This is a genomic window from Deinococcus betulae (genome assembly GCF_020166395.1).
Classification (GTDB): domain Bacteria; phylum Deinococcota; class Deinococci; order Deinococcales; family Deinococcaceae; genus Deinococcus; species Deinococcus betulae.
The window spans coordinates 55,185-108,726 of the sequence record NZ_JAIQXU010000006.1; the positions used below are offsets into that span (position 1 = coordinate 55,185).

The following is a 53,542-nucleotide window of genomic DNA, read 5'->3' on the forward strand; positions in this document are numbered from 1 at the left end:
AGAGAAAGAGGACAGCAGGTGCCAGGCGCGGAGTTGGCCAGTCGGGAATGCACTAATGGGTCAGCAGAACAGGCAGAAGTCGTACAAGACGGCTGCGGTCCGTCACCTCACCACATCAGAACAAAGCCGGTCCACTTCCGAAACCCGGTTCTCTCGACCTCTTGCTGCTGATACGGACTCCGATTAAATCGTTTGCAAAAACGGTTTCATCCGAGCAGAGCGAGCAGGAGCAGGGCGGGTTCCGGGCGTGGAGTTTGCAAACCAGTTCTGTTCTGGTTTGTAAACGGAATAGACGGAATCCGTATGAGATGACCAGCAAAAAGGCGGCACCTGATAGCTGTGTTCGGCGGCGTTGAGGCGTATGCGCTCAGGGTGCAGCGGCACACTCCTGCCAGCCCACCACACCAACAACAGGCGGCCACCAGAACCTTTGGTGGCCGCCCGGACAGGGTGAGCAAAAAGCATTGCCGGTGAGCAGCGGCACCCGCGAATCATCCCTTATGGCTGCTGCCTTCCGGCCCTGACCAGGTTCAGGCGTTCACGCTGCGCTGCGCCAGCAATGCGCAGCGAAGATAGCACAGAGAGGAAGAAGAAGCGCGCCGGTCCCCAGGGCAGGAAACCGGCGCGTCTTTGTTTGGTGCTCGGGATGGGACTTGAACCCACACAGCTAAGCTACACGCCCCTCAAACGTGCGCGTCTACCAATTCCGCCACCCGAGCAGTCCATGAGAGGCGAAGCCATATTAGGGGGGTCGGCGGCGGGTGTCAAGGCGGGCCGCTTGCGCCCAGGCCCGCGCGTGGTATGCTCACGTTTGCCGCCGCGAGCGGTCAGACCCCGCCTCAGGCGGTTTTTGTCTGGCTGATGCGTGCGGGACGCCACAACAAGAGAGGTTTTCCATGATTGAGAAGAAGCAGACCATCCAGACCCACGCCAAGCACGGCACCGACACCGGCAGCACCGCCGTGCAGATTGCGCTGCTCACCGAGCGCATCAGCAACCTGGCCGCCCACCTGACGGCCAACAAGAAAGACAAGCACGGCCAGCGCGGCCTGCAGCTGATGAACGGTCAGCGCCGCCGCCTGCTGAAGTACCTGGAGCGCACCAGCTACGACGAGTACATCGCCCTGACCGACCAGCTCAAGATTCGCCGCGGCCAGCGCATCGTCCGCTAACACCTGCGCCTCCCCGGCCGCCGCTCCCCCAGCAGGGAGCGGCGGCTTTTTTGGCTTACCGCTCGCCGGCAGCAGGGCGTTCCCGGTGGGGCGCGGCCCGCCAGTCCCCGCCGGCCACCGGGGCCGCGCCGGGCTGAGCCAGCCGGTCAGGGCGGGCATAGATATAGACCCAGGCGGCCACCTCTTCCCCACTGTCCAGCTGCAGTGTGGCCACCTCGCGGGTGTACAGGGGCGGCTGCTCGCCCACGCCTTCCAGCTCGTCCAGTTGCGGCAGCGCGGCGGCCCAGGCATCTGGCCCGTAGGTCAGCAGCACGCCACGGACCTGGGCCTCGGCCGGGCCGGCTTGCAGCGCCGGGTAGGCTTCGGGGTGCAGGTGGTACAGCGTAAAGCCGCGCAAGGTGGCGGGCTGGGCCTGGGGGACGCCGGCCGCCGTCAGGTGGGCGTTGCGCTCGCCAGGCATCAGGGTGCCGTACACGAACACGCGGGTCGGCGGAGGCGTCATGGCTGTCACTGTAGCGGCCAGGCGGCGCCCCACCTATCCTCGAGCCTATGTCCCTGCGCCAGTGTGCCGCCGCTCTGCTCGTGAATCCATCAGGCCACCTCCTGCTGATACAGCAGCAGTACGGGCTTCGGCTGTGGGGCGCACCCGGCGGCGTGGTGGATGAGGGCGAGACCCCACAGGCCGCAGCGGTGCGCGAGACGCAGGAAGAGGTGGGCCTGACCGTCGAGGTTACGGGTTTGGTCGGCCGCTACCTGTTGCAGGGCGGCGGCTGGCCCGACGTTCTGGCCCACGTTTTTCTGGCGCGGGTGGTGGCGGGCACGCCCCGGCCGGACCCCGCCGAGGTGGCTGCGCTGGGCTGGTATCCCCCAGACCAACTGCCAGGGCCACTGCTGCCCGACCTGGAGGCGGCCTTGCAGGACTGGCAGGCAGGTCAGCTGGGCGCCGAACGCACGGTGCAGCGCCGCCTGACCCTGCCGCCCCTGCACTGATCACGGTAGATGGCGCGAGGGCACCACGCACCCCATCCAGGCCACTCCCCTTGCCGCCTGAACCTGAAGAGCTGAGCCCCGGAGGATTTCTGAAAGCAGGTGGACTCTTCTGCTCCGCTGTGTGACGCTGGCAGCCAGATGAAAGCCAACGTCTTCCATTTCCTGAATGCGGGCGAACAACTTCCAAAAGCACTGTCGGCACAGGTGGACGCCGTGGCGCGCGAAGCGTTCACCCGCCACACCGGCCGGTTGGGCCTGGATGGGGTGGACGCCGTCCTCTATGCCAGCCCGTGGACGATTCCGGAAACAGGCATGGTGGGCAATGCCCCAGACGGGTACAGCGTTCATCTCGCCGTGACCCCACAGAGTCCACAGTTCCTTAACCATTGGCAACGCGAGCTGCCCGCGACGCTCGCTCACGAACTCCATCACGCGAAACGCTGGCGTCACGCGAGCCTCGGAACGTTGCTGGAGGCCCTGGTCTTTGAAGGACTTGCTCAGCATTACGAGGTCGAGGAACGCAGTGAGCCCCCACTCTATGCCCAGCCCACCACCGACCTGGGCGCCCTGTGGGCACGGGCGCGCGAGCAGTTGGACGGCCCGTATGACCATCAGGCCTGGTTCCTCGGCTCCGTAAGTCAAGAACTGCCCCGCTGGGGAGGCTACGCCCTGGGGTTTGAGTTGATTCGTCAGTTCCTGCAGCGCGAGGGCGGAGACGCGGTCATTCACGCCTCAACACCGGCAGAACACTTCCGCTCTGCCTGGTCGCTTGATTGAAAGCGGGAGTGGAGGACGCTCCAGAGCTTTCGCCCACGGTCATCCGGGAATGGGTGCATAGGGGGCAGACGGTAGGCGGCTGGAGAGACGAGAGACGCATCCTGTCCTGCCAGAGACCAGGGCCGACGTCCCGGCTCCGGCAGGCGTTATGGACTAAACTCGGACACCCATTCTGCTGCGCTTCGCCCGTCCGTTGGCCCCGGCACCTTTGAGGCTCAATGCTCTCGGCAGGGCTGGGTTTTCTGCTCTGCGCTAGACCCGCTGGCCGCGCGGCTGGTGAAAATACACCCGGCCCACCACCGTCGCTTCCTCGGGCCGCACCGGGGGATGGTCGGGGTTGTCACTGCTGAGCCACAGATGCGCGCTGTAGCGGCGCAGCCGCTTGACGGTCAGGCCCAGCCCCGGCACATGCAGGACATAGATGCGGCCCTCGCGCAAATCCAGGTCGCCGGGGTCCACATACACGCGGTCCCCAGGCCGGATGCCGCCGGCCTCGGTGGTCATAGAATCGCCCTGGACCTCCAGCACCAGCATGCCGGGACGGTGATCACGCAGCGGCACGAGTTCGTAGTCAATCACGCGGCCTTCAGTCTCGCTGGTGGGCAGCCCAGCGGTGGCCAGGGCGCGCACCGGCACCCGCACCAGTTCCAGTGTGCCCAGCACGTCCTCGCTGGGGTGAGAGGCCAGGGGCCGCAGGCCCGTGCGAGCCATCCATTCACTGAGGGACAGGCCCAGGGCGCGCCGCAGGGCATCCTGACGCGCCGGGGTCAGGGCGCCCAGATCACGCTCACCGCGCTCCAGACGACTGAGGTACGGCTGTGTCACCTGGCCTTCCTCGCCGCCGTGTTCGGCGGTCAGGGCGCTCAGCTGGGCCTGGCCCACCCCCCGGCGCAGCCGTTGCTGCCGCAGCCACTGGGCGAGGTCGGAGGAAGGCAGCTCAGACGACATGAATGCAGTGTAAACGGCAGAGCAGAAGGCGATTGCATACCTCTGCATTGCAATATGTCTACAGACATATTATGCTGAGAGCAGACCGCATGAGCCTGTTTTCGTGCGGCCCCGCGTTCTTTTTCCTGCTGGAGGCTGTCATGCCCGACCCGTCATCCCTGCCGCCCACGCTGCCGACCCTCGCCCCCCTGCTGCTGCTGGCATTTGCCGCAGGCAGCTTTACCCAGCTGACCCGGCTGCTGGCCCGTCCTGGTCGGCTGCGCCTGCGCCCCACCGCCGCTCAGGCTCTGGCCGCCGGAGTGGCCGCCCTGACGGTGGTGGCCCTGCTCAGCCTGGCCTTTCCGGCCCCAGCCCCCGCCGCGCTGCTGGCGGCGGCGTGCGTAACCGGCTGGAGTGGCCCGGCCATTCTGGGCCGCCTCAGCGCCCTGACCGAGCGCCAACTGGGCCTGCGGTTACCCCCCGAGCGGGACAATCAGGGCTAAGGCGGCTGGCCCTCTGCGCCCCCAGCTAGAGGTCAAATTCACACCGCATTCACATGGGAAGTTTGGCCACAACAGCCCCTAGAGCAGCCGGGCAGAATAGCGCATGAACCTAAGGTCAGTTCGGGGCGGCCTCGTCCGTCCTTTCCTTGTGACGCTCCTGTCTGCCTTTCTGACGATGGGAACAGCCCAGCAGGCGGCCCCCATCGCCGCGCCCGCCGCTCAGAGTGGCCAGAACCCACGGATGCAGGGCGCCAAGCCGCTGAGCGCGCAGGAGCAGGCCACGCTGCAGGCCCTGGTCAGTAAGGTGCGGCCCGCCACCGTGCGCGTGGAACAGTGCGCCAATACCAGTTGCACGAGCCGCGACGGTGTGGGCAGCGGCGTGCTGATCTCGGCCGACGGCCTGGTGCTGACGGCCTACCACGTCATTCAGGGCGCCACCATCCTGAGTGTGCAGACCGAGAACCGCACCCGCTACACGGCGCAGGTCGTGGGTTACAACGACCAGGACGACCTCGCCCTGCTGCGGGTGAAGGTGCCGGCCGGCACGCCCTTCCTGCCGCTGGCCGCCGCACGCCCGGTTATCGGCGACATTGCCCTGGCGATTGGCAACGGCAACGGCGCCTTCCTGAAGACCAAGGTGGGCCGCCTGACTGGCCTGGACGCCGACGCTGGTCGCGCCGACTTTCCGCCCGGCACCCTGGAACTGGATGCCCCCCTGATTCCTGGGGACAGCGGCGGCCCAGTCGTGAACGCCCGGGGCGAGCTGACCGGCATCGTGAGCTACATCAGCCTGAACCCGCAGTCCAAGCAGCCGCAGTCCTACGCCGTGCCCGTGACGGCCACCGACCCCCGGCTGACCCAACTGAAAGCCGGCGCTAAGCTGGACGCCCCAATTATCGGCATTACCCTGGCTGGCCCTTTCGCTGAGCTGAGTTTCCTGCCCGAGCGCTACTTTGCAGAGCTGACCAAACTGCTGAAACTGGGCGACACGCCGGGGGCCTTTTTTAACAGCGTGTCCAAAAACAGCCCAGCAGAGAAAGCAGGCCTAAGGCCACTGGTCCTGAATGGCAACGACGAGCGGGTCTCGGGCGACATCGTGACGGCGGTGAACGGCAAGCGCATCGTCAACTTCGGGGAGTTCCAGTACGCGGTACGTGCGTACAAACCCGGCGACACCATCACCCTGAGCGTGCTGCGCGACGGCAAGCCGCTGGAAGTCAAGCTGACCCTGGTGGGCCGCAGCACCGTCTCCAACTGACGGCCAAGTAAGGGCCGAAGGCGTCTTGCCTTCGGCTCTTTTGCATAGCCATCTTCATACTCTCGTAACAGGTCTTGACAATTCTGCCCGCAGCAGAATAATGCAGCTATGGACACCCTGAAAAAAGCCGGAGCCATGCTGGCCCACCTGGAGCTGTTTCACCGCATGCTGGACCTGCGCGGCCTGCTGCAACTGGCGGCCCACATGGAGGAGCGCGGTGACCGTGTGACCCTGATCAGCCCCGGCAGCATCACGCTGATTGGCGCCGAGATGCACAGCGACGCGCAGGTGACGACCACCAAGGGCGCCACCATTGAGGCCGCCACCGCCTACCGCGTGTTGCAGGGCCTCAAAGGGCACGACGCGCCCGAGTACGCCGTGACCCGCGAGGAACTGGGCGCCCTGAACGCCCGCGCCGTGACCGAGCTGGGGGACAGTGACGCCCTGCGCGCCTTCGAGACCACACTGACCCGCATCTCGGCGGCGCCGACCACCCCCACCGAACCCAGCGCCGAGCGCCCTGCCCGCGGCCGGCGCGCCGCCGAGGGCGAAGCGGCCCCGGAACAACCCGCCGCCTAAGCCCGACTTTCATCAGCCGCGTTTCACCCTGGCCCGCTAGGCTGACCGGGATGAAGCGCGGCGTTCTGATGTCTTTGCTGCTGTGGTCAGGGCTGCCGTGGTCAGGGGCTGGGGCCAGCCCGGCGGGTGACCTGCTCCGTCAGGGGGAGTATGCCCGCGCCTACAGTGCGGCGCAGGCGAGCGGCGACTCTCTGACCGCCAGCCGCGCCGCAGCGGCAGTGGCCGAGTACCGCCGGGGAGGCCGCGACTGGGTGGACCGGGCCGTGGCCAGTGCGCAGGCGGCGGCCGCCGCCAGCCCTTCTAACCCCGACGCCCAGCTGGCGCTGGGCAGCGCCCTGGGCCTGCAAGCCCGCGCCGGAGGCTACACGCTGGGTGCCCTCCGCACCGCGCACGGCGCCCGCGCCGCACTGGAACAGGCCCTGACGCTGGCCCCGGCCCGCGCCGACGTGAAAGCAGTGCTGGCCGAATGGCACGCGGGAGCCTGGGCCAAAGCGGGAATTTTTAGCGGCGGCAACGCCGGGCAGGCGCGCACCCTGGCCCTGGCCGCCGCGCAGGCCGCCCCCGAGAATGTCTTTGTGCAGACGCACGCGGGCCTCAGCCTGGCGCTGCTGCGCGACCCACAGGCCGGGCGGGTCCTGGCCCAGGCGGCGGCCCTGTTCCCCACCGACGCGCTGGACCGCGACGTGCAGGCGCTGGCCCAGCAGACGCTGGCCACGCTGAAATAGGCCCCCGCCCGCTATCCTGGGACCTATGACGGCCTCCGAGTCCCCCACCCCTGCCCCGGACACGCCGCGCGTGGCCCCCAACTTCATCACCGAGATTATTGAACGTGACCTGGAAGCCGGCACCTACCCGCAGATCGTGACGCGCTTTCCGCCGGAACCCAGCGGATACGCGCACCTGGGGCACATCTTCGCGTCGTTTCTGGATTTTCAGACGGCGGCGCAGTACGGCGGGCGCTACCACCTGCGCATGGACGACACCAACCCGGAACTGGCGGCCCAGGAATATGTGGACGCCATTGCCGAGGACCTGAACTGGCTGGGCTGGGACTGGGGCGAGCATTTTTACTACGCCAGCGACTATTTCGAGAAGTACTACGGGTACGCTGAGCAGCTGGTGACCCAGGGCGACGCCTACGTGGATTCGGTCAGCGGCAAAGAGATGGCGCGCCTGCGCGGCGACCCCAGGACGCCCGGCACGCCCAGCCCGTACCGCAGCCGCACCCCCGAGGAAAACCTCGATCTGCTGCGCCGCATGCGCGCCGGCGAGTTTGCTGACGGCGAGCACGTGCTGCGCGCCAAGATTGACTTGAGCAGCCCCAACATGAAGCTGCGCGACCCGGTGCTGTACCGCATTCTGCGCGGTACCCATTACCGCGCGGGCGACGCCTGGTGCATCTATCCCATGTACGACTTTCAGCACCCGCTGCAAGACGCCCTGGAAGGTGTCACGCATTCGCTGTGCAGCCTGGAATTCGTGGACAACCGCGCCATCTACGACTGGCTGATGGAACGCCTGGGCTTCGCGCCGCGCCCCCACCAGTACGAGTTTGGGCGCCGGGGCCTGGAATACACCATCACCAGCAAGCGCAAGCTGCGCGAGTTGGTCAAAGAGCGCGCCGTGTCCGGCTGGGACGACCCCCGCATGCCCACCCTGCGCGCGCAACGCCGGCTGGGCGTGACGCCGGAAGCCGTGCGCGCCTTTGCCGCCCACATTGGCGTGAGCCGCACCAACCGCACCGTGGACATCAGCGTGTATGAAAATGCCGTGCGCGACGACCTGAACCACCGCGCCCCGCGCGTCATGGCGGTGCTGGACCCAGTGCGCGTGACCCTGGAGAACGTGGAGGCCGAGCAGACCCTGAGCCTCCCCTACTGGCCCTTTGACGTGGTGCGTGACAGCCCTGACGGCCTGGTGGGGCGGCCAGGCGGCGCGCGCGTAACCCCCGAGGAGGCCGCGCGCCCGGTGCCCCTGACCCGGACGCTGTACATCGAGCGCGAGGACTTCAGCCCCGAGCCGCCCAAAGGCTACAAACGCCTGACCCCCGGCGGCACGGTGCGTCTGCGCGGCGCCGGGATCATCCGCGCCGAGCGCTTTGAGACTGGTGAGCAGGGGCAGGTCACGCATATTGTCGCCACCTTGCTGGGCGACGACGCCAAGGCCAGCGGCGTGATTCACTGGGTGAGCGCCGAACGCGCCCTGCCGGCCGAATTCCGGCTGTATGACCGCCTGTTTCGCGTGCCCAACCCCGAAGCGGCCAACCCCGAGGACGCGGGCGCCGAGCCGCAGGCCCCCCACTTTGACCCGGAGGAAATCGGGCACGAGGACGAGAGCCGACCCATGAACACCGAGTTCATGCGGTATCTGAATCCCCACAGCCTGCGGGTCACGCGCGGCTTTGTGGAACCCAGCGTGGCGAACGATCCCGGTGACACCCGCTACCAGTTCGAGCGCCAGGGGTATTTCTGGCGTGACCCAGTGGACAGCCGACCTGACGCCCTGGTGTTTGGCCGCATCATCACCCTGAAAGACACCTGGGGGCAGAAAGCGGAAAAGGTTGACGGCGCCAAAGGGCCGAAGAGCGAGAAAAAGTCGGCCAAGGCAGACCCGGCCAACTCGGCCCCGGTTGCCACCGCCCACGCTCCACTTCTGCCCGAACAGGAGGCCGAGGTGGCCCGCCTGACCGCGCTGGGCGCTGCCGAGGCCGACGCGCGCACCGTGGTCCGGGATGAAGCGCTGCAGGCCTTTGTGTCGGGGGCTGTGCGGGACGCGACCCTGGCGCAGGTGGTGTCGTGGACAGTCAACGACCTGGCACCGGGCCTGCGCGCTGGCAACGTGCAGGTGACCGCCGCCGACCTCTCGCCTCTGGCGGCGCGGCTGGCCTCGGGTGGGGTCACGACCCGCGTGGCGCGCGACGCCCTGGCCCGCGCCGCCGCGTCCGGCGAGGCGCCGCTGAGCATCATCGAGCGCGAAGGGCTGGGTGGTGGCCTATCTGAGGACGACTTGAACGCCATCATTGCGGGGGTGCTGGCGCAGAACGCCGAGAAGGTGACGGCCTACCGCGCCGGCAAGACCGCGCTGCTGGGCTTCTTTACCGGCCAGGTGATGCGCGCAGCGGGCGGCCGGGCCGATCCGGGGCAGGTGGCGGCGGCTCTGAATCAGGCGCTGGCGGGCTAAGACGGGCTGACCGCAGCACCCAGCGCCCCTCAGGGATAACCCTGGGCAGTGCTGGGGGAGCCTGCGGAACGGCACGAGAGCGGCACCTGTGAGAGATGGCGCCGCCTTCTCTCTTTCAAGCCCGCAGAAGACTGCCAGCGGCCCCGCGCAAGAAGGCACAGCGCAGAGCATGAGCATGACCAGAAGAAATCTGCGACCTTCCTGGGTCTTCCGGTCGGGCCAGCGGCTCCGCCTGCCCTCAACCCGGCCCCCTCCCAGGGGCAACTTGGGTACAGTGACAGCCATGAAGCCGCCTGTTCTGCTGCGCACCGCCCTGCTGGGCGTCACCCTGGCCCTGTCCGGCGCGGCCAGCGCCCTGACCCTGGCGGACCCCAAGGTGTACACGGTGCCGGGGGCCGACACCAGCGTCGCCGCCTTTCTGCCGGGCGGCCAGGTCGTCGTCAACGCCGACAACGGCGTGCTGGTGCTGGACGCCGCCCTGAAGACGGTGCGCAGCTGGTACACCCTGCGCGGCGACGTGCTGGGCCTGAGCGCCAGCCCTGACGGCAAGCGGGTGGCGGCCCTGTCGCGTGACCGCTGGGTGGTGTGGGACGTGGCCTCGGGGCGCGAACTGCGCAGCGGCACCCCCGCCCTGGACGCCCGCGTGGCCTTTGACGCGCGCGGCGACCTGCTGCTGCTGGAACGCGGCACCCTGGTGCGGGTGGCGGTGGCGACCGGGCAGCGCACGCCCCTGCTGGGGGGCGGCGACCTGGGCGACGTGGCGGTCAGCCCCGACGGTCAGCGGCTGGTGACCCTCACCGACACCGAGGTCTCGCTGCTGAAGCTGGACGGCGGCACAGCGCTGACCAGTGGGGCTGTGCTGGCCAGCAGCGAGGTGGACGAGGACTGGAGCGAACTGGCCGCCACCTTTGCGCCGGACGGCAAGGCGGCCGTCGTGCGCCTGGGCGAGCAGACCCTGATTCTGCGGGAGGGCCAGACCAGGGCCACCGAGGTTGAAGGCGGGGAGGACCTGGGCCTCAGCGGCAGCGTGGTCTTCCTGAATTCCGCGCAGTTTGTCTATGCCGAGTACGGCGAGGGCCAGCTGTACGACGTACAGACCGGCGAGGCAGTGGGCGAAGCGCTGGAATTCGATGCTTACGAACCTCTGCTGGGCGGGCCGGACGGCGCCGTGCTGGCCCTGGGCCGCTCGGTGGGCCGCCTGAGCACCGCCGACCTGAGCGTCCCGCCGCGCCCGCGCGTCACGCTGCCGTCCAGCAACACCTGGACCGGCGCGTTTGTGGGGGGCGTGCCGCACGCGGGAGTGGGCGAGTTTCTGAACCTGAAGACCGGCGTGGCCCTGAACGCCGGCAACCGGGACAACCTGCTGGCCGCCGAGGCCCACAGCGAGAGCCTGTGGACCCTGAGTGGCCTGACCGTCAACGTGTACCGCGCGGGCAAAGTCACGCGCGTGGCCACTCTGGACGAGGACGCCGAATACGAAACGCTGCACACCTCGCCCGACGGCACGCTGGCCGCCGTCAGCGGCTACGGCGGCGCCGCGCTGCTGGACAGCCGCAGCGGCAAGGTGGTGGGCACCGTGACGGCAGCCAAGCTGAAGGTTGAGGACATTCACGACGCCCTGCCCACCCTGGATGGCCGGAGCCTCCTCTTGATTCCGCATGAGGGCGACCTGCTGCGCTACGAGCTGGCCAGCGGCCGCAAGACGGTGGCTTTCAAGCTGCCGGCCGGGGCCGAAGCCTACGAGTTCCAGCAGAGCCGGGGCGGCACGCTGGCCGTCGCATACGGCAGCGAGGACGATGACCGCATTGCGCTGATCAAGCCAGGGGCGGCCACCGCGTTCAAGACCCTGGTGTTTGCTCAGGCGGTGCGCGCCCTGCGCTTCAGCCCCGATGGCAAGCAGCTGGCGGTGCTGACCGGCGACAATCAGAACGCCCTTCAGGTGTACGACACCGCCAGCGGCGCCCTGCTGACGCGCACCGGGGCCTTTAGCCTGCGGACCTCGCTGCTGGCCTGGGCCGCAGACGGCTCGCAGTTGCTGGTGGGGGCCGGCCTGCTGGGCCAGCCGGGCAGCGCCACGGTCTACACGGTCAAGAAATAAGGGGGGTAGGACGTGGGGTGGAGGTTGGGGGCTCATTCCTCCAACCTCTCCCCCACGTCCTCTCCTAAAGATTCCGTCTGTTGCGTTGACATACTGGAAGAGCGCCGTTCTACACACCCACGCCCGCACCCGTTGTGCTCCCTCTCTCCAGTCGAATTGAATCGTTTTTCTCAACGATTCAATCGGAATCCCTCTCAGTTCAGTGTTCGGCCACCCTGCGCGCCTTGCTGGGCCAGCAGGTCCCCGGCGCGCCGCAGATGCTCTTGCAGGGTCACGTGCCAGTCGTCGCTTTCGGGGGTGTGGCTCAGGGCCTGCTGAGCGTAGGCGTAGGCGGCGGCCGGGTTGGGAAAGCCCTGCTGGGCCAGCACATCGGCGGCCATCTGATGGGCGGTGATCCAGTCGCGGCTGCCAGGAGCCGCCTCACGGATCACGCGCTCGTAGTGCTCCAGGGCGTCGTCCAGCTGAAAGTAATCCAGGGCCACGCTGCCCAGCACCAGACTGGCCGGAATCACAGCCCCCTGGGCCAGCGCCTGCTCGGCGCCCAGCTGCGCTTCGGGCAGGCGGCCCAGGCGGTAATCGCACTCGGCCACGTCGGCCAGGACCTCGGGCAGGTAGGGGTATTCGGGGTCGGCCAGCGCCGCTTCCAGCTTCTCGCGGGCCTCAACCGGGCGGTCGAGGTCCAGCAGCGCCACGCCCAGCTCGTGGTTGGCAAACGGGCGGTCGGCCTCGGTGGACAGATTCAGGGCCGTCTCAAATGCCTCCAGGGCCTGCTCGGTGCGGCCCAGGTGGGTCAGTACCTGGCCGCGCACCAGCGCCACCCCGTAGCTGGGATCGCCGTGCTGGCCCTCCAGGCGGGCCGCTTCCCGAATCATGTCGTGGGCCTGCTCGGGCTGGCCCAGATTCAGCAGCGCCTGGGCGCGCAGGTAGTGCCAGGTGGCCAGATTCAGGCCCTGCTCCTCGGCTTCGTCGGGGCTAGGGCGCGCGGCGTAGAGGGGCCGGGCCTGATCGAGTGCGGCCTTGGCGGCGTCAGGCTGGCCCAGTTGTAGGTGCAGCGCGGCCTGTTCCTGCAACATGACGGCGCGGTTCACCCCACTGGCCAGGTGCGCCGCCTCGGCGTACAGGGCGGCGGCCTCGGCACTTTGCCCCAGGCTCTCGTGGGCGTCGGCCTCCCAGGACCGCAGACGCCAGCGCAGGTGTTCCGGCAGGTCGCGGCTGGTCAGCTCGATGTCCAGGGCGTCCTGCGGTTTTTCACCCAGCGCCAGGGCACACAGGGCGTGAAAGCGGGCCAGAGGATCGGCGGCCGCGCGCACACTCTGGGCCGGGGCGGCGGCTTCCGGGCCGCGCGTGCGGGCGTCCAGTTCGGCGCTCAGGGCCAGGAGCAGGGCGTCGTCCCGCAGGGCAGGGTCCAAGGTGCGCGCCGCGCGCAGTGCCGCTTCCAGTTCTGTGGTGGCCGCGTCGCCGTACAGGGCGTGCAGGTGGCCCAGGTAGAGGGCCAGCCGGGCCTGCGCTGGTTTACGGGCTTCATTCATGGCGGCGTCCAGAATCCCGAATGCGGCGTCGTAGTCGCCTCCGGCGAGCGCCGCGCACACTTGCTGCCAGGTGGTCGCCACATCAATCATTTCCCCGCAGGATACTGCGCCGTTGCCAGCAGAGGCGCGTGCCCGGCTCATCCTTTCGCCGCTTGCCTGGGACGGCCACAGGCAGTCTTATGGCGAGGTGACCCCTCCCAGACCTTCCCTGTGGCCCGTTGCCGGCGGGGTGCTGGCCCTGCTGTGTTTTGCCGCGCTGGGCCTCCTGGGCTGGCAGTGGCTGGCCGGAGGCCGGGCCGCGCCTGTGCCCTACGCCGAGTTTCAGCGCCTGCTGGCCGCCGGACAGATTGAGCGCGTGGTGGTGCGCGAAACGGGCGCCGCCGTGACCCTGACAATGCCCGCCGAGGTGCAGGTCAACACCGTTCAGGGGCTGCACCCCCGTGAGATGCGCGACTTCAGCGTGCAACTACCCAGCAGCCTGACCCTGCCCGGCAGCCGCCTGATGAACGACCTGAGCAGGCAGGGCGTGCAATGGCGCTTCGAGCAGTCTGGCCCGTGGCCCGGCCTCCTGCTCAATGGCCTGCCTCCACTGCTGTTTCTGGCGCTGTTCGTGGCGCTGCCGCTGACCCTGCTGATCCTGTTGGCCTGGCGCGCCCGGCGACCCAAAGTTGTCAAACCCTAAAGAGCAGGTGTAAGGCGGACCCTACTCACGCACCTTGAGTCTGGTACACTCAAGTTCAGCGGGGCGAAGCGCGCCCTACCCCTCTTTTCTTCTCCCTTCTGGAGGACTGTTCTTGAAACGGCTCAATCCCTGGCTGATCGTCCTGTTCGTCCTGGCCCTGTTCCTGATGTTCTCGCAGGCCCCCATGAGCGGACGCTCCAGCGTGAACTACAACGAATTCAAGTCTCTGCTGGAACGCGATCAGGTCGAGCGCGTGGTGGTGCGTGAAAACAACGCCGCCGTGACCCTGAAAGCGCCCACTGACGTGCAGGTGAACACCGCCCAGGGGTTGCAGCCCCGCGAGCTGCGTGACTTTTCCGTGCGGCTGCCCAGCAGCCTGGCCACGCCCGACGGCGGCCTGATTAACGAACTGGAAGACCGGGGCGTGCAGCTGCGCTTCGAGCAGCCCAGCCAGTGGCTCGGCATCCTGCTGAACTTCCTGCCCATCATCCTGCTGTTCGCCATGATGTACTTCTTCTTTATGCGCGCTCAGGGCGGCCAGAACGGCGTCATGCAATTTGGCCAGTCGCGCGCCAAGAAGTACGGCAAGGAAAACCGCGTGCCCACCAAGTTCACGGATGTGGCGGGCCACGAGGAAGCCAAGCGCGAACTGGTGGAAGTCGTGGATTTCCTGAAAAATCCCGGCAAGTACCACCAGATTGGCGCCGAGATTCCCAAGGGTGTGTTGCTGGTGGGCCCTCCCGGCACCGGTAAAACGCTGTTGGCCCGCGCCATTGCTGGCGAAGCCGACGTGCCGTTTTTCAGCGTCAGCGCCTCTGAGTTCATGGAAATGTTCGTGGGCGTGGGCGCCAGCCGCGTGCGCACGCTGTTTGAGGACGCCCGTAAGAGCGCCCCGGCCATCATGTTCATTGACGAAATCGACTCAATTGGCCGCAAGCGCGGCGCCGGCATTGGCGGCGGCCACGACGAGCGCGAGCAGACCCTGAACCAGATTCTCTCGGAGATGGACGGCTTTGATAAGGCCAGCAGCGTGATTGTGCTGGGCGCGACCAACCGCCCCGACGTACTGGACCCCGCCCTGCTGCGTCCCGGCCGCTTTGACCGTCAGGTGACGATCGACCTGCCCAACCTGAAAGAGCGCGAGGCGATTCTGAAAGTTCACCTGCGCAACAAGCCGATGGCGCAGGGCGTGGATGTCAACGAGATTGCCAAGAGCACACCGTATTTCTCGGGTGCCGACCTGAAGAACGTGACCAACGAGGCCGCGCTGGAGGCCGCCCGCCTGAGCAAGACCCAGATTGACATGAGCGACTTTTACCGGGCGCTGGACAAGATCACTCTGGGCCTGGAAAACGGCAGCTTGACGGTCAGTGATCAGGAGAAGAAGGCTATCGCTTACCACGAGGCCGGGCACGCCGTCACCGCCGCCGTGATTCCGGGCAGCGACAAGCTGCAAAAGGTCAGCATTATCCCGCGTGGTCGCGCGCTGGGGGCTGCCTTCTACCTGCCTGAAGAGCAGGTGCTGATGAGCAAGGAGCGCCTGGAAAACCAGCTGATTGTCGCGTTGGGGGGCCGCGCCGCCGAGGAAGTCTTTATGGGGAGCGTGACCAGTGGCGCCGCCGACGACTTCCGCAAGGCCACCAACATTGCCCGCAAGATGGTGCTGGAGTGGGGCATGGGCGACAACTTCAAGAACATGGCGCTGACCACCGACAGCGGCCCCGTGTTCCTGGGCGAGGACATGGCCAAGCCCAAGGCGTTCAGTGAGCACACCAGTCAGCTGGTGGACGAGGACGTGAAGCGCATCCTCAACCGCGCCTACGAGCGCGCGCGCGAGCTGGTCACCCAGTACCGCCAAGCCATGAATGAGGTCGCCGAGGCCCTGCTGAGCCAGGAACTGATTACCGGCGACGTGGTGCGCGAGGCCGTGGCCCGCGTGGGCGGCGAGCAGCAGGCCATGCCGCAGACAACGGCGTAACGCCCCTCCAGCCTTCTCCCCCACCAGCCCCTGGCCACGCGGTCAGGGGCTGGTGCTTTGCCCGCTGGGCAATCTGGCGGATGCCGCGTGCCCCGCGCCCCGCCAGACTGGCCCCATGCCCACCTACCGTCTGGAATCTGGTGCTGACGCCAAGCGTGAGGCGGCTGTGTCAGCTGCGCTGGTCGCTTACAACGACGAGCACAGCGAGATGCTGCGCCAGCGCCTGACCCCCGAACACCGCCTGAGTGTGCCTCTGGAAAGCTATCTGCTCTCAGAGGCGGGCGAGGTGCTGGGCGGCTGCACCGGCCGGGCTGTGCCGCTGTGGGGCTGGCTGGAGATTGACCTGATGTGGCTGAGTGAGCCCCTGCGCGGCCAAGGCTGGGGCGCCCGTCTGCTGCGCGATGTGGAAGCCCAGGCCACGGCGCTGGGCTGCACCCGCGCCAAGCTCAGCACCTGGGAATTTCAGGCGCGCCCCTTTTACGAGCGGCAGGGTTACGTGGTCTACGCCGAGGAACAGGACTACCCGCCCGGCCACACCAACTTCCTGATGCGCAAGGCCCTGACGCCACCGGCAGGCGGCTGAGCGGCCCGGCCTGCTTGCCCCTTGAACCCCAGGGGCGCCGCGCTGCGTACTCTGGACGTGACGTGGACTCTTATGACTAAGGCGAGCCCACCCCGGCAGGCTCAGCCCGAGCTGCCCCCAGAGCTGCTTCTGGCGGCCCGGCTGCGCCGCCGCGACGAACGGGCCCTGGCCGAGGCCTACGACCTGCACGCGGCGGCGGTGTACGGGGTGCTGACCCGCCTGCTGGACACCGCCAGCGCCCAGGAGGTCTTGCAGGACGTGTTCGTGCGGCTGTGGGAGCGGCCAGAGGCCTACGACCCGGCGCGGGCGGGCCTGCGGGCCTACCTGCTGGTCGTGGCGCGCTCGCGGGCGCTGGACCGCCTGCGCGCCACGAAGGCCACCGCGCCGCTGCACACCGAGGACGGCGCCGAGTGGCCGCTGCCCGACGAGCAGCCCGGCCCCGCCCAGCGCAGTGAGAATGAAGCCCGGCACCGCCGCGTGCGTCAGGCTCTGGGCGGCCTGAGCCCGGCGCACCGCGAAACGGTGGAACGTGCGTACCTGCGCGGCGAAACCCGTGAAGACATTGCCGCTGGCATGGGGGTGCCGGTTGGCACGGTCAAAAGTCGGCTCAGCCACGCGCTGGGCCACCTGAGGCGCCTGCTGGGCGAGGAGGCCCGTTCGTGGCTGGACTAGAGACACACTGCCCGCTGGTACAGGGCGAATTGCACCGCCACGTCGCCCACGGCGAGCCGCTGAGTGGAGCGGCCCAGGCCCACCTGCGCGGCTGCGCCGAATGCCGCGCGGAACTGGCCCTGCTGCGCGGCGTGCAGGCGGCGCTGCTGGCCGAGGTGCCGGCGGTGGCCCCGCCGCCTGCGATGCGCGCCCAGGTGCTGGCCCGCGCCCGCCGCCCGGCCCGGCGCTGGTGGCCAGCGGCCCTGAGCGCCGCAGCAGCGGTGGGCGCACTGCTCACCCTGAACCTTCTGGGTCCTTCGCGCGGGGTGGCGGGCGCGCTGCCCGACCCGGCGGTGGTGGTGAGCGCAGGCCGCGACATGCTGGTGGCCAGCAACGATCACCAGGGCACCCTGACCCTGCTGCGCGGCGGGCAGGTGCAGGCCACCCTGACGGCCCCCGCCGCCCAGACCCCCTGGTTTACCGAGGGGGTGCGCCTGGGCGGGCGCGTCTTCCTGGCCGACGCCGCCAACGACCGGGTGCTGGAACTGACGCTGACGCCGCTGCGCCTCACCCGCACCCACCGCGTCCCGGACGGGGTGGCGGGTCTGACCGCCGACAGCGGCGCGGCGGGCGGCCGGGTGTACTTCAAGAGCGTGCGCGGCGCGGTGGGCACCCTGGACGGCGCGCAGGTCACGCTGGCCCGCGAGGCCGGGATGCCCCTGGCCGACGCGATGGACGGCGTGCTGCTGCTGGGCGGCCACCTGCTGGTGACGCACCACCTGAGGGGCGAGGTTTGCGTGCTGGACCCTGACACCCTGGCCGTGCGCCGCCGCCTGCCCCTGGGCGGGATGCCCGTGGCGCTGGCGGCGGTGCGGGACGGCGTGCTGGTGCTGGACGTGCAGGGCCGCCTGCTGCGGCTGAGGGGCGACCTGAGTGTGGCGCAGACCTGGGCGGTGGGCGGCCACCCCGACAAGCTGAGCGTGAACGGCGACGTGGCCGTGCTGACCGACCGCAGCGGCGCCGTGACGCGGGTGCCCCTGAGGGGCGGCCCGGCCACCCGCACCCAGCTGACGCACCCCATGGACGTGGAGGTGCTGCCCGACGGCACCTTTGCCGTGGCCGAGGGCGGGCGCGGCCTGCGCGTGCTGGACGGCGCCCTTCAGACGCAGCGGGCGGTGGGGCGCCCGCCAGAATGAACCCCCAGACCCCCTGCACCCGTACCCAAACCGGAGGGAGACCATGACCCGATTCACCCTGACCGCCCTGAGTGCCGCCGCCCCTTTCATGCTGCTGGCGCTGGCCGCCACCGCCGCCGCCAGCATGCCCGGCCACGACATGAGCACCATGTCCAAGGCCACCGGCTACCAGCCCTACAGCAAGGCCGCCTTTGACGCCGCCAAGGGCAAGCAGCGGGTGCTGTTCTTCTGGGCGTCCTGTTGCCCCAACTGCCGCGCCGCCGAGGCCGACATCCAGAAAAATCTGGGGGACCTGCCCGCAGGCGTTGTGATATTCAAGACCGACTACGACAAGGAAGCGGCCCTGAAAAAGCAGTACGGCATTACCTACCAGCACACCTTCGTGCTGGTGGACGCCCAGGGCAAGGCGCTGCGCAAGTGGAGTGGCGGCGGCCTGAAGCAGATTGTGGCCAACGCGGCCGCTGCCAAGAAGATGTGAGCGGCTGTGCTGCTGCTGCTTGTGGCGTTTGTGGGCGGGCTGCTGACGGTGCTGTCGCCCTGCGTGCTGCCCGTGCTGCCGGTGCTGCTGTCGGGCACGGTGGGCGGGCGGGGCCGCCCCCCCGGCATCATCGCCGGATTCCTCGGGTCGTTCGTGCTGCTCACGCTGTTTCTGGCCAGCGTGGTCACGGCCCTGAACCTCAGCCCGGACGCCATTCGCTGGGCAGCGGTGGTGATGCTGGTGGGCTTTGGCCTGACGCTGGCGGTGCCCGCCCTGCAAGCGCGCTTTGAACGTGTGGCCAGCCGCGCCCTGCCCCAGCGGGCGGGCGGCGGGGGCGACGGGTTTCTGGGCGGCGTGCTGGTGGGCGCGACCCTGGGTGTGGTCTGGACGCCCTGCGTGGGGCCTATTCTGGCCAGCGTGACCACCCTGGCCCTGAGCGGTCAGGTGACGGCCTTTGCCGCCGCCGTGACCCTGGCCTACGCGCTGGGCGTGGCGCTGCCCATGCTGGGCGTTATGTGGGGCGGGCGGCGCCTGCTGCACCGGCCCGCGCTGCTGGGCCGCCTGAATGGCTTTCAGCAGGTGTTTGGCGCTGTGCTGGTGATGTTTGCCGCCGGCATGGTCGTTGGCCTGGACCGGCAGGTGCAGACCGCGCTGGTTGAGCGCCTGCCTGCCCTGCAACGCCTGACCTTTCTGGAAGAAACGGCGGGCGTACAGCGCGAGCTGGAACGCACCGACCTTCAGCCCGCCCTGCCGTAGCGGGCACCACAGGCAGGGCGGCTGGGGCACCACATCCCAGCCGCCCTGCCTTTACTCGCGCCAGATGGCCCAGTGGTTGTCCAGTTCGTCCATCTGTTCCTTGGTGTGCCCGCCCTGACGCAGCAGCGCCATGACCTGACCCCGGTGGTGGCTGTCATGCACGATGGTGTGCTGCAAGAAGTGGGCGGGGCTGGCGCGGTAACTGCCTTCATTCCAGGGATCGGCAAACGGTTCGCCGGACGCCAGGTGGGCTTCGACGGCCTTGACTGCCGCCTCGTCGCCGGCTGTAAAGGCGGCGTTCAGCTCGGCGGGCGGGCTCTCCTGCCAGCGCCACATGGGGTCGCCGTCAGCGTCTGTGCGCGTGGGGTCCAGCAGGGGCATGGCGTGGTCGCGCGACAGGTTCCACAGCCAGCTCACCCGGAAACCCGCCATGTGCCGCAGGTGCCGCTCCACCGTCCAGCCGCCCTGACCGTCACTGAGGGCAAAGTCAGCGGGGCTCAGGGCCGTCAGGAGGACTTCGTTCACGCGGGCGTTGCGGCGAAACGATTCCAGCAAAAAATCCAGGTTCGACATAGAGGCTCCTTTCAAAGGGGGTTAGAGGGTGTAGTGCACAGCGTACCTGTGTTCCTGGTCCGTGATGCTCAGGCTCAGCTCGCCGCAGATGCCGCTCAGGTCGCCCTGACCAGACCCCTCCACAATGCGGTAGAGCAGCCGCTGCTGCCCCTGAGCCTGGTCGCCCAGATGAGCAAAGGTAAATTGACCCGTCCGGCCCGCCAGCGTGCCCGTAAACACCTCAAGCGCCACATACGCGGTCTGCGCGTAGGCCAGCATGCGCCCCTGGCTGTGGCCGCTGAGGTCGCCCGTCCAGGTTTTGTCGAAGGCCAATTCCTGAATCCCAGGCATCACCGAAGGCCGGTCGCCCGGTGGCCGGAAGGTGACGGCAAACGTCCCGCTGGCGACAGCGCTCATGCCGGTCCTGCGCCCCTGTCCCAGAACTGGGGTGGTTCCAGACCCAGTTCCCGCAGGTAGACGCTGCCCTGGGCGCGGTGGTGCGTCTGGTTGTCAATGGCCCCCAGTGCGGCGGCCAGACCCGTCATCTTGCCCCAGCCTGTGTGCTGCAGGGTCAGGTAATGGGCGTCGGGAATACCCGGCAATTCGCGGGACAACCGCGCGGTTTGCTCGGCCCAGGCCGCGCGCAGACTGGCGGGGTCGGTGCTCGGCGCCTCGGCCCAGCGCGGCTCTCCCCAGTTCCCGCTGCTCAGGCCCGCCAGCACATAGTCGGTCTGGCCGTGAACCTCCCAGAGCATCGCGCCGAAGGGCCGCAGGGGCTCGGCTGGGGCGTAGGTCAACAGGGCGCTGTCTGGAAACGCCGCCAGATAGTGCCCGGTCAGGCGGTGGTGACCCAGCCAGTGGGCGGCAAGTTCGGCCGACAGCATCAGCGCTCGTAGAAGGCGGGCGGCTCTTGGCCCAGTGCGCGCAGGTACACGTAGCCCTGGCCCCGGTGGTGAATCTCGTTGTCCACGGCGTACATGGCGGCGACCCACCCCGGCATCTCGCCCCAGGGCAGCGGCTGGAGGCGGGCCACCGTCTCGGCCTTGACCCCGCTCCACTCGTCGGCCAGGCGGTCACTCAGGGCGTCCCAGGCGGCCAGCAGATCAGCTTTGGTCTGCGGCATGGTGGACCAGTCGGGTTCGGGCCATTCGCCGGTTCGCAGGCCGTCCAGCGTCATGGCACTCACGAACAGCAGTTCGCCGGCCATCTGCCCAAAGGGACGCATGGGCGGCGCGGGGGTGAAGGTAAACAGCTCGCCCTCGGGAAAGGCCTCAATGGTGCGGCGGGTCAGGGCGCGGTGGCCCTGCCAGTGCGACAGAAAAGTAGGCAGCGACAGAACGGCATCGGCGGTCAGGGTCATGGGTGAACCTCCTGTGGGTGAATCTGCCCTCAGCGTAATCGTGATTCCCGTCAGGATGTGTCGCCTTTGCCGGATAGACTGCGGGTATGTACGACCCAGCCATGCGGGTGCTCACCGTGCTGGAACTGTTGCAGGCCCGCGAAAGCGTGACCGGCGCGGAACTGGCCCGCCGCCTGGAGGTCAGCCCGCGCACGGTGCAGCGCTACGTGACCCGCCTGCAAGACCTGGGCATTCCGGTGGAGGGCCGCCGGGGGGTGGGCGGCGCCTACCGCCTCAAGCCTGGGTTTCGGCTGCCGCCCCTCATGTTCACGCCCGAAGAAGCCCTGGCGGCCGCGCTGGGCCTGCGCGCGCTGCGCCAGCTGGGGCTGCACGCCCTGGCCCCCGCCGCCGAGAGTGCCGGGGCCAAGCTGTCGCGCAGCCTGCCCACGGCCCTGCGTGACGACGTGCAGGCCCTGGAAGGCAGCGTGCATCTGGACCCGGCACCCTGGGTGGTGGGGGTGGGGGCGCAGGTGTTGGCCGAACTGCTGCGGGCGGTGCGACAGACGCGCACTGTGCAGTTCAGCTACGCCGCGCCGGGCCGGGCCGCCACCACCCGCCAGGCCGACGTGTACCGCGTGGTGCATTTTGGGGGCCGCTGGTACGCCGTGGGCTGGTGCCACCTGCGGGCAGCGCGGCGGTCGTTCCGCCTTGACCGTCTGAGCGACCTGGACGTACTGGACACCACATTCGTCTCGCCGCCTGACTTTGACGCCGCCGCGTTCTTGCGTTCGCAGCTGCGGGCGCCGCCCACGGCCCATGCCGTCAGCGTGTGGCTGGCCGCGCCCCCCGAAGCCTTGCAGGGCCGGGTGTCGCTGTGGGGCACCGACCTGGACGCCGAGGGGGGCGGCACCCGTCTGCGTGCCCAGCGCGAAGACCTGCACAGCTTTGCCGCCTTCCTGCTGGGCCTGGAGTGCGACTTCCGGGTGGACCACCCCCCCGAACTGCGCGCCGAGTTCGCGCGGCTGCATACGCGCTGCGGCGCGTATGCCGGGGCCAACGAGCCGGTACACTGACCCATGACCCCCGCAGCACCGCCTACTAACGACGACCTGGCGCAGGGCAAGGCCTACGCCGGCCAGGGCGTCACCGTGTATTACGACGCCCGGCGCTGCGTGCATGTGGCCAACTGCGTGCGCGGCCTGCCAGAAGTGTTTAGGCCCAAGGAGCGGCCCTGGATTCAGGCGGAAAATGCGGGGGCGCAGGCCGTCGCGGCTGTGGTCAGAACCTGTCCCACGGGAGCGCTGCATTACGTGCTGGACAGTGAAGAGGCGGAAAGCCCCCAGGAGCTCACCGAGGTGCGCGCCCTGCCGGATGGCCCCCTCGTGCTGCGCGGCAACCTGGTGCTGGACACGCCTGCAGGTCAGGTCCGCGATGTTCGGGCCGCCCTGTGCCGCTGCGGCCAGAGCAGTAATAAGCCTTACTGCGACGGCACCCACAGCAAGGTGGGCTGGACGAGCAGCCAAGAGTAACGGAGCTTCCAACGCCCCGCATGCGGGTGTAGCTGTCCGTCACGGGCAATTTCGACCCTGACGACTTCACGGCGCGTGTGGGCCTGTCTCCTGCCCGGACGTGGCGACGAGGTGAACGGAGTGCGCGCGATCCCCAGCTTGCGGGGCGGACTGTCCACGCGTGTGACCACTGGGCTTTTGGCCTCACTGAGCGTCCAGAATTTGATCTGGAACTGCTCGTGGATGAGCTGCTGACGCTGGCACAGAAGGGACTGAGCGCACTGGGTCAGGCTGTGGCCGACCTCGGCCTGCATCTGGAAGTAACCGTGGTGGTGAAATGGGCCCCCGCAACCACCGCCAGCCCAGCCCTTCACTTAAGGGGCCGACACCTGGCCATCCTGGGCTCTCTTGGTGCAAAGGTGGACATAGACCTTTTCGCTGACTGCTGACCCGTTAGGTCGCGGGCCTCGTTACACAAGCGGCCCACAGCCGTGGCCACGTCCCTGGACCAACAACGCTCAGGCCGTCAGAATCAGAGGCTTCTCCTTGGTAATCATGACCGTATGCTCAAAATGGGCGGCCAGGCCGCCGTCCGTGGTGCTGAGGGTCCAGCCGTCCCGCCGCGTCCTGACCCGGTGTGAGCGACCAGTCGACACCATCGGCTCCACGGCAATGACCAGCCCTTCGTGCAGCTTCTTCCGGTCCTGCGGACGGTAGTAATTCGGAACGTTCGGCTCCTCGTGGATGGCGCGACCAACCCCGTGCCCAAAGAGATCGCGCAGCACCGTAAAGCCCCGGCGCTTAACCTCCATTTCAACGGCCTGCCCGATGGCGTGGACCGGCCGCCCGGCGGTCGCGGCGCCCATGCCCGCGTGGAAGGCCGCCTCGGCGCAGTCAATCAGCCGCATCACCACAGGCGAGGCTGGCGGCACCGCCACGGTTACCGCCGCGTCGGCGATGTAGCCGTGGACAAAAGGCGTGACATCCAGGCTCACCACGTCCCCAGTCGCCAGCGGGCGGCGCGTCGGCAGACCATGCACGATGTCGTCATTGACGCTGATAAAGACATTGACGGGGGCCTGGTAGGTCATGCGGGGGGCCGACTGGGCGCCGTGGCGTTCAAAGACCTGACCGGCCAGCGCGTCCAGCTCGGCCGGGGTAACGCCGGGGCGGATGGCCGCCCGGAGCGCGCGCAGCGTCTCGGCCACCACCTGCCCCGCGCGCTGCATGCCTTTGAGGTCGCTTTCGGTCGTGATGGTCATGCCTTACTGTAAGCCGGTTCGGCGGCCCGGACCGCAGCCCTGCGCGCCTTCCCTGTCCGCCTCTGCTGGCCCCGGCGTACACTGGCCTGTGACCGCTCTGAACATTCCCGACCTGATTCGCAAGAAGCGCGACGGCGACAGCCACAGCCGCGCCGACCTGGAGCAGCTGGTGCTGGGCTACACGCGCGGCGAGGTGCCCGACTACCAGATGAGCGCCTGGCTGATGGCCGTGTACCTGCGCGGCATGGCCGAACAGGAAACCGCCGACCTGACAGTGGTGATGGCCGAGAGCGGCGACCTCATGAACCTGGCGGGCCTGGAACGCACCGTGGACAAGCATTCCACGGGCGGCGTGGGGGATAAAACCAGCCTGATCCTGACGCCCATGCTGGCAGCGCTGGGCCTGACCGTCGCCAAGATGAGTGGGCGCGGCCTGGCGCACACCGGCGGCACCATTGACAAGTTGGAAAGCATTCCCGGCTGGACCTCGGAGCTGAGCGAGGAACAGTTTCTGCGCCAGGCGCAGGAGATTGGCCTCGCGCTGGTGGGCCAGAGCAAGGACCTCGCCCCCGCCGACGGCAAGCTGTACGCCCTGCGCGACGTGACGGCCACCGTGGACTGCCTGCCGCTGATTGCCAGTTCCATCATGAGCAAGAAACTCGCTTCGGGTGCGCACACCGTCGTGCTGGACGTGAAGGTTGGCGCCGGGGCCTTCATGCGCACCCTGGAGGCCGGGCAGGGCCTGGCACGCGCGATGGTGGACATCGGCACCCGTGCCGGGCGGCAGGTGCGCGCCGTGCTGACCGACATGGACACGCCACTGGGGCATATGGCGGGCAACAGCCTGGAGGTGCAAGAAGCCCTGGCCACCCTGCGCGGTCAGGGCCCCCACGACCTGACCGAGTTGTGTGTGGCGCTGGCCGTCGAAGCACTCGTCGCCCACGGTGAGACTCAGGCCGAGGCGCTTGCCCGGCAAACCCTACAAGACGGCAGCGCCCTGGAGCGCTTCCGCGCTTTTGTGGCTGCGCAGGGGGGCGACCCGGCCTACGTGGATGACCCCACCCGGTTTGATGTGGCTCCCGGCCGCGCCGAGGTGACAGCCCCCACCGCCGGCTTCGTGGCGAAGGTTGACGCGCTGGCGGTGGGCCGCGCCGTGCTGGCGCTGGGCGGCGGCCGTGAGCGGAAGGGCGAGGCCATTGACCACGGCGTCGGTGTCGAGCTGCTGAAAAAACCCGGCGAAGCGGTGGCGGCCGGCGAGGCGGTGCTGCGCATCTACCACCGGGAGGGCCGGGGCCTGGACACCGCCCGGACACTGCTGGACGCTGGCCTGAGCATCAGCGCCGCCGCCCCAACCCCTGAGCCCATGATTCTGGGCCGGGTGAACTGAGAGGGGCTGCCAGCTTTATCGTGGGGAGGAGGGCACGCCTCTCCACTCCATTTTCGTCGCTGCCTCTGACGGACACTCACTGTGTTCGCTTTCATCCTCCCCAACCGCTCTGAGGTCCGCGCTCAGCGTGACCTAGCGGAAATGGACAGCCAGAGGCGTGCCCCTCCCCCGGCTTACGGGAGCCGCAGCGCCTTACAGATAGTGCCCGGTGCGGGCGGCCGAACTGGGGCGGTGCTGGACACGATGACCTGCTCGGTCTTGCCCACATAGCCCTCGCAGCGGGCCAGCTGTTCCAGGTAGGCCGGGTCACTGGCAGCCTGAATGGCGTCTTTGAGCACCCGCACGTCGCCTTCCAGCAGCGCCACCCGGTCCAGCGTCTCACGGGTTTGCGCCGACCAGACCACACTGCGGTAGGCCAGGTGCCCCAGCTGGAAACTCAGCTGCACGATGCCTAGCGCCGCCAGCACGCTGGCCACCATCATGCTCAGGGGCAGGCGCTGAAGGCGCCGCCACCAGACGCGCCGCGCCGGCTGGGGCGGGGGGGGAGTGTCACTCATCTGAACGCCGACCCCACCGTCTGGACAGACGATTCAATCTGGGCAAAGCGAGTAGGAGCACCCGCAGACTGACGGGCATAGAGTGGGCACCTCGGCCCTGTTCCGGGTGGTCAACACAACAGACGGCAGCCCGTATCACGCCCGGCAGCATAGCGTTCCCGCACCCTGCACAGGTGGGAAAAGGGCGGCGGGGCTACACTGGGCCGCATGACTGGGAAGCCTGAGCAGGGCGCGGCCACCGGGCGCGTGCCCGAACTGAACTGGGGCGACGCCCACCACAGCGAGATTCAGCTGCGCTACGGCGATCTGGACGCCATGGGCCACGTCAACAACGCCCGCTACGCCGAATTTCTGGAGGTGGCCCGCCTGGCACTGGCGCGTGATCTGGGCATTGAACTGGCCGGGCGCTCGGTGCTGGCGCGGCTGGAACTGGACTATGTGCGGGATATCCGCCCTGGCCAGCGGGTGCTGATTGAAACGCTGGTCGAGCGCACCGGCCGCACCAGCTGGACCAGCGTGTCCCGGATTCTGGCGGATCAGGTGCCCTGCGCCTTTTCGCGTTCCGTGGTGGTGCGGGTGGACGACCAGGGCCGCCCCGAACCTCTGCCCGAGGAACTTAAGGCCCAGGTGGCCCCGTGGCTGGTCCGCCCGTGAGGGGCCAGGCCGCCTACGAGGACCGCGTGCTGTATCAGGGCGACCCCTGGGTGCGGCTGGATACCCTGCCGCGTCTGCTGGCCGAGGGCTGGCGGCGCACCCTGTCGGCCGGCGGGGTGGTCAGCGTGGTGCGCACGCCCTTTCAGTGGTCCATGAGCAGCCCCGTGATTGAAATTGAAACCGGCGGTTACCTGGGCGACGTGGGCCTGTATGTGCCCGAGGTGCAGCTGCCCGAGGCGCTGGCCCTGCTGGGTCTGGATGAAGACCCGGCGGACGAGGCATAACCCGGCCTCTTCTCGCTGAACCGTTGATCACCCCCCGCCGCCTTTCCAGACGAGCGCGGCGAGCCGTGGAAGCGCTTCGGGTAAAGTTTCGGAAGAGTTTTTCTGTCCTTCTGTCCTGGTGCCCGCCAGCGCGGCGCGCCTTGCCTTTTCTTCTGGAGCGCACATGAGTCAGTCTTTTTCTCCCGAATCCATCAGCATTGGCATTGACGTGGGCGGCACCAAGATCGCCAGCGGCGTGCTGCGCGGCGACGAGCTGCACGACCCCCATGTCGTCCCCACCCCCGAAACAGGCTGGAAGGCCGTGCTGGACGCCATTGCCGGCGAGGTCAGACGCCTTCAGGAGCGCCACCCCGAGGCCCGCCTGATCGGCGTGGGGATTCCGGGACCGCTGAACGCCGACCGCACCCGCGTCAAGTTTGCGCCCAACATCTACGGCTTTACCGATGTGCCGCTGGTGGACGGGTTGCGCGACCGCCTGGGGCAGCGCGCCGTGCTGGAAAATGACGCCAAGGCGGCGGCCCTGGCTGAAGCCCACCTGGGCGCGGCGCGCGGCGCCGAGAGCAGCATTTACGTGACGGTCAGCACCGGCATTGGCTCGGGCATCGTGCTGAACGGGCGCATCTGGCGCGGGCGGCACGGCATTGCCGGCGAGATTGGGCATGTCACCGCCCTACCGGGCGGCCCGGTCAGCGGCGCGGGACTGGACGGCGCCCTGGAAGCGGTGGCGAGCGGCACGGCCATTGCCCGGGATGCCAGTTACGCCCTCAACCGTGACGTGACCACTGCCGAGGCCTTTGGCCTGGCGCAGCAGGGTCATCCCGGCGCCCGGCGGGTGGTCAGCCAGGCCATGCGCCACATCGGCATTGCCCTGGCCGACCTGCAAAAAACCATTGACCCCGAGGTCTTTGTGCTGGGGGGCGGCGTGGCCAGCGTGGGCGACTATTTCTTTCATGGTGTGCAGGCGGCGGCCGACGAATACGCGCAGGGCTTTGCGCCCGTCACCATCCGCCGCGCGCAACTGGGCGGCAACGCGGGCGTGATTGGCGCCGCGCTGGCCGCCCGCCACGGGTAAGGGGGCGTGGACGCCCTGCTGACGGCGGCCGAACACTACGCCCGCCCCTTTTACGCCGAGCCCCACCGGGCCTATCACAATGCGGCGCATGTGGAGGCGGTGCTGGACGCGCTGCGCCGCCGGGGCGTCCTCTCCCCCACCCTGGCCCTGGCCGTCTGGGGCCACGACCTGATCTACGATCCGCGCGCGGGCGACAACGAGGCCCGCAGCGCCCAGGTCTTTGGCGAGTGGCTGACCGAACAGGACGCCGACCCTGCTCTGGTGGCCGAGGTCCGTACACTGATTCTGGCGACCCAGCACAAAGCCCTACCGGCCACACGCGACGAAGCACTGCTGGTGGACGCTGACCTGAGCGTTCTGGGGGCCGCTCCCACCGACTTCGCGGCCTACGATCAGGCCATCCGGCAGGAATACCACCACGTGCCAGGGCCGCTGTACCGCCTGGGCCGACGCAAGGTCCTGCAAAGCTTCCTGAAGCGGGAGCGAATTTTCTCGACGCCGGAGTTCGCAGAGCTGGAAGCGTCATCAAGGGCGAACCTGGCCGGGGCGGTGGCCAGGCTGTAGAGCGAATCGGGTCTGGTGCGTTTCAAAATCGGCACAGCACCGGGCTACCAACCCCAGGCTTAGAGGAGCCTCCTGCTCCTGTCGCTCGGCTGCGCCGCTTCCCAAGCCTGCTGGAAATGAATCGTTGACACCAACAGGTCAACCAGAGTCCATAGCAAAACGCCCCCAGGACAGGCCTGGGGACGCTGGGGGCGAAGAAAGTTTTAGTCGGCCGCAGAGCCGTGGTTGCCGCTCTGGGCGTCCTGCTTGCTGGCCTTCTGGCCTTTAGCCTTGGCCTCAATCTTGGCCTTGATCTTCTTCTGGGTGTAGCTGGCTTCGCGCTCGCGCTGGTCCAGCACACTGCGAATAAAGCGGATGTCATCCTCGATACCGGGAATGACGATCTGCTCCAGGGCGTTCACACGCCGGCTGGTCTTCTTGATTTCCTCGCCGATGCGGCGCAGCTTCGTTTCGGTCGCCGCGACCTTGACGATGGCTTCCATCACACCGCCGAAGTCGGTCGCCGCCTGAATCGTGCGTGCGCCAACATTGATCGGGCTGAACGTAGCACTCTGACCCCGCTCAGGGATGCTGATGCGGGGCACCTTCACGCCGTAGACGCTGTCAATCTGCATATCCACGGTGTAATCGCTGCTGCCCGCAAGGCTCAGGCTCTCAACGGCTTCCGGGCTGTCCCAGGCCTTGGCCCCGAACAGGCTGGTGTAGGCGCCCTTGCTGACGCCCGACAGCTGCTCGCGGGCGGCCAGCGCGTCTTTGACCAGGGCGAAAAACTCACCGATCAGGGCGTCGCGCTTGCGCTTGAGCAGGTCGGCGCCGCCGGACGCCGTCTTGAGGCCGGCCTTGCTGGCCAGCAGGGCACTGCGGGTGGGGCTAATCTGTCCTGCCATACATATTCACCTCCCAGGTGGGTGAAGTTGGGAAGGACAGAGCGCCCCTCCCATCTGGGTCTAGGTTAGCCCATGCTCCGGCTGCCCTTCCACATCTCGTCCATCTTGGTGCCGTAGTACTTGTCGATGGAGTCCTTGGACACGCGGGTCAGCTGGCTCTGGGGCAGCTTGGAGAGAATGCCCCAGGCGACCGTCAGGCTGTCTTCGATGCTGCGGTCCTGGCCACCTTGACCAATGAAGTACTGCTCGAAATCATCGGCAAAGCGCAGGTACAGCTTGTCGGTGTCGGTCAGGGCGTCTTCACCCGTGATGGCCACCAGCTTGCGCAGGTCCAGCCCGTTGGCGTAGGCCGCGAACAGCTGGTCCGAGATGTTTTTGTGGTCGGCGCGGGTCTTGCCCTTGCCGATGCCGTTGCCTTGCAGGCGGCTGAGGCTGGGCAGCGGGTTGATCGGGGGAAACACGCCCTTGGAGTTCAGGGTGCGGTCCACCACAATCTGGCCTTCGGTGATGTAACCGGTCAGGTCGGGGATGGGGTGGGTAATGTCGTCGTCGGGCATCGAGAGGATCGGCACCTGGGTCACCGAACCGGGCTTGCCGTCCACCACGCCGGCGCGCTCGTACAGGCTCGCGAGGTCGGTGTACATATAGCCGGGGAAGCCGCGGCGGCCTGGAATCTCTTCGCGGGCCCCGCCGATTTCACGCAGCGCCTCGCAGTAGTTCGTCAAGTCGGTCAGGATCACCAGCACGTGGTAGCCGTGCTCGAAGGCCAGGTACTCGGCGGTGGTCAGGGCCATGCGGGGGGTCAGCAGACGCTCCACGGCGGGGTCGTCGGCCTTGTTCAGGAACAGCACGCTGCGGGCCAGCGCGCCGGTGCGCTCGAATTCCTGCGTGAAGAACGACACTTCGCGCTGGGTCAGGCCCATCGCCGCAAACACCACGGCGAAGTCGCCTTCGTGACCGGGCACCTTGGCCTGACGGGCAATCTGCGCGGCCAGCTCGTTGTGGGGCAACCCCGAGCCCGAGAAAATCGGGAGCTTCTGGCCACGAATCAGGCTGGTCTGCACGTCAATGGTGGAGATGCCGGTCTGAATGAACTCTTCGGGCTTGGCGCGGGCGGCCGGGTTCATGGCCTGGCCGTTGATGCTCAGGCGCTTTTCCGCAACCACTTCGGGCAGGCCGTCAATGGGGCGGCCCAGGCCGTCAAAGCGGCGGCCGATCATTTCCTTGCTGACGCCCAGGCGGGCCACGTCTTCCACGAGGCTGACCGAAGCGGTTGCCAGGTCCAGACCACGGGTTTCCTCGAACACCTGAATCACGGCGTTCTGGTCGGTCACGCTGATGACCTGACCGCCACGGACGCGGCCCGAGCCGTCTTTGATGTTCACGATGGCGCCGTAAGCCAGGTCGCTGGCCGCGTTCACGAACAGCAGCGGACCCGAGATGTACGCGACGTCGTTGTATTCCTTCTGAAGAAGGGTCACGCTTTCACTCCCTTGAAGGTGGTGTGCAGCTCGTCCATCACGCCTTCGCCGTAGGCCATGAACTCATTTTCATGGACGTAGCGGGCGCGGGCCAGCTTCTCGATGACAGGGTTCTGAATGATCTCGTCGATGGTCGCGCCGCCCTTGAGGGCCGTGTCGGCTTCGTCGTAGAACTTCAGGAACATCTTCATCAGGCCGTAGTTTTTGGGCATGGAGGCCGAGGCGTCCACCGGGTCAAAGCCGTTTTGCTGCAGGAAGTCCTGGCGCAGCATGCGGCCCGCCTCAATAATCAGGCGCTCGTTGTCCTGCAGCGCGTCGGGGCCCACCAGCTGCACCACTTCTTGCAGGGCGGCTTCCTGCTGCAACAGGTTGCCGATGCGCTGGCGCAGTTCGGGGAAGTCCTCGCCGACGTTTGCCCGGTACCACTTGTCCAGGATCGGCGTGAACAGGCTGTAGGAGCCGTTCCAGTTGATCGCGGGGAAGTGGCGGCGGCGGGCCAGGCCCGCGTCCAGACGCCAGAAGGCGCCGGTAATACGCAGGGTAGCCTGGGTCACGGGCTCGGACATGTCGCCGCCGGCGGGGCTCACGGCGCCGATCACGGACACCGCCCCGTCTTCACCGGCCAGGGTCGTTACGGCCCCGGCGCGCTCGTAGAAAGCCGCCAGCTTGGCGCCCAGGTAGGGCGGGTAGCCTTCTTCGGCCGGCATTTCTTCCAGGCGGGAGCTGATTTCACGCAGCGCCTCGGCCCAGCGGCTGGTGGAGTCGGCCATCAGCGACACGCTGTAGCCCTGGTCGCGGAAGTACTCGGCCAGCGTGATGCCGGTGTACACCGAGGCTTCACGGGCGGCCACCGGCATGTTCGAGGTGTTGGCGATCAGGATGGTGCGGTGCATCAGGGGCCCGCCGGTCTTGGGGTCTTCCAGTTCGGGGAATTCCACCAGCACGTCGGTCATCTCGTTGCCGCGCTCGCCGCAGCCCACGTACACCACGATGTCTGCGTTGCCGTACTTGGCCACCGACTGCTGGGTCACGGTCTTGCCCGAGCCGAAGGGTCCGGGAATCGCCGCGGCGCCGCCCATGACCAGAGGGAACAGCACGTCCAGAATGCGCATCCCGGTCAGGAACGGCAGGCTGGGGTCGAGCTTCTTCTGGACAGGACGGGGCGCGCGCACGGGCCAGTAGTGGGCCAGGCGCAGCTTGGTGCCGTCTTCCAGTTCCGCGATGGTGTCGTCAATGGTGTAGTCGCCAGCGGGCGCCACCATGCGCAGCTTGCCCCGCACTTCGGGGGGCGTCAGGATCTTGTGGGTGAAGGAGAATTCGGGGACCGTGCCCAGAATGCTGGAGCCCGTCACGCTGTCGCCGGCCTGCACGCTGGGCGTGAAGGCCCACTTCTGGGTGCGGTTGAGGCTGCTCACTTCGATGCCGCGCGCGATAAAGTCGCCCGAGGCTTCACGGATCTTGTCCAGGGGACGCTGAATGCCGTCGTAGATGCCGTTGAGCATCCCTGGCCCCAGTTCCACGGACAGGGGCAGCCCGGTAGTTTCCACCGGCTCGCCCACGGTCAGGCCCGAGGTGTCTTCATACACCTGCACGAAGGCGGTGTTGCCGTCCAGGCGAATAATCTCGCCCACGAGGCGCTCCTGGCCCACGCGCACGATGTCGTACATCTTGGCACCGTACATGCCGTCCGCAATCACGGCCGGCCCGGCGATGCTCTGCACGACGCCCTTTTGCTGTTGCGTCATTTAAGTCTCCTTGAGAAGAGGTCGAAAAGGCTTTGGGGTCTCAGAGTCTAGGGAAGAAGACACACCGCATTTGTGGTCTCGTCCTTAGACCCTTTGACCGTCTAGCGCTTTGACATCTTTACAGTTTGATATCGAACCCAATCGTGTCGCGCACCAGTTTGCCCATGTAGGCCTTGGCGTCCACCGTATCGGGGTTAAAAGCGTCTTTCAGGCTGGGAATCGGCAGCAGGATCGGCAGGTCACGGCCACGCATCACGCGGGCCGTGGCGGTGGCCGGGTCCGGAATCAGGCCGGTGTCCACGGCCACCAGGCCGTAGTCCCCTTCCGTGATCAGGCGTTCCAGTTCGCGCTGGGCGGCCTCGGGGGTGGTGTCTACCACCTCGGCGCCGGCCAGGCGGAAGCCCGTGGCGGTTTCGTGGTCGGTCAGAACGACGACTTTACGCACCTTCCAGCTCCTTTGCCAGCTCGTCCTTGCTCAGGCCGTAGTACTTGGCGCGGCCGATCAGGCGCATGCGGGCAATCTCCTGCTCCTTGCGGCGCAGGTAGTCCAGCGCCACGCCGGGGCCCAGCGCGTCAGCCATCGCCACGTTGCGGCTGGCTTCGTCCAGCAGACGCCGGGCAATGGCTTCGGCTGTCCCCAGGTCCACGGCCTCGGTCACAGCCTGCAGATCCTGGGCCGACACGCTGTTGTCCCCACCGGCAATACGCAGGAAGTCGCTCTCGGTGACGTCCCGCCCGCCCGGAATGAAGTACCGGGCATTCGGGGCGCCGCCGCGCAGCTGGCGCGCGATCAGCAGGTTGCGAATGTCGATCTCGCGGGTAAAGTAGCGCCGCACGTTGGTGCCGCGTACGCCCGCCAGCACCGCGCGGTAATAGCCCTGGTCCAGGGCCACTTCGAGGTCTAGCAGGCTGCTGGCCCCGCCCGCCACAGCGGCGCGCAGAATCTGGCCGATCTTGCCCCCGGCCACCGACAGCGTCTGGGCCAGGCTGGGCACATCCGCGCTCTGGGCCGCGCCTTGCAGCACCGGCCAGGGGATGGTGCCGGCGGGAATCAGACCGGCGACGATGTCGTCGGCCTGGCGGCCCGTCAGCACGCCGCGCACCAGCGTCTTGACGTTTTGCAGGTCGTAGCGCAGCAGCAGGGCTTCGATTTCACGGGCGGGTTGCCCGGTGGCAATCGAGCGCAGGTGCGCCACCGAGCGCAGGTAGTTGCGGCTCAGGGCCTCGTCCAGCTGACCCAGGCCCGCGCCCTGGGCGGTGGCGTCGCCCAGGTCCTCGCGCAGCGGCGTCTCGCTGATCTGCCTCAGGAATTCCTGGTAGTTCACGGTGCTGGCGGCTTCATCCAGCGCCCGCGACTCGACCAGGGCGGTGCGCATCATGCGCACGCGGCCGTTGATATACCCGTAGGGGTTATTCACTGCTTTCCCCCTTTACTGCTCGGCGAGCAGGCGGGACACCTGGGCGCTCAGGTCGGCGCGGCCAGCGTTCAGACGACCCAGGAGGGTGTTCTGCACGCTGGTCTTGCCGCCTTCGCCCACCAGGCGCACGCCCGTCTTGACCTGCTCGTTGACGCGCACGTCCAGCGAGCGGCCCAGCTGGGCCAGGGCCTGATGCACGGCCGCGTGCTCGGCGCTGGCGGCCTCAACCACCTGGGCGCTTGGCAGGGCCTGCAGGCCCTCGTCAATCAGGCGAGCGAGAATCTGCGGATATTCAGCGACGGTCGTGACCTCTTGCAGGGTCTGTTCAGCGGCCTGGAAGGCCTGAACCTGCAGGGTATCGCCCGCCGAGAGGCGCTGGGCGTTGGCATCCAGGTCAGCCGCGCTGCGCGCGCGGGTCAGACCGGCAGCGTAGTCGCTTTGCAGGGCGCGCTGGCGGCTGTCGACCATGGTGCGGGCGCGTTCCTGCGCCTGGGCTACGATCTGGTCCGCACGGGCCTGCCCATCGGCGCGAATGCGCGCGATTTCGCCCTGAATTTCGGTTTCGAGAATGTCACCTAGGCTCATGGCGACCTTAACCGCGCAGCAGGAAGAAGCCGACGAAGCCGAAGATCACCAGGGTTTCCGGGATGAAGAACCAGATGGCCATCTGACCGAACTTCTCGGGGCGCTCGGCCACGACGCCAGCGGCGGCGGCGCCGATGGGGCCCTGCGCCAGACCGGTGCCCACGGCGCCCAGGCCCAGGGCCAGACCGGCGCCGATGGCCTTGAGGCCCGCAGCGGTGGCGCCGGCGTCGCCGCCCGCAGCAGCTTCCTGCGCGAAGGCAGAGCCGAACAGGGTCATGGCGGTGAGGGCGGGCAGGTACTTGGCAGCGGCAAAAGCAGTGTTTTTCATGTGATTCCTCCGGAACTTATTTACGGGCAGCGGGGGCGAAAGGCGAGTAGCGGACGCCGGTTTCCTGGTAGAAGCCGGTGGGATTGAGATACTCGACCCAGACCAGACGGATGGGCTGCATGACGTGGCCCAGGATGGTCAGGACGAACAGGAAGGTATGCACCAGGATGCCCAGCACGATGCCAAATAGCGGCCCAATGATCGGCAGCACGCCGCCCAGACCCCAGCCGACATCGGTGGCGAGGTTGGCCAGAATGGCGGCCGCCACACCCACCGCGAACAAACGGGTAAAGGAGATGATGTTGCCGCCGTTGGACAGCAGCTCGATGAGCATCAGCGGCGTCTTGCTGGCAATCAGGCCCACGACGAAGACCACGAAGCCGACCAGCATGACCAGCACGAGGGGATCAGCGAAGTTGCCCAGCGCGCCGAAGTTCTGGCCCGCCTTAGAGATGTAGGCCAGCAGAATCAGCCCCACCAGGCCGCCCAGCATGCCCACCGCTTCCCAGAAGTGGTGCATGTGCTTGTGCTTCCAGGTCAGCTGCGCCTTGAGGCCCCAGCTCCACAGCATGAAAATCACGCCCACGGCGATGCACAGCAGCATGATGGTGTTCGAGAAGTCCGACTGCACACGCGGGAAGATGATGGGAATCAGGCCCTTGAGGTGGCCTTCTTCCTGCAGGTGTTCAATGGTCAGTTCGCTGAACTGCACGCCCCAGACCCGCTGAATCAGGGCCGGATCGTAGAAGAAGACATGCAACTTTTCCAGCACGTTGCCGAAGAATTCGCCGGTGGCCACGCCCCAGGCAATCGCCCAGAGCGACATGGTGCGCAGCACCACGCCCACGCGCTTGAGGGTCGCGGGGTCCAGGGTGATGCCCAGCAGGCCAATCGGCAGGCTCTCGCCGCGGCGCGCCTTGCCCAGGCCCCAGAGGGCCGCCAGCAAGAAGACCAGACCAAAGCCGATGTCCGCGACGATAAAGCCGAAGAACAGGGGGAAGAACCACGCCACGATCCACGAAGGATCGAAGGTGCCGTACTTGGGCGGGTCCGAGATGTTCAGCATGAACTCAAAGTTCTCGGTGTAGCTGCTGTTTTTCAGCTGCACCGGCACCCCGTCGCCGTGGTGGGCGTCCACAGGATGCAGCTCGAAGGTCGCGCTGTTCTTGAAAGGTGCGAGGACGCCCTGCAGGTCGGCCACGCGGTCTGCCGGGACGTAGCCCTGCAGCACGAAGCCGTACTTGCCACGTGCCGTCTGGGCGCGGGCGTCATCGATGCCCACGCGGTCGGCCAGAGCGTCACGGATGGCCGCCAGCAGCGGGCCGTGTTGCTTGGCCAGGGCACCCTTCTCGGCCTGGACCTGCTCCAGCGCCTGGGGCGCGGTGCGGGTAACCTGCTCAAAGGCCGCAGCCACTTCGGACAGCGGCAGGCGCTCGAAGCGGCCCGGCAGGCGCAGTTCGCCCAGGCGGGCCTTGCCCAGCGCCACGCGGGCGCGGTCGCGCTCGGTGCGCAGCACCGCCACCACCACAGCGGTCAGGCGGTCGCTGACGCGCTCCGTCCCCAGGGCAAAGCGCCCTGGAAGCTCGGCTTCCAGGGCGTTCTGAGCCGCCTGCAATTCAGCGGCCGTTTCCACGGTCAGGGGCAGCAGGCTCAGGCGCGCGCTGCGGTCCAGGCCACCCGCCGCGCGGGCCAGGGCAGAGACGACCTCGCCGTAGCTGCGCTGGGTGTCCAGATCGGCGCGCAGCTCGGCTTCGCGCTCACTCAGGGCCGCCGCAGGACCGGCGGCCTGCTCGACCACGGCGCTCCACTCGCTTTCAGCGGGCAGGGCGGCGCGGGTTGCGCGCGAGGCGTCCAGTTCCCCCAGGGTGCTTTCGGCGCGGGCGAGCAGACGCTCGGTGTCACGCCGCTCTTCGGCGGCCTGGCCCGACAGGGGCCCACTCTGAAAACCCTGGGCTTCCAGGGGCACGATATGCAGCACGCCCGCTTGTTGCAGGGCTTGCATGACCGCGCGGCTGTCACTTTGACGGCCGGCGACCACCACCTGCTGCATGGGGTTGATCACGGGAGCACCGCCCTCATGATCGTGTCCACGGCCTGCGCCAGCTTGCCCTCGGCGCGCGCGCGGGTCTGCGCGGCGTCCGACTGCGCCTGGGTGCGGGCCGTGTCACGGATCGACAGCATCTCTGCCGAGAGCTTCTGCTCGTGCTCGGCCTGCATGGCCTTGACCTGAGCTTCTGCATCCCGCAGGATGCCGGCGGCCTGCGCCTCGGCAGCGTCCACGGCCTGCTGCGCCTGGGTGCGCGCCGCTTCGATCTGCGCGTCCAGCGCCGCTTCACGGCTGGCCAGCTCACTTAAGACTCGACTTGAGACGTCCAAAACTCACTCCTCCTTTCCCTTCGTGACTCAAGCACCCCGGTCAAGCGCCCCATGAACGTCATGGGGTGTGGCGGGGGTGCGGTGAGTTTTTCGGTGGCCCGACCCTGGTAACCGTTGTGTCAGACTCGGGGCCCATCGTAACACAGCCCCCCAAGGCCCCCGGTAGGTCAAGCGTCCCTGAACGCCGATCACACGGGGGTCAGGCGTCTGAAACTTAGCAGTGAAAGTGCCCTGTCCTGGGCCTGGCGCCCAGAGGCCCACGCCGCCTGCGGCCCGCCCCTCCCCCTGCAGCACCCAACAGAAGCTGGCCCCCGGGATGCGGTCGGGGGCCAGCGGACGTGGAGGGGCAAAGAGGAAGGGGCCGTGCAGAAGAGCGGCGAGGAAGGAGTGCGGCTCAGTCGCCGCCCACGAACACGGGGGCACCCAGGCCGGTTTCACTGTCCGAGTAGCCCTGCTCGCTGTGGGCGCTGACATCCATGCCGGCAACCTCCTGACTGGCCGGCACGCGCAGCGGGGTCACCAGACCCACCAGTTTGAGTAGCACGAACGAGCCGACCCCGGTGTAGGCCACGGCGGCGCCCACACCCAGCAACTGAATCAGCAGCTGCTCGCCCACGGGCCTACCGGCCCCGGTGGTCCAGGCCAGGGCGCCCGTCAGGACAGCGCCCACGATCCCGGCGACCCCGTGGCAGGCAAAGACGTCCAGCGCGTCGTCGGCGCCCAGGCGGTGCTTGAGCTGCACGGCACCGAAACTGGCGGCGGCGCCCAGCACGCCCACCAGCACGGCGGCGGCGGGGCTGACAAAGGCGCAGGCGGGGGTAATGGCGACAAGGCCCACAACCAGGCCGGTGGCGGCGCCCACGGCGGTGGGTTTGCCGGCGCGCATGCTTTCCAGGCCCAGCCAGGTCAGCATGGCGGCGGCGGGGGCCACAAGGGTCGTGAGAAAGGCCAGGGCGGCCGTCTGATTGGCTGCCAGGGCGCTGCCCGCGTTAAAGCCCATCCAGCCGAACCACAGCAGGCCCGCGCCCAGCAGCACGAACGGCACGTTGTGGGGAATGTGCACGGCCCTGGGGTAGCCCAGGCGGGCGCCCAGCACCGTGGCGGCCACCAGCCCACTGACCCCGGCGGCAATGTGAATAACGGTGCCGCCCGCGAAATCCAGGGCGCCCAGCTTGAACAGCCAGCCGTCACTGCTCCAGACCCAGTGGGCCAGCGGCGAGTAAATCAGCAGGCTCCAGAGGCCCCCAAACAGCAGGAAGGCCCCAAAGCGCATGCGCTCGATCACGGCGCCGCTGATGAGCGCCATGGCAATGATGGCGAACATGGCCTGAAACGCCGCAAAGACGTAGGTGGGAATGGTGCCGGTCAGGCCATTACTCAGGCCCGACAGCCCGGCGTTGACCAGGGTGCCCACCAAGTCGCCGCCGCCGGGCCCAAAAGCGATGGAGTAGCCGGCCAGCAGCCACAGCACGCCCACCAGGCCAATGGACACCACACTCATCATCATGGTGTTCAGCACGCTCTGGGTGCGGCTGAGGCCCCCGTAGAAAAAGGCCAGGCCCGGCGTCATCAAGAGCACCAGCGCCGAGGCCACCAGCATCCAGGCGGTGTCGCCGGTGTTCAGGGTCGGCGCTTCGGTTTGCGCCAGGGCGCTGGCCCCCAGGAGGGGCAGCAGGGCAAGAGCAGTTCTCAGGTTCATGTGGGGCCTCCTGTCAGGCGGGGCTCAGCCGGGTTTCGGTCACGGGGGTCAGGGCGGCGGCGTCGCGCTCGCCGGTGCGGATGCGGTACACCTGCTCCAGCGGCTGAACGAAAATCTTGCCGTCACCGACCTCGCCGGTGCGGGCGCCTTTACAGATGGCCTGGATGGCGGCCTCGACAAATGGCTCGCTGACGGCCATGCGAATTTCGACCTTGTCGCGGAACTCGACCATCACGCGGGTGCCCCGGTAATGCTCGATGACCTCCTGTTCGCCGCCGTGTCCACTGACGCGCGACAGCGTGATGCCGCTGATGCCCGCCTGAAACAGCGCCTCTTTGACCTGCTGGACCCGTTCGGGCCTGATGACCGCCGTGACCATTTTCATGGCGTCTCCTTTTTCGCACTCAATTTGCAGCGCTCGCATCCCTGCATACCGCGAGTGTACGGATAGCCATGCAAAGTGTCAAAATTATTTTATCTATTTGACTAGATTTTTGGGAACATTTTGCAATTTGAGCAGCAGTTACCGCTTCAGGTCAGAGCCGACCGTGCGCCAGACCTCCCCTTTTCCAAACAAGCTGAAAAAAGGAGGCCTGCTGGGGCCTCCTCTTTCACTTGGGGGTTCAGATCGGTCGCGGGCGCCTGCGCATTCGGGTCCAGAAGCGGTAGGCCACGACCACCAACGCCACGAGCAAGATGACGGCCAGCAGCGGCACGAAGACGGCCAGCACGCTCAGCAGCAGACTGGTGCCGTCCTCCAGGCCACTGACCACCGGGTTGGCCAGGCCGCCCGTCGTGGCGGTGGCGACTGGACGCGCCGCTGTGCGCGTGGCATGAACGCCGCCCGCCACCAGCAGTCCCAGCGCCATGCTGAGCGCCGGGGGCACATCGGCCACGCCGGTCTGGGCGGCAAACAGGACAGCGCCCGCCGCCGTGTTCACCACGCCGCCCAGCAGATGCAGCGCGTGGTCCACCCCCGGAATCTTGTCGCCCACGAAGTCCAGGGCGCCAATCACCGCCACCCCCAGCAGCACCCAGGTGTTGCCCAGCAGGTCAAAGGGAGCCGCCAGGTCCATGACCCCAAACCGGGAGAGCAGCCCCACCAGCAGCAGCGGAATATAGGCGTTCAGGCCCGCCGCACCCGACAGGCCCAGCGAGGACAGCAGCCCAGAGAGGAGTTCCATACCTGCTCTATTACGCGCCCGCGCTCCTCCCCGTTGCCCCCACAGGCCTGAAGCGAATCTTGACGCTTGGCCTCCTAGCCCAGGTACGCCAGCAGCAGCGCGCGCCCAGCAGCGAGGTCGTCGGTGTGGACGGCCTCGACCACCGTGTGGATATAGCGCGTGGGGAGGCTGAGGGTCAGGGTAGGCACGCCGCCTCTGCTGCGCTGAATGGCCGCGCCGTCGGTGCCGCCCAGCGCCAGCACTTCAAGCTGAGCGGGAATGCCCTGGGCCTGCGCCAGATCCCAGAACTCATCAACCAATTTCCGGTGGGAAATCATGGTGGAGTCAAACACCTTGATGCCGATGCCTTCGCCCAGCCGGGTCACCGCCTCGTCGGGGGCCACGCCAGGGGTGTCCACCGCCAGGGTGACGTCCAGGCCAATGCCCACCGTGGGCTGCACGCCATACGCCGCCGTGATGGCGCCGCGCAGGCCCACCTCTTCCTGGGTGCTGAACACCGCGATCACCTCGTGCCGGGGAGGGGCGCCTTTCAGGGCGCGCAGGGTTTCGAGCAGCAGAAAGACGCTGGCGCGGTCGTCCATCGCCTTGCCGCAGACCAGGCGCCCCACGCGGCGGGCGGTCTGGTCGAGGGTCACCATGTCGCCCACCCGCACCTGGGCGCGGACCTCATCGGCGCTGAGGCCGAGGTCAATGAAGAACTCCTTGACCTCGGGAATCTTTTTGCGTTCCTCAGGGCTGGCGATATGCACCGGCTTGCCGCCCGGCGTCAGCAGGCCGGGCAGCGCGCCGCCCCGCGCATGGACGGTGACGTTCCGGGCAAAGAGGTTACGGGTGTCAAAGCCGCCCAGGGCCTGCACGCGCAAGAAGCCCTGATCGTCAATAAACCGCACCAGAAACCCGATCTCGTCCATGTGGGCCGAGACCATGACGCGCTCGGGCACCTGGCCTTCTGCGGCGGGCCGGGCGGCGCGGCGGGCGATGACGTTGCCCAGGGCGTCGACCCGCACCTCGTCGGCCAGGCCGTCCAGTTCGCGCAGCACAAAGTCGCGCACCGCGTCCTCCTGACCGGGAACGCCGGGCAAGTCAGACAGCGTCATCAGCACGTCCAGGCGCAGTTCAGGCAGAGGCTGGGCCGGGGTCTGTTCCGGCTGGGCGGTCTTGTTCGCCTTCTTTTTCGGTTGTGGCACGGGGCTCAGTATGCGCCGGGCTGGGCGCAGGCGCGGGAGGTTTCGGGCGCAGGTCGGTGCTGTTGTAAGCCTGCTGGGCCTCGGCCAGTCCAGATGCAGCCCAGGTTTCGGCGGCGTTGGCCCCCAGGCGCACCAGCTCTGCCAGGGGGGCGGCTTCGTCCTCTCGCCACTTGCTCAGCACCCAGTCGCTGACAGCCCAGCCGGCAGGCGGGCGCGAAATCCCGATTTTCAGCCGGGCAAAGTCCTCGTGGCCCAGCAGCCGGATGATGTCGCGCAGGCCGTTTTGCCCCCCGTGCCGCCCGCCCAGCCGCACCTTCAGGAGCCCAAAGGGGCTGTCGAGGTCGTCTTGCAGCACCAGCAGGTCGGGGCCCTCCAGTTTGTAAAACGACATCAGCGGCACCACGGCCTTCCCCGCCGCGTTCATAAAGGTCTGCGGCTTGACCAGCAGCACCTTGACGCCGGGCGCTGGCCCCAGGCGAAGCTCGGCGACCTCGGCGTCCTTGCCTTCTTTGCGCCAGGCGGTTCCGGTGCGGCGGACCAGTTCGTCAGCCACCAGCCAGCCCACGTTGTGCCGGGTCTGGGCGTACCCGCTGCCCGGATTGCCCAGCGCGGCCATCAGCTTCAAGTTAAGCCTCCAGGCCGCTGAGCAGTTCCCGCCACTTCGCCTCGGTTTCGCGCACGCGGGCGTCGCCTTTGGCGCGGCCATAACCGGCGCGGAACTCGGCAAAGCGGGTGTCGGTGTCGGCAAACAGCAGGCCCAGCGCCTGACGCACGTCACTGAGGTTGCGCTCGGTCAGCGGCGTGTCCTTGGCGTCCAGCACCTCGTCCAGCGTGGCCATCAGGCCCGACAGGGGGCGCAGCCACTGAAACTGTGGGTGGTTCATCACCAGCGAATACAGCTCGAAGGGACCGCCCACAGGGCCGTGCATGAATTCGTATTCCCCTTTGGCAAAGTCCAGCAGCGCCGAGTGAAAGTGCCGCAGCGCCGGAGCCAGGGCCGTCAGTTTTGTGCGGAGAGTAGCGTCGGTCATGGGGCCAGGGTAGCAAGGCGGGCGATTTCGGTTGAGCCACTCGGAAGAACCGGTTCAGTTCCCAGGTGGAAAGGCCCCTGCGCCTCCCCCACTGGCCGCCTCTACCAGCCCCATGTTCCCGGCTCCCCTTTGAACGGCCCCACCACGTCCGGCGTGATCCAGCCGCCGTAAAAGCCGCCCGGCTGCGGCAAGGCAGGCACGCCATCCACCCGGCATTCGTCCATGCGCCCGGCATACACCGCCACGGCGCCGGCCAGCGCGGCAAAAACGAGCGTAGGCCGCTCGTAACTCCAGCCCGCCGCAACCTCGGTGCGGCTCCCGGCGCTCAGCGTCCAGTACGAGGCTTCGCCCTTCCACTCGCAGACGCTGCGGCCCGGCGCGGGTGACAGCAGGCCGGCCACAAAGGCCGCGCGGGGCAGGTAGTAGGTGGGCGGATGGCTGGTTTCCAGCACGCGAAAGCCGGCGGTGGTGTCGGCCACCAGCACGCCGCCCAGCCAGACCTGCAAGCGGCGGGGCGTGCTTTCCAGACGGGGCGGGCGCGGGTAGGCCCAGACACTTTCCTGGCCTGGGCCAGGCGGGATGGGGCGAGGCGGCATACGGGGAGAGTGGCGCGAAGTAGGGAGGAATGCCGTCAGAGAGCTTACGAAGAGGGCGTGGCGGCGAAGGCAGTGGCGGCTGTCTCCCGTGCCCAGCCGGCCCTGAGGTCAGTCGGTGCGGGCTTTCAGGCCCTCATGCGCTCGCTGCTGGCCCTCAAAAAACAGGGCGCCCGTGAGGGGCTCAACCGACCGCCCCTTTCGGTCCAGCTCGGAACGCACCCTGGAAAACTGCACCAGCAACCAGATGGGCATGCCGATCAGGACAGCTAGAATCAGGACAGTGGACATGCACTAGATTACCAGGCTGGCTGATGCCCCGCCCCCACAGAGGGCCGGCACCACGCGCCTTCTCAAGGCTGTCGCAATTGATGCAGGCTGCTGTTGTCTCGGCTCAGCGCCTGAACGCTTGGCTGTGACGAGACCGTTGGCCTGCATGAAATACAGGGGGCGCTGACCCACCAACCCTGCCGGGGAAAACCACGGCGAAACCCAGAGTCCCGCGCTACGCTGCCCCATGCCTCTGCCCGACGCGCCGCTGACCCTGGACACCGCCATCAATCTGGCCGACATCGAAGCGTTGGGCCGCGCCCAGCTGGACCGCAACGCGCTGGAATACTACGAGAGCGGCGCCAACGACGCACTGACCCTGCGCGAGAACCGCGCCGCCTACCACCGGCTGCGGCTGCGCCCGCGCGTGCTGGTGGACGTGTCTCAGATTGACACCCGCACCGAGGTGCTGGGCCTGCCGCTGCAAAGCCCCATCGGCATTGCGCCCAGCGCCTTTCACGGCCTGGCGCACCCAGACGCCGAACTGGCCACCGCCCGCGCTGCGGCGGCGGCTGGCAGCGTCATGACCCTCAGCACCTTTTCCAACACGTCCATTGAAGAGGTGGGCGCGGCGGCGGCCGGACGGCTGTGGTTTCAGCTGTACCTGTGCGCTGACCGCCAGCTCAGCCGCGACGTGATTGCGCGGGCCGAGGCGGCGGGCGCCCGCGCCCTGGTGTTTACCGTGGACGCTCCCTACCTGGGCCGGCGCGAGGCGAACGAACGTCACCGCTTTGCCCTGCCGCCTCACCTACACGCGCCCAACGTGGGCACCCGCGAAACGCTGGCACAGGTAGAAACCGACACAGGCTCTCAGCTGGCCAACTATTTTCAGAATCTGGTGGACAAGACCTTTACCTGGGACGACCTGGCCTGGCTGCGTGCCCAGACCCGCCTGCCGATGGTGCTGAAAGGCATTCTGACGGCCGAGGACGCCGCGCTGGCGGCTGAGCACGGCTGCCACGTCTGGGTCAGCAACCACGGGGGGCGGCAGCTGGACAGCGCGGTCAGCAGCCTGGAGGCCCTGCCGGAAGTGGTGGACGCCGTGGCGGGCCGCACCGAGGTTTACTTGGACGGCGGCGTCACGCGCGGCACCGATGTCCTGAAGGCGGTGGCGCTCGGCGCCCGCGCGGTGTTTCTGGGCCGGGCGGCGCTGTGGGGCCTGGCGGCCGGCGGCGAGGCCGGGGTGGCCCGCACCCTGGCGCTGCTGCACGACGAATTCCGGCTGGCCCTGGCGCTGTGCGGCAAGCCAACTGTGGCCGCGCTGGGGCCAGAGGTGGTGCGGAGGTAAGTGGGCAGTGGGGAGTGGATGAACCGGCGTGCCATCTGGGGGGCCTACCGCCCGGACTGCATCCGAGGAGCAGGCGAACCCTCTCCCCGCAAAGCGCCGCAAGACCGGGCACCTCACGCTGCGTGGCGCGAGGTGCCCCTTCTCACAGCGACTGTGTGGCAAGCTTTTTTCCACTGACCACTTCCCACTCACCACTCTCTATAGCTCTGTATTCATCGATTGCACCAGGGCATTCAGGGCTTCAGGCGGCGCGGGGCGGCCCGTCAGGTACCCCTGCACCACCTCGCAGCCCAGGTCACGCAGGGCGGCCAGCTGCGCCCCAGTTTCCACGCCCTCGACCACCACGCGCAGCTGGAGGCCGCGTGCCAGGGCCAGCAGCGCGCCGACGACCCGCTGGTCCAGCGCCGAATCGGCCACGCCGGTAATCAGCGAGCGGTCCAGTTTCAGTTCGTCCACAGGCAGGTGCAGCAGCGTGGACACCGAGGACTGCCCCATCCCGAAGTCGTCCAGCGACAGGTGAACCCCCAGCGCCCGCAACTGCGAGAGGCGCCGCGCCGCCAGATGCAGGTCGCGCACCGCCAGGCGCTCGGTAAGTTCCAGTTTCAGGGCGGGTCCGCTCAGGCCGTGCCGGCGCAGCGTGGCGTACACGCCAGCAATAAAGTCGTCCTGCGAGACTTCCAGCGGCGAGACATTGACCGCCACCGGCACCCGCAGGCCCCAGGCCGCCGCCTGACGGCAGGCCTCGTTCAGCACCCAGGCGCCCAGCGGCTGAATCAGGCCCGAGTCCTCGGCCACCGGAATAAACCGCGCGGGCGACACGGCGCCCAGGAACTGGTCGGTCCAGCGCACCAGCGCCTCTAACCCCACCAGCTGACCGGTGCGGGCGTCCACCTGCGGCTGGTAGTGCAGGTGCAGCCCGCCGGTCTGCGGCGCGTCCAGCGCGCGGCGCAGGTGGCCCTCAATGCTCAGCTGGGTGTGGGCGGCCACGTCCAGGGTGGGCGCAAAGAAACGGACAGCATTTTTGCCCTCGCGCTTGGCCTGGTACATGGCCAGGTCTGCCTGCCGCAGCAGGTCGGCGGGCTGGGCGCTGTCGGGCGGATGCAGCGCGATGCCCACCGAACTGCGGACGGTCACGGCCGAGCCGCCCAGCGTCACCGCCGGTTCCAGCGCCGCCTGAAGCCGCGCCGCCACACGGGCGGCGTCGGCTGGCCCGCCCAAGTCGGGAATGACCGCCACAAACTCGTCGCCGCCCAGCCGGGCCACCGTGTCGGCGGGGCGCACTGCACCCTGAAGGCGGCGGGCCACCTCGCGCAGCAGGTCGTCGCCGGCGTCATGGCCCAGGGTGTCGTTGATGCGCTTGAAACCGTCGAGATCAATAAACAGCGCGGCCACCGCCCGCCCGCTGCGGCCCACGCGGCGCAGTTCCAAGTGCAGACGGTCCAGCAGCAGCGTGCGGTTGGGCAGGCCGGTCAGGGCGTCGTGCTGCGCGGCGTGGGCCATCTGGGCGGCCAGGGCTTCAAGCTGCGCGTGCGCCCGGCGCCGCTCGGAGATGTCGCGGTCCTGTCCCAGCACATGTTCGCGCCCGCCGACCATGACGAGGCTGCTGGCGGTCTCGATGGGAAAGACGTGGCCGTCTTTGTGGCGGTGTTCGCCCTCACCCTGCACGGGATGCTCGGCCCGAATCCAGGCCAGCAGGCGCTCGCCCTCGTCGCGCATCAGGGGCGTGGGGTGCAGCAGGTCAATGGACTGCCCCACCAGTTCGCCGCAGGTGTAGCCGTTCATGGCGCCAAACGCCGCGTTGCAGTCCACGATGCGCCAGGGCACCTGGGGGTCGTGGGGGTCCAGCAGCACCAGGCCGTCGGCCGACTGGTCAAACACCGCCCGGAACCGCGCCTCGGTTTCCTGCCGCGCCTGCTCGGCGGCCCGCTCGGCCGTGATGTCCATGCCGGTGGCCACCACCAGTGAGACCTGGCCGGCCGCGTCCAGCAGCGCCGTATTGGACCACAGGATGTACCGCCGCTGACCACCCGCCGCCCGCCAGTGGTTCTCGTAGCGGCCAGGAAAGTCGCCAGCCGTCAGGGCCGCGAACACAGTCATGACGCCAGGCACCTCTTCGGGGTCCAGCACAAAGGGCCACAGCACCTGACCGCGCACGGCGTCCTCGGTCAGCCCCGTTAACCGCTGACAGGCCGGATTGAAGCGCACCACCCGCCCCTGCGGGTCCAGCACCACGACCAGCGTGTCGGTGACGCCCAGCACCGCCTCGGCCAGCCCCCCGCCGCCAGAGAGAAGTTGTTCCGCGTTGGGCGGCTGCATACCCGAGCAGCTTAACTGGTTTGCCGCGTTCCCCGATATTCCGCCTGTGCGGCCCTCCGCCCTCAGTGGACGCAGGCCAACAGGGTTACTGTCCCCTGGTCAGCGGCGCTCTTTGGGCCAGGCCCCTGTACTCCAGAGCGCCCACAGCACCAGGACCGGCTGAAACGGCAGCCGGGCGGCGCGCTTGGTGTCCGTGTCCATCCCCAGGGCGCTGCGGTGATGCACAAACTGGGAGATATTGCCGGGAAACACCGCCACAAAAAAGGCCGCCAGACCCCAGCCCAGTGCGCGCCGAGTCGGCGGGGCCAGCGGCGCCAGCAGCGCGGCCCCCAGCGCGATTTCCACCACGCCCGACGCCAGGACGGTGGTGTCCTTGGTTACCGGCAGGCCGTCCGGCACCTGCGCCTGAAACCCGCGGCGGGCAAAGGTCAGGTGGCCCACACCAGCCAGGACCAGAAAGCTGCCCAGCAGCAGGCGGCCAGCGTGGCGGCGACCAGACGAAGCAGGAGGGGTGGGGGTCATGGGTCTACCGTAGAGGCCGAGGGCGCGGGGCAGATGTGCGCGGCTTCAGGCGGCGTTGACAGGCGGCTTGACCAAAGTCATGGCGGCGCCGCCGACCCGCGCGGCAGCCTGGGGCATGGCCTACGTGATTACCTCCCTGTGTGCAGGCACGCGCGACGGCGCCTGCTTGCAGGTTTGCCCCAAAGACTGCATTCATGACGCGGGCGCGCAGTTCGTCATTGACCCCGAAGAATGCATTGACTGCGGCGCCTGTGCGGTCGCCTGCCCAGTGGGGGCCATCTTTGACGAGGCCGACCTGCCGGCCGAGCACCGAGCAGCCCCCGACCTGAACCGCGCCTTCTTTCGGTAGGCCCCTGGGCCAGCCTGAAGGGGTGTGCCAGCATAGGTGGATGTCCGGCGCCCTGACCCTGCTGCGCCGCTCGGCGCCGTTTGCGGCGGCCTCGGCCGCAACCCTGAATGACCTGGCGGCGGGGGCGCGGTGGTGCTGGCCTGAACGCGGGCAGCAACTGTTCGGTCCTAGCGACCCGGTGGACACCCTCTTGCTCCCCGCGCAAGGCGGCGTGCGGGTGTATAGGGTCAGCCCTGCCGGGCGCGAGCTGACCCTGCGGGTAGACGGGCCGCAGCAACCCGTGGAACTGGCGGCGGTGCTGAGTGGGCAGGCCTGGCATGGGGTGGCGGCGCAGGCGCTGGGGGCTGCTCCTCAACTGCTCTGTCTGCCGGCTCAGGCGGTGCAGGGCGCCCTCCTACACGACCCAGCGCTGGCAGCGGCAACCATCACCCACTTGGCCCGGCGCGCTGCTGACAGCCAGCGCCACCTGGCCGCCCTGGTGCTGGGCGGCGTGACCGAACGCCTGGCCGCTGAACTGCTGCGGCACGCCGCAGCCCCCTGGCCCCTGCCCACCAACAGCGACCTGGCCGCGCGCCTGGGCACAGTGCCGGAAATCGTGAGCCGCAAGTTGGGTGAGTTCTACCGGCGGGGCGTTATTGACCTGCGGGGCCGCACCGTGACGGTGACAGAACCTGTCACCTTGCAGCGGCTGGCCGAGGGCAGCTGAGCGCAACCTTGACTGGTTGCTGACCTCGCCTCTAAAGACAGAACCCAGGACAGCCACCTGAGACGGTTCTAGGGCGAGTAGCGAGAGTCACGGACGCTAGACGGCGGCCTGGTGTGAACGCCCCTCCTCCAACTTCCAGTTGCGCCGTTCACACACCAGCCGAGAGGGGGTGTCTTCGGGTCCAGGACCTCTTCTGCTCTGTGAGCCGTGCAAAGAGAGCATCATCACGCCCACGACCTCACTGGCGCCTGATCTACTTCTGGACCACGCAAAAGCGGTTGCCGTCCGGGTCGGCCAACACCACGTAATCGGCGCCCGGTTCGTAGCGCCAGTCCACCCGCTGCGCGCCCAGAGCCAGCAGGCGCTCGACCTCGGCCCCCTGGTCATCGGCGTACAGGTCAAGGTGGTGGCGGCGGTGGGTCTGGGCTTCACTGGTCACGAGCTTCAGGGCCAGTTGCACGCCCTCGCCGTGTTCAGGCACCAGCACGGACCAGTCATCAGACGGAGCCTCACGCGGACGGTAGTGCAGCGCCGCAGTCCAGAAGGCCACGGCGCGCGCCACATCGCGCACACCCCACACCACAGAACCAATGCGAATCATAGGCTGCACCTTACGGGAGCCGCAGCGACCAGACCAGCCCTGGCGCGGCTGCTCGCTTATATCTCCAGGCTCAATTCAGCGTGTGCCGTGTTCACCTGCAAAGGGGTATGGTAACTGCGAATCCGCACGCCCCCCGCTTCCAGCGTAAACCCGTCCCCGGACAGGCGGACTGCCTCCAGCCCCGGAATAATGATCTCTCGGAAGCCCGAGAGCAGCGGATTAAGACCAGCCGCCACTGTCAGGCATCCCTGACCCAGCACTTCCCCCTCGACCGCTCCATTGGCAAACTGTAGAAACCGGTGGTGGAGGACGGCCCCCTCGCCCAGCACCAGCGTATTGAGTGGATCAAACCCCCGCAGCCACAGGGGCTGGACAGAGCGCAGCACGAGCCGCTGCCCCCGCTGCCCTTCGAAGGTGCGCCGCGCCTCCTGCTGGCGGTGGGCGACCCGTGCGGCCTCTGCCCCGGCCCAGGCCTGGACCTCAGGGCTCATCGGCCCCCGCTCTGCCGGGGGAGTATGGGCCGCCAGCAGCTCATCCAGAGCCGCTCCCGACGCTTCCACCAGGGTCTTCCAGTCGAGAGACAGGCGGTCCAGCAGCAGCGCGTAGGCGGCGCCAGTCGTGTAGGCGCGCTGGCGCACCGCCTCCGCAGCATAGTCCACCAGAGGAAACACGGGGACGGCCTGGGCAAATCCCAGTTCAACGTAATGGGCCAGGCCTTCTTTGCGTTCCATTGCCCGCTCATAGGTCACGTGTTCGGCCGACAGCCGCTCACACCGGGCTTGACGCCAGGCCAGGGCGCGCCCTGCGTGAAGGGGCCAGGTGTTGGCGTCGGGCCGCAGGGCCCGCTGAAGCGCAGCGCTTTCCAGCGCGCGCGCCGCCAGAATGAAAGGGTCAGCCACCGGGTAGGTCAGGGCCGCCAGTTCATCGGCGCCCCAGAAGCCACGGGGGTCCCCTTCCTGATACACATGAAAGGCCTCATGGACAGCCAACCCTGCGAGTTGCAGGGCCGTCAGGTGGCTGTCCACACTGCCCAGCATCAGGCTGGCGGCCAGCCGACCGTCCGGAAGGCGGGTGGCCGTGTTTGCGGTCATGCTGGGGTGCCGTCCTAGGTAGACCCAGGCGTCCTTCTGTTCCTGCCAGCCAGGCTCGGGCGACGGCGCTCCCCAGAGGACGGTGCCGTGCCCGTCGTAGGTCAGGTACGGGATGGCCGCAGGCACAAAATTCGGCCAGAGGCATCTTGTGTCGGCCTGGATAAGCGTCAGGGCCTGCCGGAACAGAGCGGTGGAAACGGGCATTAGGGTCAGGCCTCCTGGGCAGATCGCACCCCTACGGGCCACCGACGCTGGTGGGCCAGGGGGCGGCTTCCCTTCAGTGTGCAGCCCTGGCCCTGTGTTGGAGGCCCAGGTTGACCGGGATTATTGGAGACACTCCGTCAGCACCGCCTCAATCTGCCGCACCGAGATGGCCGCCAACTGGGGATTGGTGTGCTGGTAATAGGGCCACGCCACCGCGCCGATACTCAGCGCCCAGCCGCGCCCGCGTGCCCAGGTGGCCGGGTCGGGGGCCAGGGCCGCGCGGAAGGTGGCGCGCGTGCTCGTATTCAGCAGGTTCCAGGCGGGTTGGAGGTCCACCGCCGGGTCGCCCAGCGTCAGCGCGCCCCAGTCAATCACCGCGCTCAGGCGGCCCGCCTGGGCCAGCAGGTTGCCGGGTTTGAGGTCACCGTGCAGCCAGGTGGGCGGGCCAGCCCAGGCGGGGGCGGCCAGCGCTTCCTCCCAGACGGCCAGCAGCCGGGCGGGATCAAAGACGGGGGCACAGGCGGCAATGGCTTCTCGGGTGCCCTCGTCGCGCTCCAGCAGTGGCCCCCCACGCGAGCCTTGCGGCAGGTCGGCGGTGGGGGTAGGCACCCGCCGCAGCGCCTGAATGAACGCGGCCAGGTCACGCGCGAACTCATGGCCGTCGCGCACAGTGCCCAGCGCCGCCTCAGTGCCCGGCAGCCAGCGGTAGACCGCCCACGAAAAGGGAAAGCCCTCGCCCGGTTGGCCCACGAACAGCGGCTCGGGAATGGGGACAGGCAGGGAGGGGGCCAGCCGGGGCAGCCAGGTCGTTTCCTTGACCACATCGGCGGCGGCCCAGCCAATCCGGGGCAGCCGCACAAGCAGGTCGTCGCCCAGGCGAAAGATGGCGTTGTCGGTGCCGGCCGAGGGCACGCGGCGCAGCGCAAGGGCGGCCCACTGAGGACATTGCGCCGCCAGCAGCCGCGCCACCTGGGCGGCGTCTATCAGCACTTCGGCTTCGTGCATGCGTGTGGGGGGCTGGTCCATTCGGTCTACCGTAAACGGCCCGGCCTGGCCGCTGCATGGGCCAGGAGGCGTATCGCCCGCTCCGGCCGCGCCCTTCTAGACTGAAAACCATGCTGCACCTTCACCCGATGGACGACGGCACCTTCGCACAGTTTCTCGCGCATACCGTGCCCCAGTACGCCGCCGAGAAGGTTCGGAACGGCCAGTGGAGCCCCGACGAAGCGCAGGACCGCGCCGAGGCGGAGTATCAGCAGCTGCTGCCCCAGGGACTCAACACGCCTGACCAGTTTCTCTTTTCACTGCTGGACCCCAGCGTGGGCGCGCCCGTCGGCGTGTTGTGGTACGGCCTTCAGCACCGGACCAACGGCACTGCGGCCTTCATCTACGAGATTGAGGTCTTCGGGGCCTACCGGCGCCGGGGCTACGCCACCCAGGCCTTCGCCGCGCTGGAAACGGACGCGGCGGCCCGCGGCGCGACCAGCTTGCAGCTGCATGTGTTTGGTCATAACACGGGCGCGCGGGCGCTGTACGAACGCCTGGGCTTTCAAGTCACGAACGTCAATATGAAAAAAGAGTTGACTGATACGGCCCAAACACCGGCCAGCTGACCCGGCGCTTCAGGGCTGCACCACTTGACCGTCTTGCCGGACCCGGCGACTCAGCAGAGGCACGGGCAGCGGCGCCAGAGCCTTCAGCAACGGCGCCCCAAAGACACAGAGGGTTCTCTCCCACGGATGGCCGAGGGTACCCCAGGCCAGGCCCGGTCCCAGTGTGATGGCGTAGTCGCCGTCAGGAAACAGGCCGTGCGTGAACGGATGGCCCCGCACAGGCACGTCGCCGGCCTGAGGCGCATAGGCAAAGCACTCATGCTGCCAGTCCAGGGCATAGACCTCCTCGCCTGGACGGGTCAGCATGCGGAAAGCCGTCCAAAAGCAGGCGTACAGTTCATCTACATCCGCCTCTGACCAGCGCTCTGGCAGCGCAAACGTTACTGAAGGCGTCGGCTCCTGGAAGCCCGGCCAGCGGGACACACTGGGCGAAAACTTCAGCCCGCCATACACGGAGTCCCAGACCTGCGTGGCTTCCGGTTCCTTTAGCGTTCGCCAGCCTCTCAAGCCGCCTTCTTCTTTCTGCCTCTCAGCGTCTTCTCGCTCTCCAGTAGCCTTTTGAGGGCGGCCTCGCTGCGGGTGAGGCCGTCCAGGTCACCTTCACCATTGGTGGCGCGCGGCTCGTAATCGTCCAGCACCTTGCTGTCCAGGTAGCGGTCAAAGATGACGGGGCAGATGTAGCTGCTGCGCGTTACCGCAGGGGTATTCCCCAGGTCGGCGGCCACGTATTTCACGCACTCCACCAGCACCTTACGGGCCTGGCGGTCGGTGTCAGCCACGCCCACCTCGGCCAGATATTCGGCCGCCAGCAGGGTGCCGCCCCAGGTGCGGAAATCCTTGGCGGTAAAGGGGCCAATCACTTCCCCCAGGTAGGCGTTCAGTTCGCCCGAGCGGATACGGCGGCGCCCCCCCTCGGCGTCCACCGTCTGAAACAGCCACGGTCCCGGCAGTTCCAGCAGGCGGCTGATGTTGGCGGCCAGCGTCCGGTCGGTGGTGGCCTTGTGCTGGGTGATGCCGTGCTTGCCCTTGAAATGAAAGGTGACGGTGTTGCCCTCCACCTTCACGTGCCGCTGGCGCAGGGTGCTCAGGCCGTAGGTCTTGTGCTGCTGGGCGTAGATATCGCTGCCCACCCGGAAGCGGGCCACGTGCAGCAGGCGCGACATCAGGGCGGCGACCTTGCGCGGCGGCAGGCCAGCGGCGCGCAGGTCGCTGCCCGTCACGGTTTTGAGGGTGCCCAGCGCGCCGGCAAAGCGGGTCAGGCGCTGCCATTTTTTCAGGGCGCCCGCCTGCACAAAATCCGGGTGGTAGCGGTACTGCAGCCGCCCAGCGGCGTCGCGGCCAAACGCCTGCACCTCGGCGTCGGCGTCGGGCGAGACGAACACGGCCTCGTAGGCGGGCGGCACCGCCAATCCCGCAATGCGGGCCAGCCCGGCCTCGTCAGCATAGGGCGTGCCGTCGGGCCAGGTGTAGGCAAACGCCTTGGGGTCATGGC

The 53,542-nt window shown here is 68.0% G+C and carries 61 protein-coding genes, 1 tRNA gene and 1 other RNA gene (1 of these 63 running past the window's edge); 28 read left to right on the forward strand and 35 right to left on the reverse strand.

Annotated features, from left to right (window positions below; all coding sequences use genetic code 11):
* Nucleotides 1-461: 461 nt before the first annotated feature.
* Together ffs and K7W42_RS06445 are read right to left on the reverse strand one after the other, a co-directional pair.
* An RNA gene (ffs, locus tag K7W42_RS06440) (signal recognition particle sRNA small type) lies at nt 462-560 on the reverse strand.
* Nucleotides 561-635: 75 nt separating this feature from the next.
* A tRNA-Leu gene (locus K7W42_RS06445) sits at nt 636-719 on the reverse strand.
* Nucleotides 720-896: 177 nt separating this feature from the next.
* Between K7W42_RS06445 and rpsO the strand changes: the two genes are divergently transcribed.
* Nucleotides 897-1,172, forward strand: a complete 276-nt coding sequence (gene rpsO, locus K7W42_RS06450; protein WP_157460482.1) for a 30S ribosomal protein S15 — start codon at nt 897-899, stop codon at nt 1,170-1,172.
* A 55-nt stretch (nt 1,173-1,227) separates the two neighbouring features.
* On the opposite strand, the gene K7W42_RS06455 is transcribed toward rpsO, so the two are convergent.
* The gene (locus K7W42_RS06455; protein ID WP_224573238.1) at nt 1,228-1,674 is read right to left on the reverse strand and encodes a gamma-glutamylcyclotransferase family protein; all 447 of its coding nucleotides are present in this window, start codon (nt 1,672-1,674) and stop codon (nt 1,228-1,230) included.
* Nucleotides 1,675-1,721: 47 nt separating this feature from the next.
* Here K7W42_RS06455 and K7W42_RS06460 point away from each other — a divergent pair, with 47 nt between their 5' ends.
* Together K7W42_RS06460 and K7W42_RS06465 are read left to right on the forward strand one after the other, a co-directional pair.
* On the forward strand, nt 1,722-2,162 hold the full coding sequence (locus tag K7W42_RS06460) for an NUDIX hydrolase (protein WP_224573239.1): 441 nt from the start codon (nt 1,722-1,724) through the stop codon (nt 2,160-2,162).
* 138 nt (nt 2,163-2,300) lie between these two features.
* Nucleotides 2,301-2,939 (forward strand): DUF2268 domain-containing putative Zn-dependent protease, encoded by a 639-nt coding sequence (locus K7W42_RS06465; RefSeq protein WP_224573240.1) that lies wholly within the window; start codon nt 2,301-2,303, stop codon nt 2,937-2,939.
* A 252-nt stretch (nt 2,940-3,191) separates the two neighbouring features.
* Here the strand turns inward: K7W42_RS06465 and K7W42_RS06470 are convergent, their stop codons facing one another.
* The gene (locus K7W42_RS06470; protein WP_224573241.1) at nt 3,192-3,887 is read right to left on the reverse strand and encodes an XRE family transcriptional regulator; all 696 of its coding nucleotides are present in this window, start codon (nt 3,885-3,887) and stop codon (nt 3,192-3,194) included.
* 89 nt (nt 3,888-3,976) lie between these two features.
* Between K7W42_RS06470 and K7W42_RS06475 the strand changes: the two genes are divergently transcribed.
* The 6 genes from K7W42_RS06475 to K7W42_RS06500 all read left to right on the forward strand — a co-directional run bounded on the left by K7W42_RS06475 (nt 3,977) and on the right by K7W42_RS06500 (nt 11,484).
* Nucleotides 3,977-4,369 carry a hypothetical protein gene (locus K7W42_RS06475; protein ID WP_224573242.1) on the forward strand — a complete coding sequence of 131 codons (393 nt, stop codon included), beginning with the start codon at nt 3,977-3,979 and terminating at the stop codon, nt 4,367-4,369.
* A gap of 148 nt (nt 4,370-4,517) precedes the next feature.
* Complete coding sequence (locus K7W42_RS06480) at nt 4,518-5,627, forward strand: S1C family serine protease (protein WP_224573243.1); 1,110 nt, start codon at nt 4,518-4,520, stop codon at nt 5,625-5,627.
* A gap of 108 nt (nt 5,628-5,735) precedes the next feature.
* Nucleotides 5,736-6,206, forward strand: a complete 471-nt coding sequence (locus K7W42_RS06485; RefSeq protein WP_157460488.1) for a multidrug DMT transporter — start codon at nt 5,736-5,738, stop codon at nt 6,204-6,206.
* A gap of 50 nt (nt 6,207-6,256) precedes the next feature.
* Entirely contained in the window at nt 6,257-6,931 is a 675-nt protein-coding gene (locus tag K7W42_RS06490; protein ID WP_224573245.1) for a hypothetical protein, read from the forward strand.
* 25 nt (nt 6,932-6,956) lie between these two features.
* Nucleotides 6,957-9,386, forward strand: a complete 2,430-nt coding sequence (locus K7W42_RS06495; protein ID WP_224573247.1) for a glutamine--tRNA ligase/YqeY domain fusion protein — start codon at nt 6,957-6,959, stop codon at nt 9,384-9,386.
* A gap of 283 nt (nt 9,387-9,669) precedes the next feature.
* On the forward strand, nt 9,670-11,484 hold the full coding sequence (locus K7W42_RS06500) for a WD40 repeat domain-containing protein (protein WP_224573249.1): 1,815 nt from the start codon (nt 9,670-9,672) through the stop codon (nt 11,482-11,484).
* 194 nt (nt 11,485-11,678) lie between these two features.
* Here K7W42_RS06500 and K7W42_RS06505 read toward each other — a convergent pair whose 3' ends face one another.
* A complete protein-coding gene (locus K7W42_RS06505) occupies nt 11,679-13,103 on the reverse strand; it encodes a tetratricopeptide repeat protein (protein WP_224573251.1) in 1,425 nt (474 codons plus the stop codon).
* Between the two features lie 97 nt (nt 13,104-13,200).
* Between K7W42_RS06505 and K7W42_RS06510 the strand changes: the two genes are divergently transcribed.
* The 7 genes from K7W42_RS06510 to K7W42_RS06540 all read left to right on the forward strand — a co-directional run bounded on the left by K7W42_RS06510 (nt 13,201) and on the right by K7W42_RS06540 (nt 19,337).
* Nucleotides 13,201-13,695 carry a hypothetical protein gene (locus tag K7W42_RS06510; RefSeq protein WP_224573253.1) on the forward strand — a complete coding sequence of 165 codons (495 nt, stop codon included), beginning with the start codon at nt 13,201-13,203 and terminating at the stop codon, nt 13,693-13,695.
* A 112-nt stretch (nt 13,696-13,807) separates the two neighbouring features.
* Complete coding sequence (gene ftsH / locus K7W42_RS06515) at nt 13,808-15,673, forward strand: ATP-dependent zinc metalloprotease FtsH (protein WP_224573255.1); 1,866 nt, start codon at nt 13,808-13,810, stop codon at nt 15,671-15,673.
* Nucleotides 15,674-15,788: 115 nt separating this feature from the next.
* A complete protein-coding gene (locus K7W42_RS06520; RefSeq protein ID WP_224573257.1) occupies nt 15,789-16,256 on the forward strand; it encodes a GNAT family N-acetyltransferase in 468 nt (155 codons plus the stop codon).
* Between the two features lie 72 nt (nt 16,257-16,328).
* The gene (locus K7W42_RS06525) at nt 16,329-16,928 is read left to right on the forward strand and encodes an RNA polymerase sigma factor (protein WP_224573259.1); all 600 of its coding nucleotides are present in this window, start codon (nt 16,329-16,331) and stop codon (nt 16,926-16,928) included.
* The gene (locus K7W42_RS06530; RefSeq protein ID WP_224573261.1) at nt 16,916-18,103 is read left to right on the forward strand and encodes a cupin domain-containing protein; all 1,188 of its coding nucleotides are present in this window, start codon (nt 16,916-16,918) and stop codon (nt 18,101-18,103) included. Before K7W42_RS06525 ends, K7W42_RS06530 begins: the two co-directional genes overlap by 13 nt.
* Before the next feature lie 43 nt (nt 18,104-18,146).
* Nucleotides 18,147-18,581, forward strand: coding sequence for a TlpA family protein disulfide reductase (locus K7W42_RS06535; protein WP_224573263.1), 435 nt, complete (start codon nt 18,147-18,149; stop codon nt 18,579-18,581).
* 6 nt (nt 18,582-18,587) lie between these two features.
* Nucleotides 18,588-19,337, forward strand: a complete 750-nt coding sequence (locus K7W42_RS06540) for a cytochrome c biogenesis CcdA family protein (protein ID WP_224573265.1) — start codon at nt 18,588-18,590, stop codon at nt 19,335-19,337.
* Between the two features lie 51 nt (nt 19,338-19,388).
* Here the strand turns inward: K7W42_RS06540 and K7W42_RS06545 are convergent, their stop codons facing one another.
* Genes K7W42_RS06545 through K7W42_RS06560 form a run of 4 tightly spaced genes read right to left on the reverse strand, consistent with a single transcriptional unit; the run spans nt 19,389 to nt 21,249 of the window.
* Nucleotides 19,389-19,910, reverse strand: coding sequence for a DinB family protein (locus K7W42_RS06545; RefSeq protein WP_224573267.1), 522 nt, complete (start codon nt 19,908-19,910; stop codon nt 19,389-19,391).
* 21 nt (nt 19,911-19,931) lie between these two features.
* A complete protein-coding gene (locus tag K7W42_RS06550) occupies nt 19,932-20,306 on the reverse strand; it encodes a DUF3224 domain-containing protein (RefSeq protein ID WP_224573269.1) in 375 nt (124 codons plus the stop codon).
* Nucleotides 20,303-20,773: a DinB family protein gene (locus K7W42_RS06555; RefSeq protein ID WP_224573271.1), complete on the reverse strand. Its 471-nt coding sequence runs from the start codon at nt 20,771-20,773 to the stop codon at nt 20,303-20,305. The genes K7W42_RS06550 and K7W42_RS06555 overlap by 4 nt, the downstream gene beginning before the upstream one ends.
* Complete coding sequence (locus K7W42_RS06560) at nt 20,773-21,249, reverse strand: DinB family protein (protein WP_224573272.1); 477 nt, start codon at nt 21,247-21,249, stop codon at nt 20,773-20,775. The genes K7W42_RS06555 and K7W42_RS06560 overlap by 1 nt, the downstream gene beginning before the upstream one ends.
* An 86-nt stretch (nt 21,250-21,335) precedes the next feature.
* On the opposite strand from K7W42_RS06560, the gene K7W42_RS06565 reads away from it, so the two are divergent.
* From K7W42_RS06565 to K7W42_RS23230, 3 genes are read left to right on the forward strand one after another with little or no spacing between them, the layout of a single operon-like run.
* Complete coding sequence (locus tag K7W42_RS06565) at nt 21,336-22,301, forward strand: helix-turn-helix transcriptional regulator (RefSeq protein ID WP_224573275.1); 966 nt, start codon at nt 21,336-21,338, stop codon at nt 22,299-22,301.
* A gap of 3 nt (nt 22,302-22,304) precedes the next feature.
* On the forward strand, nt 22,305-22,757 hold the full coding sequence (locus K7W42_RS06570) for a (4Fe-4S)-binding protein (protein ID WP_224573277.1): 453 nt from the start codon (nt 22,305-22,307) through the stop codon (nt 22,755-22,757).
* Between the two features lie 32 nt (nt 22,758-22,789).
* A complete protein-coding gene (locus tag K7W42_RS23230; RefSeq protein ID WP_224573444.1) occupies nt 22,790-23,185 on the forward strand; it encodes a DUF4279 domain-containing protein in 396 nt (131 codons plus the stop codon).
* 69 nt (nt 23,186-23,254) lie between these two features.
* Here the strand turns inward: K7W42_RS23230 and map are convergent, their stop codons facing one another.
* Complete coding sequence (gene map / locus K7W42_RS06580; protein WP_224573279.1) at nt 23,255-23,998, reverse strand: type I methionyl aminopeptidase; 744 nt, start codon at nt 23,996-23,998, stop codon at nt 23,255-23,257.
* Between the two features lie 88 nt (nt 23,999-24,086).
* On the opposite strand from map, the gene K7W42_RS06585 reads away from it, so the two are divergent.
* A complete protein-coding gene (locus K7W42_RS06585; protein WP_224573281.1) occupies nt 24,087-25,385 on the forward strand; it encodes a thymidine phosphorylase in 1,299 nt (432 codons plus the stop codon).
* A 173-nt stretch (nt 25,386-25,558) separates the two neighbouring features.
* On the opposite strand, the gene K7W42_RS06590 is transcribed toward K7W42_RS06585, so the two are convergent.
* Nucleotides 25,559-25,942, reverse strand: coding sequence for a cell division protein FtsB (locus K7W42_RS06590; RefSeq protein WP_224573282.1), 384 nt, complete (start codon nt 25,940-25,942; stop codon nt 25,559-25,561).
* A 207-nt stretch (nt 25,943-26,149) separates the two neighbouring features.
* On the opposite strand from K7W42_RS06590, the gene K7W42_RS06595 reads away from it, so the two are divergent.
* The 4 genes from K7W42_RS06595 (at nt 26,150) to K7W42_RS06610 (ending at nt 28,516) form a co-directional block, all read left to right on the forward strand.
* Nucleotides 26,150-26,596, forward strand: coding sequence for an acyl-CoA thioesterase (locus K7W42_RS06595; protein ID WP_224573283.1), 447 nt, complete (start codon nt 26,150-26,152; stop codon nt 26,594-26,596).
* Nucleotides 26,578-26,880, forward strand: a complete 303-nt coding sequence (locus tag K7W42_RS06600) for a hypothetical protein (RefSeq protein ID WP_224573284.1) — start codon at nt 26,578-26,580, stop codon at nt 26,878-26,880. The genes K7W42_RS06595 and K7W42_RS06600 overlap by 19 nt, the downstream gene beginning before the upstream one ends.
* Before the next feature lie 163 nt (nt 26,881-27,043).
* On the forward strand, nt 27,044-27,952 hold the full coding sequence (locus K7W42_RS06605; protein WP_157460511.1) for an ROK family protein: 909 nt from the start codon (nt 27,044-27,046) through the stop codon (nt 27,950-27,952).
* A gap of 6 nt (nt 27,953-27,958) precedes the next feature.
* On the forward strand, nt 27,959-28,516 hold the full coding sequence (locus K7W42_RS06610; RefSeq protein WP_224573285.1) for an HD domain-containing protein: 558 nt from the start codon (nt 27,959-27,961) through the stop codon (nt 28,514-28,516).
* Between the two features lie 203 nt (nt 28,517-28,719).
* Here the strand turns inward: K7W42_RS06610 and K7W42_RS06615 are convergent, their stop codons facing one another.
* From K7W42_RS06615 to K7W42_RS06695, 17 genes are all read right to left on the reverse strand, one after another.
* Complete coding sequence (locus K7W42_RS06615) at nt 28,720-29,403, reverse strand: V-type ATP synthase subunit D (protein ID WP_224573286.1); 684 nt, start codon at nt 29,401-29,403, stop codon at nt 28,720-28,722.
* 65 nt (nt 29,404-29,468) lie between these two features.
* Complete coding sequence (locus tag K7W42_RS06620) at nt 29,469-30,884, reverse strand: V-type ATP synthase subunit B (RefSeq protein WP_224573287.1); 1,416 nt, start codon at nt 30,882-30,884, stop codon at nt 29,469-29,471.
* Entirely contained in the window at nt 30,881-32,629 is a 1,749-nt protein-coding gene (locus tag K7W42_RS06625; RefSeq protein WP_224573288.1) for a V-type ATP synthase subunit A, read from the reverse strand. The genes K7W42_RS06620 and K7W42_RS06625 overlap by 4 nt, the downstream gene beginning before the upstream one ends.
* Before the next feature lie 118 nt (nt 32,630-32,747).
* Nucleotides 32,748-33,074: a V-type ATP synthase subunit F gene (locus K7W42_RS06630; protein WP_224573290.1), complete on the reverse strand. Its 327-nt coding sequence runs from the start codon at nt 33,072-33,074 to the stop codon at nt 32,748-32,750.
* The gene (locus K7W42_RS06635; protein WP_224573291.1) at nt 33,067-34,047 is read right to left on the reverse strand and encodes a V-type ATPase subunit; all 981 of its coding nucleotides are present in this window, start codon (nt 34,045-34,047) and stop codon (nt 33,067-33,069) included. Before K7W42_RS06635 ends, K7W42_RS06630 begins: the two co-directional genes overlap by 8 nt.
* Nucleotides 34,048-34,059: 12 nt before the next feature.
* The gene (locus K7W42_RS06640) at nt 34,060-34,632 is read right to left on the reverse strand and encodes a V-type ATP synthase subunit E (RefSeq protein ID WP_157460514.1); all 573 of its coding nucleotides are present in this window, start codon (nt 34,630-34,632) and stop codon (nt 34,060-34,062) included.
* 7 nt (nt 34,633-34,639) lie between these two features.
* Complete coding sequence (locus tag K7W42_RS06645) at nt 34,640-34,960, reverse strand: ATP synthase subunit C-like protein (RefSeq protein ID WP_224573293.1); 321 nt, start codon at nt 34,958-34,960, stop codon at nt 34,640-34,642.
* Nucleotides 34,961-34,976: 16 nt separating this feature from the next.
* Entirely contained in the window at nt 34,977-37,022 is a 2,046-nt protein-coding gene (locus K7W42_RS06650; protein WP_224573296.1) for a V-type ATP synthase subunit I, read from the reverse strand.
* Nucleotides 37,019-37,336 carry a V-type ATPase subunit subunit G family protein gene (locus tag K7W42_RS06655; RefSeq protein ID WP_157460516.1) on the reverse strand — a complete coding sequence of 106 codons (318 nt, stop codon included), beginning with the start codon at nt 37,334-37,336 and terminating at the stop codon, nt 37,019-37,021. The genes K7W42_RS06650 and K7W42_RS06655 overlap by 4 nt, the downstream gene beginning before the upstream one ends.
* Nucleotides 37,337-37,730: 394 nt before the next feature.
* The gene (locus K7W42_RS06660; RefSeq protein ID WP_224573298.1) at nt 37,731-39,035 is read right to left on the reverse strand and encodes an ammonium transporter; all 1,305 of its coding nucleotides are present in this window, start codon (nt 39,033-39,035) and stop codon (nt 37,731-37,733) included.
* Between the two features lie 13 nt (nt 39,036-39,048).
* Nucleotides 39,049-39,420, reverse strand: a complete 372-nt coding sequence (locus K7W42_RS06665) for a P-II family nitrogen regulator (protein ID WP_224573300.1) — start codon at nt 39,418-39,420, stop codon at nt 39,049-39,051.
* 238 nt (nt 39,421-39,658) lie between these two features.
* Complete coding sequence (locus tag K7W42_RS06670; RefSeq protein WP_224573302.1) at nt 39,659-40,219, reverse strand: DUF4126 domain-containing protein; 561 nt, start codon at nt 40,217-40,219, stop codon at nt 39,659-39,661.
* A 74-nt stretch (nt 40,220-40,293) separates the two neighbouring features.
* Nucleotides 40,294-41,406: a M42 family metallopeptidase gene (locus tag K7W42_RS06675; protein ID WP_224573304.1), complete on the reverse strand. Its 1,113-nt coding sequence runs from the start codon at nt 41,404-41,406 to the stop codon at nt 40,294-40,296.
* A complete protein-coding gene (gene pth, locus K7W42_RS06680) occupies nt 41,336-42,031 on the reverse strand; it encodes an aminoacyl-tRNA hydrolase (RefSeq protein WP_224573306.1) in 696 nt (231 codons plus the stop codon). Before pth ends, K7W42_RS06675 begins: the two co-directional genes overlap by 71 nt.
* 1 nt (nt 42,032) lies before the next feature.
* Nucleotides 42,033-42,437 carry a cytochrome P450 family protein gene (locus K7W42_RS06685; protein ID WP_224573308.1) on the reverse strand — a complete coding sequence of 135 codons (405 nt, stop codon included), beginning with the start codon at nt 42,435-42,437 and terminating at the stop codon, nt 42,033-42,035.
* A 101-nt stretch (nt 42,438-42,538) separates the two neighbouring features.
* Nucleotides 42,539-43,033 carry a DUF427 domain-containing protein gene (locus K7W42_RS06690; protein WP_224573309.1) on the reverse strand — a complete coding sequence of 165 codons (495 nt, stop codon included), beginning with the start codon at nt 43,031-43,033 and terminating at the stop codon, nt 42,539-42,541.
* Nucleotides 43,034-43,141: 108 nt separating this feature from the next.
* Nucleotides 43,142-43,321: a hypothetical protein gene (locus K7W42_RS06695; RefSeq protein WP_224573311.1), complete on the reverse strand. Its 180-nt coding sequence runs from the start codon at nt 43,319-43,321 to the stop codon at nt 43,142-43,144.
* Nucleotides 43,322-43,547: 226 nt separating this feature from the next.
* Between K7W42_RS06695 and K7W42_RS06700 the strand changes: the two genes are divergently transcribed.
* Nucleotides 43,548-44,648, forward strand: coding sequence for an alpha-hydroxy acid oxidase (locus K7W42_RS06700; RefSeq protein ID WP_224573313.1), 1,101 nt, complete (start codon nt 43,548-43,550; stop codon nt 44,646-44,648).
* Between the two features lie 198 nt (nt 44,649-44,846).
* Here K7W42_RS06700 and K7W42_RS06705 read toward each other — a convergent pair whose 3' ends face one another.
* Nucleotides 44,847-46,964, reverse strand: a complete 2,118-nt coding sequence (locus K7W42_RS06705; RefSeq protein WP_224573314.1) for a putative bifunctional diguanylate cyclase/phosphodiesterase — start codon at nt 46,962-46,964, stop codon at nt 44,847-44,849.
* Between the two features lie 99 nt (nt 46,965-47,063).
* The gene (locus K7W42_RS06710; protein WP_224573315.1) at nt 47,064-47,486 is read right to left on the reverse strand and encodes a DoxX family protein; all 423 of its coding nucleotides are present in this window, start codon (nt 47,484-47,486) and stop codon (nt 47,064-47,066) included.
* A 115-nt stretch (nt 47,487-47,601) separates the two neighbouring features.
* Here K7W42_RS06710 and K7W42_RS06715 point away from each other — a divergent pair, with 115 nt between their 5' ends.
* Both K7W42_RS06715 and K7W42_RS06720 read left to right on the forward strand, forming a co-directional pair.
* A complete protein-coding gene (locus tag K7W42_RS06715) occupies nt 47,602-47,835 on the forward strand; it encodes a 4Fe-4S dicluster domain-containing protein (RefSeq protein WP_224573445.1) in 234 nt (77 codons plus the stop codon).
* A 40-nt stretch (nt 47,836-47,875) separates the two neighbouring features.
* Nucleotides 47,876-48,541 carry a Crp/Fnr family transcriptional regulator gene (locus K7W42_RS06720; RefSeq protein WP_224573316.1) on the forward strand — a complete coding sequence of 222 codons (666 nt, stop codon included), beginning with the start codon at nt 47,876-47,878 and terminating at the stop codon, nt 48,539-48,541.
* Nucleotides 48,542-48,794: 253 nt separating this feature from the next.
* On the opposite strand, the gene K7W42_RS06725 is transcribed toward K7W42_RS06720, so the two are convergent.
* The 3 genes from K7W42_RS06725 to K7W42_RS06735 all read right to left on the reverse strand — a co-directional run bounded on the left by K7W42_RS06725 (nt 48,795) and on the right by K7W42_RS06735 (nt 51,463).
* Entirely contained in the window at nt 48,795-49,142 is a 348-nt protein-coding gene (locus K7W42_RS06725) for a VOC family protein (protein WP_224573317.1), read from the reverse strand.
* Nucleotides 49,143-49,198: 56 nt separating this feature from the next.
* The gene (locus K7W42_RS06730) at nt 49,199-50,437 is read right to left on the reverse strand and encodes a hypothetical protein (RefSeq protein ID WP_224573318.1); all 1,239 of its coding nucleotides are present in this window, start codon (nt 50,435-50,437) and stop codon (nt 49,199-49,201) included.
* A 120-nt stretch (nt 50,438-50,557) separates the two neighbouring features.
* On the reverse strand, nt 50,558-51,463 hold the full coding sequence (locus K7W42_RS06735) for an aminoglycoside phosphotransferase family protein (protein WP_224573319.1): 906 nt from the start codon (nt 51,461-51,463) through the stop codon (nt 50,558-50,560).
* Between the two features lie 89 nt (nt 51,464-51,552).
* Here K7W42_RS06735 and K7W42_RS06740 point away from each other — a divergent pair, with 89 nt between their 5' ends.
* Complete coding sequence (locus K7W42_RS06740; protein WP_224573320.1) at nt 51,553-52,050, forward strand: GNAT family N-acetyltransferase; 498 nt, start codon at nt 51,553-51,555, stop codon at nt 52,048-52,050.
* 9 nt (nt 52,051-52,059) lie between these two features.
* Here the strand turns inward: K7W42_RS06740 and K7W42_RS06745 are convergent, their stop codons facing one another.
* Entirely contained in the window at nt 52,060-52,557 is a 498-nt protein-coding gene (locus tag K7W42_RS06745) for a DUF2716 domain-containing protein (RefSeq protein WP_224573321.1), read from the reverse strand.
* Nucleotides 52,554-53,542: the 3' portion of a DNA topoisomerase IB gene (locus tag K7W42_RS06750; RefSeq protein ID WP_224573322.1), read on the reverse strand. It continues 49 nt past the right edge of the window; the window shows 989 of its 1,038 coding nt (coding positions 50-1,038); its start codon lies off the right edge, out of view; its stop codon occupies nt 52,554-52,556. Before K7W42_RS06750 ends, K7W42_RS06745 begins: the two co-directional genes overlap by 4 nt.

What these genes read in the sequence shown, in the direction of transcription:
- K7W42_RS06645 (WP_224573293.1), bottom strand. Translation starts at nt 34,960, where the DNA reads ATGAAAAACACTGCTTTTGCCGCTGCCAAGTACCTGCCCGCCCTCACC.
- K7W42_RS06720 (WP_224573316.1), top strand. Translation starts at nt 47,876, where the DNA reads ATGTCCGGCGCCCTGACCCTGCTGCGCCGCTCGGCGCCGTTTGCGGCG.
- K7W42_RS06455 (WP_224573238.1), bottom strand. Translation starts at nt 1,674, where the DNA reads ATGACGCCTCCGCCGACCCGCGTGTTCGTGTACGGCACCCTGATGCCT.
- K7W42_RS06740 (WP_224573320.1), top strand. Translation starts at nt 51,553, where the DNA reads ATGCTGCACCTTCACCCGATGGACGACGGCACCTTCGCACAGTTTCTC.
- K7W42_RS06715 (WP_224573445.1), top strand. Translation starts at nt 47,602, where the DNA reads ATGGCCTACGTGATTACCTCCCTGTGTGCAGGCACGCGCGACGGCGCC.
- K7W42_RS06525 (WP_224573259.1), top strand. Translation starts at nt 16,329, where the DNA reads ATGACTAAGGCGAGCCCACCCCGGCAGGCTCAGCCCGAGCTGCCCCCA.
- K7W42_RS06705 (WP_224573314.1), bottom strand. Translation starts at nt 46,964, where the DNA reads ATGCAGCCGCCCAACGCGGAACAACTTCTCTCTGGCGGCGGGGGGCTG.
- K7W42_RS06545 (WP_224573267.1), bottom strand. Translation starts at nt 19,910, where the DNA reads ATGTCGAACCTGGATTTTTTGCTGGAATCGTTTCGCCGCAACGCCCGC.
- K7W42_RS06640 (WP_157460514.1), bottom strand. Translation starts at nt 34,632, where the DNA reads ATGAGCCTAGGTGACATTCTCGAAACCGAAATTCAGGGCGAAATCGCG.
- K7W42_RS06735 (WP_224573319.1), bottom strand. Translation starts at nt 51,463, where the DNA reads ATGGACCAGCCCCCCACACGCATGCACGAAGCCGAAGTGCTGATAGAC.
- map (WP_224573279.1), bottom strand. Translation starts at nt 23,998, where the DNA reads ATGACCATCACGACCGAAAGCGACCTCAAAGGCATGCAGCGCGCGGGG.
- K7W42_RS06470 (WP_224573241.1), bottom strand. Translation starts at nt 3,887, where the DNA reads ATGTCGTCTGAGCTGCCTTCCTCCGACCTCGCCCAGTGGCTGCGGCAG.
- K7W42_RS06685 (WP_224573308.1), bottom strand. Translation starts at nt 42,437, where the DNA reads ATGACCGACGCTACTCTCCGCACAAAACTGACGGCCCTGGCTCCGGCG.
- K7W42_RS06690 (WP_224573309.1), bottom strand. Translation starts at nt 43,033, where the DNA reads ATGCCGCCTCGCCCCATCCCGCCTGGCCCAGGCCAGGAAAGTGTCTGG.
- K7W42_RS06460 (WP_224573239.1), top strand. Translation starts at nt 1,722, where the DNA reads ATGTCCCTGCGCCAGTGTGCCGCCGCTCTGCTCGTGAATCCATCAGGC.
- K7W42_RS06660 (WP_224573298.1), bottom strand. Translation starts at nt 39,035, where the DNA reads ATGAACCTGAGAACTGCTCTTGCCCTGCTGCCCCTCCTGGGGGCCAGC.
- K7W42_RS06490 (WP_224573245.1), top strand. Translation starts at nt 6,257, where the DNA reads ATGAAGCGCGGCGTTCTGATGTCTTTGCTGCTGTGGTCAGGGCTGCCG.
- K7W42_RS06550 (WP_224573269.1), bottom strand. Translation starts at nt 20,306, where the DNA reads ATGAGCGCTGTCGCCAGCGGGACGTTTGCCGTCACCTTCCGGCCACCG.
- K7W42_RS06485 (WP_157460488.1), top strand. Translation starts at nt 5,736, where the DNA reads ATGGACACCCTGAAAAAAGCCGGAGCCATGCTGGCCCACCTGGAGCTG.
- K7W42_RS06500 (WP_224573249.1), top strand. Translation starts at nt 9,670, where the DNA reads ATGAAGCCGCCTGTTCTGCTGCGCACCGCCCTGCTGGGCGTCACCCTG.
- K7W42_RS06475 (WP_224573242.1), top strand. Translation starts at nt 3,977, where the DNA reads ATGAGCCTGTTTTCGTGCGGCCCCGCGTTCTTTTTCCTGCTGGAGGCT.
- K7W42_RS06495 (WP_224573247.1), top strand. Translation starts at nt 6,957, where the DNA reads ATGACGGCCTCCGAGTCCCCCACCCCTGCCCCGGACACGCCGCGCGTG.
- K7W42_RS06700 (WP_224573313.1), top strand. Translation starts at nt 43,548, where the DNA reads ATGCCTCTGCCCGACGCGCCGCTGACCCTGGACACCGCCATCAATCTG.
- K7W42_RS06465 (WP_224573240.1), top strand. Translation starts at nt 2,301, where the DNA reads ATGAAAGCCAACGTCTTCCATTTCCTGAATGCGGGCGAACAACTTCCA.
- K7W42_RS06670 (WP_224573302.1), bottom strand. Translation starts at nt 40,219, where the DNA reads ATGGAACTCCTCTCTGGGCTGCTGTCCTCGCTGGGCCTGTCGGGTGCG.
- K7W42_RS06535 (WP_224573263.1), top strand. Translation starts at nt 18,147, where the DNA reads ATGACCCGATTCACCCTGACCGCCCTGAGTGCCGCCGCCCCTTTCATG.
- K7W42_RS06725 (WP_224573317.1), bottom strand. Translation starts at nt 49,142, where the DNA reads ATGATTCGCATTGGTTCTGTGGTGTGGGGTGTGCGCGATGTGGCGCGC.
- K7W42_RS06565 (WP_224573275.1), top strand. Translation starts at nt 21,336, where the DNA reads ATGTACGACCCAGCCATGCGGGTGCTCACCGTGCTGGAACTGTTGCAG.
- K7W42_RS06695 (WP_224573311.1), bottom strand. Translation starts at nt 43,321, where the DNA reads ATGTCCACTGTCCTGATTCTAGCTGTCCTGATCGGCATGCCCATCTGG.
- K7W42_RS06615 (WP_224573286.1), bottom strand. Translation starts at nt 29,403, where the DNA reads ATGGCAGGACAGATTAGCCCCACCCGCAGTGCCCTGCTGGCCAGCAAG.
- K7W42_RS06570 (WP_224573277.1), top strand. Translation starts at nt 22,305, where the DNA reads ATGACCCCCGCAGCACCGCCTACTAACGACGACCTGGCGCAGGGCAAG.
- K7W42_RS06665 (WP_224573300.1), bottom strand. Translation starts at nt 39,420, where the DNA reads ATGAAAATGGTCACGGCGGTCATCAGGCCCGAACGGGTCCAGCAGGTC.
- K7W42_RS06605 (WP_157460511.1), top strand. Translation starts at nt 27,044, where the DNA reads ATGAGTCAGTCTTTTTCTCCCGAATCCATCAGCATTGGCATTGACGTG.
- K7W42_RS06555 (WP_224573271.1), bottom strand. Translation starts at nt 20,773, where the DNA reads ATGCTGTCGGCCGAACTTGCCGCCCACTGGCTGGGTCACCACCGCCTG.
- rpsO (WP_157460482.1), top strand. Translation starts at nt 897, where the DNA reads ATGATTGAGAAGAAGCAGACCATCCAGACCCACGCCAAGCACGGCACC.
- K7W42_RS06710 (WP_224573315.1), bottom strand. Translation starts at nt 47,486, where the DNA reads ATGACCCCCACCCCTCCTGCTTCGTCTGGTCGCCGCCACGCTGGCCGC.
- K7W42_RS06595 (WP_224573283.1), top strand. Translation starts at nt 26,150, where the DNA reads ATGACTGGGAAGCCTGAGCAGGGCGCGGCCACCGGGCGCGTGCCCGAA.
- K7W42_RS06590 (WP_224573282.1), bottom strand. Translation starts at nt 25,942, where the DNA reads ATGAGTGACACTCCCCCCCCGCCCCAGCCGGCGCGGCGCGTCTGGTGG.
- K7W42_RS06505 (WP_224573251.1), bottom strand. Translation starts at nt 13,103, where the DNA reads ATGATTGATGTGGCGACCACCTGGCAGCAAGTGTGCGCGGCGCTCGCC.
- K7W42_RS06520 (WP_224573257.1), top strand. Translation starts at nt 15,789, where the DNA reads ATGCCCACCTACCGTCTGGAATCTGGTGCTGACGCCAAGCGTGAGGCG.
- K7W42_RS06560 (WP_224573272.1), bottom strand. Translation starts at nt 21,249, where the DNA reads ATGACCCTGACCGCCGATGCCGTTCTGTCGCTGCCTACTTTTCTGTCG.
- K7W42_RS06730 (WP_224573318.1), bottom strand. Translation starts at nt 50,437, where the DNA reads ATGCCCGTTTCCACCGCTCTGTTCCGGCAGGCCCTGACGCTTATCCAG.
- K7W42_RS06625 (WP_224573288.1), bottom strand. Translation starts at nt 32,629, where the DNA reads ATGACGCAACAGCAAAAGGGCGTCGTGCAGAGCATCGCCGGGCCGGCC.